Below are 54,232 nucleotides of genomic sequence, written 5' to 3'. Positions count from 1 at the left end.
TGTAGTACACAAATCGGAACTTGAAAATGAACAATTCATTGAAATACAGGCGATGGCTTTGGGATAGCTGCAAAGTGGGTTAAAAAGCATCCGGTTAGGTCAGTGCATAAAAAAAAGGGCAGATTTCTCTGCCCTTTCCCCTTAATCAGCTTTGTTAACCAAATCCAAATCTATGAAAAAAATCTACATTACAAAGATGGTTGTTTTCTTGGTGAAGAAGTTTTAATCGCTGTTAAAACATTATAAAAGAACGTTGATGGAACGTCTATCTGTTTTAGAGGTGGGGTGGAGTCTTGATTTTCAATAATGGCTGATGGGAACAAGTGCTGAGTTGAATGCAAGAAATTGTAAACGACGATTTGAAATCAATGCTGTGTCAGCTGTTTTTTTTGGGGGGCTTTATCTGTTGAACCTATCGTCTGGTGATGCGAAGCAATATGTTTCCATTGTGTCGTTCCAAATAATGAGGAGGATAACTTATGATGGGGTTTGCTTGTGTCATGTTTGATTGTTTATCAAAAACCAAATATGGTCATCTCTTAAAATGGGATGTGTTATTTTATATGGAGTTTAATGAGAATGCTCTGAGATCATGCAATAGATGTCATTAAAATTGAATCTATTGTTGTGGATAAAAAGAAAAAGGGCAGATTTCTCTGCCCTTTCCCTTAATCAGCTTTTGTTAACCAAATCCAAATCTATGAAAAAAATCTACATTGCAAATATCTTGAATTATTCAATGAATGGATATGAAATGAAGTTAAAACGTGTTAATTGAGAGGAGTGTAGCCTGTTGTCTTGTCGTTGAAAGTAAGTGGATAGGCACTTAATGCGGTTTAGACGGTCATTGATGTTGTTTGGTTTGCAAAAAAAAGATGCCCAATGAAAAATGGGCACCTTTTTAATCGTTGAGCGATGTGTATTAGTTCAATAATTCGCGTACAATGGTTTGATCACGATCGGGACCCACTGAAACAATGGTGATGGGAACCTCGAGTTGTTCTTCCAAAAAGTCGATGTAATTATTAAGTTCTTCGGGGAATTCATCTTCCGACTTTAAGCCCGTGAGGTCGCAATGCCATCCTGGTAAGTCCATATAAACGGGTTCCAGATTTTCGGGCAATTCGTATGGGAATTCGTTGGTGATTTCTCCATTAATTTTGTATGCGGTACAAATTTTGATGTTCTCAAATTGACTCAATACATCGGCTTTGGTCATAATGAGTTGTGTGACACCGTTGATGGTAACGGCATATTTGAGGGCAACCAGGTCGAGCCAGCCGCAGCGACGGGTCCGTCCGGTAACGGCGCCAAATTCATGTCCCACGGTTCGGATGGCTTCACCCACTTCGTTGTCGAGTTCTGTGGGAAAGGGGCCGCTACCCACGCGGGTGCAATAAGCCTTGAAAATGCCAAATACTTCGCCAATATTGGTGGGTGCGATTCCCATGCCGATGCAAGCGCCGGCACACACCGTGTTTGATGAGGTGACAAACGGGTAAGAGCCGAAGTCAATATCGAGCAACGTGCCTTGTGCTCCTTCGGCCAATATTTTTTTACCCGTTTTGCGTAGGTTGTTGAGTTTATTTTCGCTGTCTATGAGTTGGAAGCTCCGAATGGTTTCGATGCCTTCCATGAACCCTTTTTCAAACTCTTCGATGTTGAACTCAAAGTTGTACATCGACAACATTTTGAGGTGTTTTTCTTTGAGCGCCTTGTATTTTTCATCAAAGTTGTGAAGAATATCCCCCACGCGCACGCCATTACGGCCGGTTTTGTCCATGTAAGTGGGGCCAATGCCTTTGAGGGTTGAGCCGATTTTGGTGGCTCCTTTTGCTGCTTCCGACGCGGCATCGAGGATGCGGTGCGTGGGCAAAATCAAGTGTGCTTTTTTAGAGATGAGCAGGCGTTGACGTAGGTCGTAGCCTTTGTTTTGGAGGGCATCAATTTCCTCTTTGAAAGTGATGGGGTCGAGCACCACGCCGTTTCCAATGACGTTGATTTTATCTTCGTGAAAAATGCCGGATGGGATGCTGCGCAAGACGTGTTTCACATTGTTAAATTCAAGAGTGTGTCCGGCATTGGGACCACCTTGAAAGCGGGTGATAATATCGTAATGAGGGGTGAGTACGTCAACGACTTTACCTTTGCCTTCATCGCCCCACTGGAGCCCCAATAGTACATCAACTTTCATTGTGTTTGTTTTGTTGTTTCATCTGTTTAACAATCGTTTATTCGTTCCGTTCTCGCACAAGTTTTTCTGTTTTGGTCTCTTCTTTGACCTGTCATTCCATTATTTTTTTCAAAATGTTGGAATGCGTTTTCATTGATTTATTTGTGCAATATTCAGTAAATCTGTTGTTTGTTTGAATATGCTTTGCGATATGGTACTTCTAAACATTAAAAAATCGGAAGCCCCATTAGGGTTCCGAGTTTCGACTGGTAAAAATACGTTTTTTTAATCTTTATTTCATGCCCATTGACGGGCTAATTTTTAAAATATTGGATTTTTGAATGAGTTTAAATAGGCCGATTGCCTAAAGTAGAGATGTGCATTGCTTTTGTAGGGTATTAGGTCGGTTTTATCCCTTTTTTTCCTGGCATTTTTTACAAATGCCGTAAATGTAAAGTGAATGTTGCGTGACATTAAAATGCATGATTCCCGAAGCATTGTTGAGAACCACCTGTATGCTCGGGTCGCAGAACTCGGTCACGCTGCCGCATTGGGTGCAAATGAGGTGGTCGTGTTGTTTCGATTCAAACGCTTTTTCAAATTGGGCAATGTTTTTGCCAAATTGGTGTTTGATTACCAGTTTGCAGTCGAGTAGCAAGTCAATGGTGTTGTAAAGCGTGGCACGACTAACGCGGTAGTTTTTGTTTTTCATGAATATGTACAACGATTCAATGTCAAAGTGACCGTCACGAGAATATATCTCGTCGAGAATCGCGTACCGTTCGGGTGTTTTGCGATGGCCGTTTTTTTGGAGGTAGTCGGTAAATATTTGTTTGACAGTCTCCTTATTGATCTCTTTGCTCATGGCGAACTGGTTTTCAAATTGGTGATAAAGTTAATTAAAATCGAATAAAAATAGCAGGCTTGTTTAGATTCAATATATATTAACTTTTTGAGCGAATCAGGGGCGGTGGGCGTGAGATCTCAAGTTAACTGTTTTTCATGCGTTCCTGACGGGTGACGTTGTATATTCCTTTGATTTTTTGAATGTTGCGAATGATGTTGTTGAGGTCTTCGGTATTGTGGATGTATAGGTAGATGATTCCTTCGAAAATACCATCGTGGCTCTCAAAGTTGAGTGATCGCATGTTGACGTTTTGATCTTCGGAGATAATTTTGGTGATTTTACTCACCACGCCAATTTGGTCGATGCCCGTGATGTTAATGATGGCCAAATAGGAGAGTATCTTGTGCGACTCCCACTGTGCCGACACAATGCGTTGTCCTTCACTCGACATGAGCTTAAGGGCATTGGGACATTTTCGGCTGTGGAGAATCATTTTGTTTTGGTCGTCCATGTAGCCCACCACATCGTCGCCGGGGATTGGGTTGCAACAGGTGGCGATGGTGTATCGTTCCGGGTCGCTTTCGTCGGTGAGCACCATGTGGCTGAGTTTGGGTTTTTCTGTTTCCTGTGGGATATCGTCGGTTTTCTTGTTCGACTCGTTGAATCCAAACGAGAGGCGCCAGTATTTCACCCATTTATTGGACGATTTGCTGCTGAGTATTTTATTGAGGTTTTCGAGTGTGATGGTTTCTGTGCCGATACGATAGTATAGCTCGTCTTTGGTGCCAATGTGGTGGTGCTCGAGAATTTTTTTCAGAATGCGGGCGTTGGTGGTGAGCTTTGTTTTGTTTAGCTCGGTTTCAAGCATGTGCTCCCCTTTGGTAATGACGCCTTTGCGCTCTTTTTTAAATATCTCTTTGATTTTTGTCTTGGCCTTGGCTGTGGTGACAAAGTTGAGCCAATCGTATTTAGGGGTTTGTTTTTCGGAGGTGATGATTTCAACCTGGTCACCGCTCTTGAGTTCGTGGCTCAGAGGCACCAGTTTGTAGTTGACTTTTGCTCCGATGCATTTGTAACCGATGTTGGAGTGGATTTCGAAGGCAAAATCCAACGCCGTAGCCCCAACAGGCATGACCTTGGCATCGCCTTTGGGGGTAAATATCATCATCTCGGACGAGAAGAGGTTGAGCTTAAAGTCATCGAGAAATTCCAGTGAATCGTTTTCGGGATTCTCAAGTATCTCGCGAATGCGTTTAAGCCAGTTGTCCAGTTCTGACTCGCCGTCTTGCTGTCCTTTATATTTCCAGTGGGAAGCAAACCCGCGTTCGGCAATCTCATCCATGCGTTCGGAGCGGATTTGTACTTCCACCCACTTTCCCTGCGGCCCCATCACGGTAACGTGCAGCGCTTCGTAGCCGTTGACTTTTGGGGTGCTCACCCAGTCGCGCAGGCGGTCGGGTTTGGGTTTATAAATGTCGGTCACCAGTGAGTAGATGGCCCAGCATTGTGCCTTTTCGGGAATGCCCGGCTGTGGCTTAAAGACGATACGAATGGCCAGCATGTCGTAAACCTCCTCAAAGGGGATGTTCTTTTTTTGCATCTTGGTCCAGATGGAGAAGATGGATTTTGGGCGCCCTTTAATGTCGAAGTTGTAGCCCTGTTCGGTTAATTTTTGAGCAAGGGGCTGTGATATTTGGTCGATGAGATGCAGGTGAGCTGTCTCGTTTTTCTTGACCTTTTCGTACAGGTCGTTATAGATTTTGGGATGCTCGTATTTGAGACTTAAATCTTCCAGTTCTGTTTTAATGGCATAGAGCCCCAGTCGGTGCGCCAGCGGGGCGTAAAAGTAAAGCGTTTCAGCTGCAATTTTCAGGCGTTTGTTTTCGGCCATCGAATCGAGTGTGCGCATGTTGTGCAAGCGGTCGGCCAGTTTGATGAGGATCACACGGATGTCCTCAACCATCGAGAGCAGGAGTTTTCGGAAGTTTTCGACCTGTTGCGATTTGTTTTTGTCCAGAATGTCGGACAGCTTGGTGAGACCATCAACAATGGATGCGATCTTTTCTCCGAAGAGGTTTTTCATGTCCTCTACGGTGTATTCGGTGTCCTCTACCACATCGTGTAGCAAAGCAGCCGATATGCCTTTGGAGCCCAGCCCGATTTCTTCGGAGACAATGCGCGCCACTTCAATGGGATGCAAAATGTAGGGTTCACCCGATTTGCGGCGGATGCCTTTGTGTGCCTGATAAGCCACTTCAAAGGCCTTGTATATGAGGCGGGTGCTTTGTTCGTCGAGGTTGCGTGGGCATGAGCGCACCAATTCGTCCATGCGTTCGCGGACATACTTCTCTTCTTCTTGTTCTGAAAAGTTCTTCATTGAATGATGTTAAACCGCACGAAATTATCAAATTATTCAATCGCTCGAGTCGTTAAGCGAATCATTTTCTCCCCGGGCGAATGAAAAACACGCCTCAAAGCTCATGGATGCATCATTGGATGTCTTTCTTAAATGTTGAAAGCGGGGGCATGGATGATATTTTGGCGCAAGCGTCGATATTCCGATATAATGTCTGTCATAATTTGGCTGACGGGTTCAACAGTTTGGATGAGTGAGGCAATTTGGCCAATTTCCAGTTCTCCTTCTGTCAGGTCGCCTTCAAAGATGCCTTTTTTTGCACGCCCCCGACCCAGTATTTCTTTGAGTTCATCGGCCGATGCACCTTGGGCTTCGGCTTGAGCTACACGGTTGAAAAAATCGTTTTTGATAAGACGTACCGGCGCCAATTTTTTAAGTGACAGCATGGTGTCTCCTTCGTTCAGGGTGGTGACAAGTTGCTTGAAGTTGTCGTGTGCCGAAGATTCGGCAGCTGCCGCAAAGCGAGAACCAATTTGCACGCCATCAGCACCCAACGTCAATGCTGCCATCATGCCGGCTCCGGTGCCAATGCCTCCGGCTGCAATAAGAGGTAGCGAAGTGCTTTGTCGGATCGACGGGATGAGGGTGAGGGTGGTGGTTTCCTCTCGGCCGTTGTGTCCGCCGGCTTCAAAACCTTCGGCCACAATGGCATCCACGCCGGCATCTTCGCATTTGCGGGCAAACTTGGTGTTAGCCACCACATGTGCCACGGTAATGCCATGCGATTTGAGACGAGCCGTATATTTGGCCGGGTTGCCGGCTGAGGTAAATACGATTTTCACGCCTTGATCAATAATCAGGTCGATGATGCTGTCCAAATCGGGATAGAGCATGGGCACGTTGATGCCCCAGGGTTTGTCGGTGGCCTGTTTCATTTTTGCAATGTGCTCCTTCAGGACTTCGGGGTACATCGAGCCGGCACCCAAGAGCCCGAGGCCGCCATGGTTGCTCACGGCAGAGGCCAGTTTCCAGCCACTGCACCATACCATCCCGCCTTGAATGATGGGATATTGAATGTTGAATAGTTGTGTGATGCGGTTTGTCATTGTATTTTTTGTGTGGTTTGTTATTATTGGGATGATTTGTTTAGAATTCAACAATCAGCCCCACCGATGGAAGCAGAGTTCCCGAAGTGGTTTGCAGGGTTTTGAGCGCATATTTTTGTTGGCTTTTTTCTGCTTCGGGGTTCAGGATGATGGGATTTCCATTGGCATCTTTCTGCTGAACCAGTTTGAGTGGACTGTTGAGTTTGAAATTATAAGCGTTTTGTATGTCCATATAGAGACCCAATGACCATCCTTTAAAGGTGTATGTTTTGTCTATTCTCAGATCGAGTTGTTGGTAAGCTTGTGCTCTTCGACCATTAAACTGCGAATAGTCGAGGTATTCTTTTCCTTTGGCATCCCAGGCTTCTACCATTTGAGAACGTTCAAAGTCGTAGGGTGTATAGGGTAATCCGCCCACAAAACGCCATTTGGCACCCACGCTCCAGTTGCGTTTGAAGGTTTTGTTGAGCGTGAGGGTGAGCAGGTGTTTGCTGTCCCATGACGAGGGCACCAGTTCGCCTTTGTAGTTCGAGAACTCGCTGATGACGTAAGTGTACGAAAACAGGTATGAATATCCGCGAGGCGAACGCTGCCGAGCCATGATTTCGAAACCATGCGTTTGCCCGTGCGAAGTGGGGGTGACTTCTTCATCGCCAAAGGCTCCGAAGTCGTTTCCTTTGCTGGCCAGACTCACCGAGTCGGTCACCGAAAAGGGGTAATTGTCATATTTTTTGATGAACGCTTCGATGCTGAATTTGGTGTATTCGTTGGGGCGGAGTTCAAAGCCGGCCACCAGTTGGTCGTTTTGAATGTAAGTGATGCCATTGAGGTTGTTCACCAGCACCCCGTTGTTATTTCTGAATCCCAGGGTGGTGTAAGCCGGGAGTTGAAAATAGCGACCCACGGCGGTATTGAACCATAGCATGGGAGCCACTCTCAAAGATGCTGAAAGGCGTGGACTCAATTGGTTGATGGGGTTGCGCATGTGGGCGTTGTAGTTGTTGGCGTCCATGCGTACCCCCATTGACAGGGTGAGTCGCTGGTCGAAGTAAGGGTGCGACACGTTGCCAAAGGCGCTCCATTTAAGCACTTCCAAGTCGGATTGGTAGAGGCGTTGGGTGAGTCCTTGCTGGTTGTAAAGGAGTGCGAAGGTACGGTTGTCGTACAAGGCTTGCTCTGCACCCATTCCGACATTGATGGTATAGTTCATGGGGCGAGCCGAGAGTTCTGCTCTGAGTTTGTGTTCGGTTTCATTGGAAACGTAATCGTATAACAGGTTTTCGGCCGTTTCGATATTGTCACGATATTTAAATGAGGTGTTGTTGAGCTTGTTGCGACTGGCCACAATGGTAAGGTAACTGTGGCTGAAAAAGTGCTTGTAGCTTAGCCCTGTTGCATAGTTCCACTGTTCGTATGCAGGCAGGTAACTGAGCGTGTAGGCCTTTTCTTCGCTGGGGTTGGGTGATGGGTTGAGTTTAAATTGGTCGATGGCGCCAATGCCCAAAATGGTCAGCTCGTTTTTGTCGTCAAATCGTGTTTTGGTTTTGAACGAGAAGTCGTTGAATGTCGGCAAGAATGGCTGGTCAATGAGCTTGAAAAGCAGCTGAAGGTATGAGCGGCGTGCGCTGGCAATGAGGGTGGTTTTGTTGCCCACGGGGGTGTTGACCGAAAGCGATACTTCCGACGCACCTACGGCGGCTTTCATGGCTGTACGATCTTTATTGCCATCAATTTGCTTAAATTCAAATACCGAGCTGAGGGCGTTTCCCCTATTGGCGGGAAATGCCCCGGAGTAAAAATCGACTTCCCGCACAAAATCGACGTTGAGCAGTCCTACCGGGCCTCCGGAAGCACCTTGTGTCGAAAAGTGATTGAGAGCCGGGATCTCAATCCCGTCGAGGTAAAAACGGTTTTCACTCGGACCGCCCCCGCGCACAATCAGGTCGTTGCGAAACGAAGAGGTGGTACCCACGCCGGGCAGCGACTGTAACACTTTTGATATGTCGCGGTTGGCACCTGCGCTTTTTTCAATTAAGTCAACCCCGATGTTTTGGAGCGACACGGGGCTTTCGGGGCGTAGAACAAAGGTTTGTGCCGAAACTTTCACTTCCGTAAGTGTTTCGGCAAAGGGTTCCATTTCAAGGTTCACCTGCACGGGGCGAATGCGCGACAGGTAGATCACCTCGGTCATCAGGGGGGCATAACCCAGGCTCGAGAGTTGCAGTTGGGCAAATTCGGTGGTGATGTTGCCAATGGTGAAAGTGCCGTCCAGGTCGGTGGTGGTGCCCGTGGTGGTGCCCGACACAATGATGTTGACAAACGGGAGGGGCTGGTTGGTGAGTTTGTCGCGCACCACTCCACTTATCGTGTTGCCCTGTGCCCATGATGGAAGTGATAAGCTTAGCAGCAATAGGGTTGTGAGGAGGAGTTTCATGTAAATGAACTGTATGATTTATTTTAGTATATAAATTCTTTGTGGGTGGCTTTGATGCTATCTTCTCTCATAACAACAAGCCGGGCTGGTTGGTTGCCAAATATAGCAGAATGTTTTGGGTGAAAATTCAAATTGATGGCATGGGTGTAAAGAATCTAACATGGCGTGATGAATGGTCGATTTGAGTGAATATCTTTACCCGGCACAATTATTCATCATGCATTGCACCGTTATTGATATTCTTCAGCACATGGCCATTGCTCAGCAATCATCTGAGCAACCCGGGATGATTCCCGGATGGCGTTCGCATGGCTTGATGGGCTGGACGCGGAGTGAGCGGACGTTATTTTTCTCATCGGCTGTGGCATTTGTGCTGAAATCACATCTGCAAATCATGGATGGTGACGAACGTGCATGCGCTGAAGGCATTATTCGTGAGGCCAATGCGCACTATGGCCGGTTTTGGAATGTGAGTCGGCCTTCGGTTAATTTTTGGTCGCGTCGGCCACGGGAGTGGTTCCCCGGGGGGAGGTTGCTGCATCGGTTCCGTTTTTTCGACTTGCCCGATGATGTCGATTCGACTGCCATGGTGATGCTCACAGACGGCACCGACACTGCTACTGTTCAGCAGTTCCACGACTTGTTGCCTCGTCATGCCAACACGGTGCGTTTGTGTCTTCGGAATGGTTGTGAGGCTTATCGTCACATGCCATTTTACAGTACCTGGTTGGGCGAAAAAATGCCTATCGAGATGGACGTTTGCGTGTTGACCAATTTGATGTTTCTATTTTGGAAGTCGGGCGTGGCGCTCAATCAACACGATGCCGCGACTCGTGAGCTTTTGCACCTGGTGGTTGGTTCGGGTAAGATTGTTTGTGATGCTTTTCGTCTTTCGCCCGAATATCCGCGTGCAGCGCTTATCTATTATCATTTGAGTCGTTTAGCTGCCTTGGTGCCCTTTTTTTTTGAAGCTGATGCCATGCAACAACTCCGCGCTCAAGTGCTCCAGGCCTCTTGTTCGTCTGGCACGATGGACGACTTGTTGCTCGATAACGCCCGTTTGTTGTTAGGGTTGGATCCTGCAGGTATCATGACTGTTCCTGGGCGTCCCGGGCGGAGAGATTACTGGTTTACAGCCGGATTTTTGTCGGTGTATGCCCATCCTTTGCTGCAACGACTGGCGCCATTGGCATTGTTTCACTACCGTTACCATTGCCCTGCTTTTATAGATGCTTTGGTGGTTGAGAATTTACTGTTGAGACGACAAGCCGGCATGAGCTTCTGATGCGCCATTATTCGAATAGTCCTTCGTCGCGAATGAGCAACAAGATGGATGATTGAGGGAGGATGAAGTATTTTTCGTTTTTATATTGTATTTCAAAGGCTGCCGACTGCATAAATACTGCCAAATCACCCTCGTGTGCCTGTAGGGGGACGTATTTTACTTCTTCGCGTTTATCTTTCCAAGGTTCATCCGATTCTATAATCGCCGGAATGGGGTATCCCGGCCCTGTTTTGATGATATAGCCGCTGCACAGGTTTTCTTTTTCGGTTACCGTGGGAGGAAGGTAAAGCCCGGCCTTGGTTTTGTTTTGAAGGGTTTTTGGTTTGATTAAAACTCTGTCACCGACCACAATGAAGCGGTTTAAGTCCAGCTCGTCGATTCCTAAATTCATCTTTTGGAGGTTGTTTGTTGCAAATATATAAAATGATGAGTTTGTTCGAATGGTTGTACTTCTTTGTCGGAGTTGTTACGAATTGTATTTTTTGCGACCAGTTGTGGTCGTTAGCCTTTTTGGTGTTGTATGGTGGATGGCGAGTTAAGATGTAGATAAACAAAGTCATAGATGTTTTTGTATTGCTGTGCGTATTGTCGCGAAATGACTTTTTTCATTAACTAACTTTAACTTTTCATGGGAAATCGTAGTATGGCTCCTAAAAAATTATAACTTTACTTTTGCTGAACCATTCAGCAAACCGTTATTTCAATTAAACGAATGAATGTGTAACCCTAAACCCAACCTAAATGAATCCTACAAAGCGAAAACTCAAAAAAATCGAAGACGAAGAGTGGAAGGAACTCACCTTTACCGACAAAAAGTACGAAATCAGTAATTATGGGCGAGTGAGGAGTTTTTGTTATGACAAGCGTCGCGGTCGATTGGTTAAACTCGGTAAAATCAAGGGTTTTTACAACATCAGTGTGCGTGTCGATGGCAAAAAACGTTCTTTTTTGGTGCATAAATTAACGGCTGAGTACTTTATCCCGCGTACCAGTGAGGATGAAACCGTGGTTATTCACTTGGATTGGAACAAGCAAAACAACCATGTGTCGAACCTCCAGTGGGCAACCCGTGAGGACAGTTACCGACGGATGCATCTGGCTTTACAAGATGCTCGTCGAAAGGCCGGTAAAATGGTGACCAGTTCCAAATTACGTCCCGAGGATGTGAGTGTTCTCAAAGGACTGCTTGAAAAAGGCGTCAAACAAACTGTTATTGCACGTTTGTTTTGCATCAGTGAGATGCAGGTGACGCGTATCAAGCGAAACGAAAATTGGTCGGATGTTGAAGCGACCAGGGCTATTTAATTGGTTATGAAATGTCATTCGGGAAGGGAAGCAAATGCTTCCCTTTTTTAGTTTCTTGAATTGAGGTGAGTTGTGTTTTGTATTGCGTAGTCAGTCAGTGTGTTGGGTTGTGTGTTGATTTTTTTTGTCGCTATCGGTAGGGTAAGGTTGATTTCGAGCGGATAGATAGATAAATTGTGAGGATGGAATTTTATCAGATACATAATTGTGACAAAGCAAGAGTTTAAGAGTTTGTATGACAGGTATTTTGATGCCATCCGTCGCTATCTTTTTTATCGGGGAGCCGATGAAGAAGGGGCTACCGATTTGGCGCAGGATGTTTTTTTGCGTGTTTGGGAAAAGCAAATGGCTTTGGAACCGGGACGGGAGGCGAGTTTGTTGTATAAGATGGCCGGAGATCTGTTTGTGAGTCGTTATCGGCGGCAACAGGTTGAGCGCAGTTATGTGAATCAACTGGTGTATGAGCCTGATCATCTCACGCCTGAATCGGCTCATGAGCAGGCCGAAATGTCGGCACGATACGAAAAAGCATTGAAGGAGATGAATGATCATCAGCGGACTGTCTTTTTGCTCTCGCGCATGGATGGACTCAAATACCATGAAATAGCCCAGCGTCTTCAATTGAGTGTGAAGGCGGTTGAGAAACGAATGAATTTGGCATTGACCTATTCAAGAAAATGAGATTGATGATGCATCGCAGGTTGTGGAAACTCCTGTTATTATTCCCACACAAAAGCAATCTGATTTTGTACCACTGACGCCTCAACAAGAAAACAATCGTATGGTGCGTGAGGTCATAACTCCTGAGCCCGAAGGGACTAAGGAGATTTCACCCGCATCCAATGCGCCGATGGATGAACGGTTGATGAATCAGTTGATGGAGGATGCATCGAATAAACCCAACGACAACGCGCCTCAAGTGGAGGAGGCTCCGGTGAAATCTCCATCCGCAAAAAGTGAGGATGCCTTTAAAGCATCTCTTCGTCCCGAGCAGGTTAAGTTATTGGAGGATGCGACCCAAAGTCGTGAGCAACGGCGCAAGGCTTTTCTTGAGTCGTTGAGTCCCGCTCAGCGTGAACTTTTAGAGCAACAGAACCGGGAACGACAGCGTGAATCTTTATCGGAACCTAAACGTTCGGAAGTTGCCACTCCCGTGCGCGAATCGACCCGAGAGCAGGTGAAAGAACAGGTTCGACAAGGTGCCGCCGAAGATACCAAAAAGTCAGTTAGTGACGATAAGCAGGGCAGGTCTCAACAACGTCAGGGAGCCGACAATAATCAGAAGGGGCGATGACGGAATGTTAAAAAGTCAAATTCAGGTAGGGGCTATTTCATGTTGTGCGGTATTATTATCAAACAAGAACTATCGAGAATGACGGCTCAGAGGGGAGAATGTTAAATGATGATTGTTCTTACAAAAATGGTAGGGTATCTTTAAAGATCTTCGGAATATAGTTAAAACAACAAAAGAGATGATTGTTAAACAATAAAATTTTAAGCCATGAAAACAGTGAAATTTCAAATTGCAGCGGGAATGATGTTAATGAGTGCCGTTTTATTCGGTCAGGAGGTTCAAACCCAAACTCAAACCCAAACACAGGAACAAACTCGCATTGAAGCCGGTGAGGCTAAACAGGAAGCTGAAAAAGCCGGGGTGAAAACTCAAAAGCAGACAAGGGCTGAGAAGAAGCAAGCGATGAAAGCTCAAAAACAAGCCAAGGTGCAGGCTGGCGAACAAACTCAAACGCGTCAGCAGAATGGTGAAGGTTTGAAGTCTCAAACTCAGACACGTGCCGGCCAAAAGAGTGGTCAGGCGATTCAGAATCAGGGCGACGCGCAGAATCGTTCGATGATTCAAAATATGGTGAATGAACAAAATCGTGAGAAATTCAGAGCTTCTCTCTCTGAAGCGCAAATCGAGATTCTCGAAAATCAAACGATGAATCGTGAGGAACGAAAAGCAGCTTTTATGAATTCATTGTCTGACGAACAACGCAGCATGTTGAAAGAACAGGTGCAGGAACGTGTTTCGGAGGGTAATGGGACTAAAGTTCAACAGAAATCACAAGTACGTGAGCAGCTTCGCGATAACAGCGGTAGCGGTAACCAGGAACAGCAGCGTGAGCAAATCCGCAAGGGCGTTGAAAAAGGAAAAGCTTCCGGTGGTGCCGGTGACGGTAGTGGCAACCAAGGGGGCAGCGGTCAAGGTGGTTCCGGTCAAGGTAAATAAATTCTCGTAAAGGAGATGATTCATATGAAAACGTCCGGGTGCCAATGTCAGTGCCCGGACTGTTTTGTATTTTGAATGAAGATGAATCGTTCGTCCAGTCTGCCCCGATGGATTAATTAGAGCGAGTTCTGCCATCATCATCCCAATGGGGGTGTGCTAGATAATGTTTAAATAATCAATGGATCGGAATTCTCAAGTTGTTACTATATGACTTCTTTTATTGAGTTTCACTGCGGTTTCTTCTCCTCTTTGGTTCTCATCTTCTCTTACTGCAACTCAGTGTCAGTTCTTAGTTCGTTAAGTTGAGGAAGATGATTAAATGCTGAGTTATCTGCTTTCATATTTAAACGCAATCTACATATTCAAACCAACTCAGCGCCTTCGCGCCTCTGCGTTTATTATGACTCTGTGTGTATTGAAAACTCGGCGGGGGATGAGGTGGCTAAATTGTAAACGTCTGAAACACCCATGATTCCAATCGGAAACACATTGGGGCATGACTAATTAAATTCATTGTCTCGTGTCTTGATACTCATATCTTAATACTTTTTAAAACAGATGAAAAAGTTGTTGTGGATTGCATTGTGTTTCGTTAGTTTGACGTTACATGCGCAGGTGGATCGTTTGGATTCGCTCTTGAGTGATTTGATTTATGATGACATCGATTTGCTTGATGGGCAGGATGCTGAACGTTACGATTTTGTTTATCTTGGAACTGCATATAGCAACCGCACGTTTTATGCCGGCCGCGAAGTGGGAGATGGTATGATGAATCAATCGTGGTACGCCTATTATTATGGCGCTTGTGGTCTCTTTGCCGGTGCCTCCGGTGCTTGGTACGATGGCCTTACTCCTGCATACAGTTCAACGTCGTTGTCAGTTGGCTATGGTGGGTATTTTTCTGATTCCAAGCGGGTTGCTTATCGTTTCTCTTATAGCCGTTATCTTTATCACGATGAGGTGGTGGCTGATGAGTCTCTGTATCAGAATAACATCAATGTGGGCCTATCCTATCGCAAGGGATGGTTTGGCGCTCGTGGCGGTGTGAATTATCTGTTTGGTGATGAACAGAAACTGGGCTTTTATGGTGCCTTGTATTCTCGATTGAAACTTGCCGGTTTTGGTGCGCAAAATGCGCTGTTCATGGTTCCTGAAGTGTCTGCATTTGTTGGGAAAGAGTGGGTAAATGTGACTCGTGATGGTCAGTTGGTGTATGATGAGTTATATGGACTAATGAACACTCAGGTGATCATTCCGCTGGAAGTGTCATTGGGAAATTTTGATGTTGAGGTGAGTGGGGTGGCTAATTTCCCCTTTACCCGTGATGAACTGGTCAGTTATCCGGCATCTTTGTATTTGATGATGTCGGTGGGGTATGTGTTTGGATTTTAGGTTTTTATTGGCGGTGATTGAATCAGTACAGGGATAGAGTTCTATGCTAAAGGTCTGATTCCTCTTACGATTGAGATAAATAATGAGGCGCAAAGCAACTGTCATCCAGATGGGAAACGACAGCATCTTTGCGCCTCATTGCGTTAATGACGGACTCTTTCAGTCGTAAGTTTTGTATCAATCCAAAACGAAATGGTAGGTGATGGTTCCTTTTTGTACGGTGGCGGCATTAGGGTCGGCGTTGAACTTGGCTTTGCGAGCCGCTTCGGTCGCCACGCGCCACAGGGTAGAGTTTTGCGTGGTAGTGCCGCGTAGGATGGGAGTGGCATTGGTCACCAAGCCGTTGCGATCGACAGAAATCTCAATTACCACAATGCCCTCTTCCTGGATGGTGTATGATGGTTTGGGTAGTGTGCCTACGAGCGAACGTCCTGCAAGACTGAAACCCGAGCCTTTGCTGCCCGAACCGGTACCTGTGCGATTTTGTGAATTGGGGTCGCCGGTGAGAGAGCCCTGGTTGCCGCTTCCCGAGGTCACACCCTCGGAAGTGGAGCTGCCGGTGCCTTTGCCCGCAAAAGCGTTGTTGACACGGTTCTTTGCTTCGGCAGCCTGTCGAGCCAATTCGGCCTGTTTCTTGCGTTCTGCCTCCTTCGCTTCAGCAATTTTCTTGGCTTCGGCATCTTTAATGCGTTGGGCTTCGATGGCTTCCTGTTTCAGACGCTCTTTTTCCTGACGTTCCTTTTCTGCTTTCTTTTTCTTTTCTTCGCGCAAAGCCGCTGCTTCTTCAAAGTCCTGCGTGTTGACGCTTTCTTTCACGGTTGGTGATGTTGGCGGGGTGGCGCGTGCCGGAGGCGGCGGCGTGACTTCCTCTATCGGTTCCGGTGCTGTTTGGGGTTCCGACTGCTGAGGCTCTTCGAGCCCCTGACCGGCAGGGCTGTCGCCAAAGTTTACCAACAGACCTTCTTCTTCCTGAGGGATCGAAGTCATGCCCCAAACAATGAGTAACAGCAGGATGACCCCGTGAAACAGAATCGTACCAATGGCGCCATATTTTCTGTAATCAGGCTGCATCATATCAGGGACGTGTGGCAAGTATGAGTTTGTATTTATTTTCTTTGGCGATGTTCATCACCTTCACCACTTCTTTCATCGACACGGATTCATCCACGTGCAGTGAGATGTAGATGTCGGGACTTTCACCAAGTTTTTGTTGCAGGGAGGGCTCTATCTCTTCGAAGCTGACCTGTTTGGTTTCGATGAAATAGCGCAAGTCTTTGGTGATGGAAACGGTGGTCAGCGGTTTGGCTGCCGTCTGGTTTTGGCTTTGGGGCAGCAACAGCTTGAGGGCGTTGGGGTGCACCATGGTTGAAGTTAGCATGAAGAAGATGAGCAACAGGAACACCAAGTCGGTCATGGACGACATGCTGAATTCGGCACTGATTTTATTTCGTTTACGGAAGGCCATAAGTTATTTCACTGGTTCGTTTAGGATGTCCATGAATTCCATGGTGCGAGCTTCGAGGTTGAAAACCACTTTTTCGACTTTGGTCACTAACAGGTTATAGGCAAAATAAGCCACAATGCCCACCATGAGACCGGCCACGGTGGTGACCAGTGCGGTGTAAATGCCACCGGCCAGTGAGCTTACCTCGATGTTGTTTCCTGCATTGCTCATTTGAAAGAACGATTGAATCATCCCGATCACCGTTCCCAAAAAGCCAATCATGGGGGCACCACCGGCCACTGAGGCCAAAACAGGAAGTCCTTTTTCAAGTTGGGTAATTTCCAGGTTTCCGGCGTTTTCGATGGCCGTGTTTACATCGTTTAGCGGGCGTCCAAGGCGGCTGATGCCTTTCTCGATCATTCGAGCAAGGGGGGTGTTGGCCGATTGGCACAGGTTGACGGCCGACTCAATTTTACCGTCGTGAATATAATCCTTGATTCGATTCATGAAGTTGGCATCTTCGTTGGCTGCTTTTCGCAGTGCCATAAAGCGTTCTACGAAAATGTAAACCGCCGCCATCGACAGCAGCAAAAGGGGCACCATGATCCAGCCGCCTTTCATGGCCAGCTCAAGGTAGTTGAGTTCTTTCACGGGTTGGGGGGCGGCATCAGCTAAAGTGGCCGTTTCGCTCAGAGCGGCCTGGGCAAATAATAACAGGTTCATACGGGTGTTGCTTGTATTTGTTAAGATGGAACTTTGCGGCTAAATTACTAAAAATAATAACGGGATGGTTGGGGCGATGTTGTGTGTCGTGTTGAAAACATTGATTTATCGCATGCCACCAAAATACCCCGCCAGCTCCGCATTGAATGGGGCATTGGCTTGCCAGATTTTGTAATCGTACCAGCCGTAGTTCGAGATGTCGAATGGGGCAGAGGTTTCGCGCCCCGTTGTGGCATTGAGGGGATTGTTGTAGCCGATGATGGCCAGGTGGCGTTGTGGGTTGAGCGGGTTGGGGCACACCATGTAAAAGTTGAGCTGTTGCCCGGCGATGCGTTGGCCGTTGATGGTGATGGCGTCCTCGGTGATTTGCAAGGGTAATTGTGCGCTGCATCGTTTGATGAGGGCATTGCTTTGGTGATTTCCTAACGCGATGAGGTGAAATGTTTTCAGGTCGTCGGGGGTGATTTCGGAGTCGTTTTTGATGCGGCAATGGGTGAAATATCTGTTGTGCCAGTGTTGGTTGAGGGTGTCGGCCAGTGCATTGATGGTTTGGTGGTCTTTTGGAGAGCCCGTGGTCCCTTTCACGATGATAAAGGGCGAAGATAACACCTGTGCCAGTGGTATAGAGCCGGCAATGTAGGATGAATGTCGTTGCGAGAGCGGATTGGTTTGGATGTGTAGGGAGTCGCTCGATGGGATGCCCCGAAAGCGAACCCGGCCGTTATCGGTGAGGGTGATGGGTTGACCCTTGCGATGGGGCAGGTGTTTAAGGTCGAGGGTGTAGCCATTGACGTTTTCGTGGGTGATGTCGATGGTGTTCTGGTTGACTTGGGCATGAATGTGTGCCCATTTTGAGGGATGCCTGTCGGTGAGGGTGAGCCAGTATGCTTTCTTGTAAAGGGAATGCGGTGAGGAGAAGTCAATGTCGGCAGGGGAGGGGTTTGAGCGGTTCGATAAGCAGAAACGGAATAAATCGTCAAAATATTCATCCGCATAATACATCACGTATTCTGAATTGATTTCCCGATAGGTAAATAGATTGAGCTTCAGGCTTTGTGCCAATGTATTGAGGTTTCGGCTCACGGTCACGGGTACATGCCTGTCGTAACTGCAATGAATGTTGAGGATGGGGGTGTTGCACGTGTTGGCGAGCATCGAAGCGGTTTGGTGACGTGCCACCCAGGGATTGTCAGCATCGGATGCAAAGTTGATTTCAGGTGAAACGGTGCCGATGGCTGCAAATTGGCCGGGGTATTTGGCTGCCATGTTTAGGGCATCGTTGCCGCCAACGCAGGCGCCGCTCAGGTACAGTCGGGTGGTGTCGATGTGATAATCTTTTTGAATATCCCTGAGTATGTTGTTCCACTCGACTTCTTCAATGGTGTTGTGGTTGGGGTGCGAGGTGCGTCGTGAGCCGAATTCCACCACCATCATCTCATGTGCATTGGCCAAAGCTTCAAATCGTTTGGTGAGGTTGATGTTGGCCACCCTGAAACTCTCGAGATAAGGCATGTTGCCCACAGCTACCGGCATGATGGTCATCAGGGGCAGCGGTTTTTCTTTTTGATAACATTGGGGGACGTGTAAGATGTAGTATTGCAGGCTGTTGTCGATGGGCGAGCGGTACGCCCGGATGAATAATCCCGGGGTGTGATGAAAGGGATCCCGGCCTTGTTGAACATGCTTGAGGATGTGGCTGAATTGGGCGAAAAGGGTCACGTATTTATGGTCGCCAAACCATGAGTTTTTTTGCAGGTGATGATATCGAAACACCAATGCGTCCAGTTGGTTTCGGGTGTTGTCGCTCATGGGCATGGATTGCAGTTGGGCAATAATTTTGGCGATGGAGTCGATGGCATCGCCTTTGTAAAAATCATGTTCCATACTATGGTAATGCAGGGTCACGGCTGCTTTGTAATAGCCATCCGGGAGGTGCGATAAGTCGGCTGCCCATCGTTGTCCGCTGGTGATGGAGTCGGACAAAACGTGTTGGTTGTGTGCGTCGGTTATCACCAGGTGTGCATCTTCCGAAAGGAAGAATTTTTTGATGGAGAGCGTATCGGTCCATTTTAGCGTACGGGTGTCGAACAGCGAGAAGTTGCTGAAGAAGTTCACCTGCCGTTTGAAGGCTGTTGGAGATTCATTTTCAATGCGGGCATACATGTCCCAGTCGGTTTTTTTCTTTTTGTTGATTTTCATCAACAGCAGGTTCTCGCCTTTGTTCAGTTCAATGGGGATGTATTGCTCATAGGTGGTCATGTATTTGTAAAAATCAACATCGCAAATCAATTGTTGGTTGAGCCAAATTTTCTCACCCATGGTCGATGAAAAGTGCAGGCGCGCTTTCTTCTTTCGCTTACTGGTGATGATGGCTGCGCAATACACGTTGCCGGCATCATCGGCTTTGGAGGTGTTGAAGAGTTTGTTGAAATCAACCGGATAGTTCCCCGTGTCGACCCAACGGCTGGTGATGGCCGTGTCGGGGCTGGTTTTCAGGGTTTGATGAATGCGTATCAGGTCATCTGTTGTCAATGTTGTTTCATTCGCCCCCAATGTTTGCAAATTGTCGGTTTGAAGAAATGGATTACGGTCATCGGCCGCAAACGGGCCAATGATTTGAAGTTTGTTGATGACCACGCCGCTGTCGGGGATGTTATTGCATTCAATGGCTGGAAGGCCTGATTGAGGGGTGTTCGTGCAGCCAATGATGGTGGTCAGGCACAGGATGAGGAGAAGTTTGTTCATGTCGAAAAGGGGGAGTGATATCGTTATTGGATGTCTTCTGAATTGGGTGAATAAACCGTGGCGGTGGCTTTGCCAACCACCAGCTTCATGGGTACAAACCCAAAGTACCGCGAATCGTTGCTGTCGTGGCGATTGTCGCCCATGGCAAAACAGTAATCGTGGCTGAATTCATAGTGGGTGATGGGTTGGCCATCCAGATAATAGAGATTGTCTTTGGTGTAAAAATCATGACCCTCATATTTTCGGATGATGGATTGATAGAGCGCGAAGGTGATGGCATCGAGTTTCATCCGGAGTCCGTTGCATGGAATGACGACCGGCCCATAATTGTCGATGTCCCAATTCAGCTCCCTGATAAAAGGATACACCAACCAAATGGTGTCGGCGCTGCGGGTTTCGAAGCTCACGCGGCTGACCTGCGGATGCTGCCGGAGCTGATCGCGTTGGTTTTCGGTGAGCATGATGCCGGCATAGCAGTGTTGATGGGGTTGAAAATTCATCCACTCTTTTTTTAGCATTTTTGTTAATGATGGGTTAGGCGTGCGAACGGTCGTGTCCATCTCAATTCTCGAATAAAACTGTGCCCGGGGCGGATTTGCAACGGGCTTGTGATTGATAAACACACGGGCATCGATCAGTTGCAACGTGTCGCCGGGGGCGCCCATGCAACGTTTGATAAAGTTCTCGCCCAAATCGGGATGTTCAAACACAAAAATGTCGCCCACCTTCATTTTGCTGAATCCTTTGAGTCGCCGATAGGGCCATGTGATTTGCGTTTTGGCGGAGTCGTGACGGTTAGCCAGCCAAAACAGCACATTCACCCAGGGAATGTCGTAGGGCGATGTTGGCAATCGGGGACCGTACACCATTTTGTTCACCCACACGATGTCGCCGGGTTTGATGGTTTGCTCCATCGATGATGAGGGGATTTTGTAAAGGCACAAGAACATCGATTTAAACCCAATGGCTGCAATAAATACCAGTAACAACAAGGCCGGATACGACAACCAGGTGGTTTGTCGGAAGGCAACACACCAGCTGTTACGTGAGGTGGCCACGAAGAAGATCATCCATCCAAGCAGGCCGATGATCATCAGCCAGTGCAACGCCGTGATGGCTGTATAGAAGATGATGATGGCAAGAGTGATGTGTCCGATGAGTCGTTTGTGGGTCATGTGCTGAGGTTTGATAGGTGGTTTGATGGGTGGTTCGATTGGCGTTGGTGCATTGGAGGCGCAATGTGGTTTTCACACCGGATGCGCATGCTATTGATTCAAATAGTCATTCAGCTCAATGTCTTTGTTGTTTTCGAAGTCGTAGAGGGTGAGTTTTCGGATCATGTAGTATTGATTCCAGTACTCGGCCAGCGTGTTGAGGTATTGCAATCGGGCATTGTCCTTGGCTTGTTGTGCTGCGTTGAGCTTGAGCACATCTGTTTTCCCGTTGTTGAAGCGGGTCATGGTGAGCTCGTAGCTGCTTTGTGCCAGGGTGTCCGACACAGCGGCAAAAGCCACTTTGTCCTTTTGGAGGTTGAAGATGACCGATCGGGTGATGACATTTTGCTCAAATTGCTGACGGGTTTTGTGTGCCGATATTTCAGCAACCTGTTGACGTGAACGTGCCATTTCGATTTTCCCTTTTCCCTTGCCCCAATCCAAGATGGGAATGCTGATGGTGACGGCCACCTGTTGATATGAATCAAAATCGGGTTGGTACACCTTGTTAAGCTGGCCGTTGGTAGGCACATAAGTCCCCTGTTGGGGATCGAACGAGACGTTGCCGTTGGTTTTATTGATGCCGTACGACAGGTTCATGTTTGCCTGAAAGCGTTGTGCACTGCGCGTTTGAGCCACGTCGCGCCGGCTTTCGAGCAGGTTTTGTTCCAGGCCAACCGGCAGCGGGTTGTTGGCCAGTGCTTTGTTGAGAGCCAGAGCGGTATTGATGGAATCAGACCCCAGCACGTTGGGGATGTCGGTGGTCAGCAGCGCCTCAACGGGCAGCATGAGATAATTGAGCAGATCTTCCCGTGCCGATCTCAGGTTCATCAACGCTTCGCGCAGGGATATTTCGGCATTGTTGTTGGTCAGGCGCAAATCCAGCAACTCTTCGCGACTTACCGTCCCCAACTCAAATCGTTTGGTGGCCACATCCAACAGGCGGGTGGTATTGGTTCGGTTGGTCTGGGCAATGTCAACGGCAGCCTCTGCTCTCACCAGTTGAAAAAATAATTGGGTGGCTTGGATGTTGACCGTTTCGGTGGCTTCTACAAACTCTTTTTTCGACTTTTCAAATTGCATGGGTGCAATCAGTCGTTCCCATTTCATGGCGTTGTAGCCAAACAGCTCCTGTCGGTATCCAATGAGATAGGGGTTGGATGCGAACTGAATGTAGTTGGGCGACCCAAAGTTTTCAATCCGGTTCAGCGCCGATTCCACATAAACGGTTCCGCCGGTGAGAGCCACCTTTTGCGACACGTTCATCGAGAGATACGACGAGAGGTTTTCGGTTCGGATATATTCATCCTGACGCGTGGCCGAGTTGTATCGCAAATTGGCCGAGTTGGCATACGATATGGGCGTGGTGGTAAGGCTCACCGATGGCAGGTAGTCGGCACGGAAACTCTTAAACGACCAGTATTGCGCCATGTAATTGTGCTTGTTTAAAAAGCTTTGCAACGATTGTTTTTGTGCCAGCTCCAACGCCTCCTTCAAGCTCAGTTTGATTGCTGCCGGTTGTCCCCACGCCAAAGTGGCCAAAAGGCTTAGGGTGATGATGGATGATGTGATTTTTTTCATGTATTTATAGTATGCCCCCTAATCCCCAGAAGGGAGACTTTTGGGGTAATTCGTATTTGGTTGATTTATGGATATCCATAAAATGCCCAGTCTGCTCTGTGGCTCTCAGTGTCTTCTTGTTTTTGCTCTGTGAAACAATGTGTGACACAGAGAACCACAGATAAGACGCAGAGATTCACAGAGTTTTAGAATCTCTTTTGATGTTTAAAATATAATGGTGTTCATATGGATATTTATTTACTGTGTTGTTAATATCATTTTTCATTTTTGCACTCCTGCACTTTTACACTCCTCCCCTCCACTTTTCGATACAAATAATAGTAACACAACGGGATAAAGAATAAACTCACAATGGTTCCCAACACCATACTGCCAATGAGGGTGAGCGCCAGAGGTTGTTGCAGTTCGTTGCCCATGCCACCGCCCAGCAACACCGGCAAAAGGGCAAGAATAGTGGTTAAACTGGTCATGATGATGGGTTTGAGCCGGCGCTTGCCTCCGGTGTGAATGGCTTCCATCAGTGGCATGCCCTCTTTGCGGAGCCGGTTGATGGTGTCGATTTTCAGGATGGAGTCGTTGACCACAATCCCGCTCATCACCACAATGCCAATCATGGACATGATGTTGATGCTGTTTCCAAACAACCACAACATGATGAGCGCCCCGGCGATGTCTATGGGGATTTCGATGAGCAGTATCAGAGGCTGGGTGAGCGACTCGAATTGTGCTGCCAGAATGAAATAGAGCATGGCCAACGAAATGAGCAGGATAATGGTCAATTCTTTCATCAGTTGACGGTTCGAAAAATAACTGCCTGTAAATTGGGTATCCACATTGAATTTTTCTTTCAACTCCTTACCAATGGCCATGGTAATCTGCTCCACAGGTTGCGAAATGGCATCGATGGCCACCGGCACATAGGATCCCTGATTGCTGCCGTACAAGTACTTGTAATCCTCAATAAAACGGGTGGTGGTGATGGCCGATACCGGGATCGATTTGTTTTGTTTGTTGGGGATTTTGAGCTCGGCCAAAATGGTGTTCAACGATGAGGCCGGCAAGCCAATCATCATGGGCACATATTGTGCGCCTGTATGCAGCACGCCAATGCGTCGCGCGTTAAGGGCAGTTTTTAAATGTTCTACCAAGGTGGTCTGATTCACCTGATACAAAGCCATCATCTCGGGCAACGCCCTAATTTCGAGATATGACTCCATGGGCGGTGCGTTCAAACTTCCGTCTACATGTCGGTTAATGGATTGTATGATATTGCCCATCTGCTCACCCGATGGTACCCCTTTGCTTTTGTTATCGCTGATGCGTGCCACCAACAGGGGTTCATCTTCGCCAAACACTTTTTCGAACACGGTCACTGGGGCATGAAACGTGACCACCGCCCCGGGCCAGCGTGATTGGATTTGATTTGCCAGCTTTTCCTTTATCGGAGACAACTCAGTGCTGTTTCGAGATTTTAAATACAGTGACGCTTCCGACAAGGTCAGATCTAAATCCTTGTGAAACAAAAATTGCTGAGTGCCAATAAAACAGCTGCTTTCGGTAACGTTCCCTTCTGATGCCTGATGGAGCAGAGCCATTCGCTGTTGATTCTCCATGAGGTTGATTTTCTCGTTCCAATCAACATTCATGATCAGCTCGGTTTGCTCAAAATCGGGAAATCGTTGTTTGGGCAGCATCACCACCAGAATGGCTGCAGGTATGAGGAGCGCAGGAAACAATACCATCATTACCCGGCGATGCTTAAATGTAAAATCGAACCCCTTTTCGTAAAGATGTTCGGTTTTAAACAGATCGATCTTTTTCAGAAAAAGCGACATTTTACCCTCCCGATTGGGTTGATCTGTTTTCTGTCGCCCCCACCATAAGTGGAACAGCAACGGCGTGAGGGTGATCGACACTAGCAACGATGCCGTTAGTCCGATGGCCACCGACACGGCCTGATCGTAAAACAAAGCTCCCGATATACCGCTCAAAAACACCAACGGCACAAACACGGCGCAGGTGGATAACAACGACGAGATAAGTGGCGAAATCACATCGGTAGTGCCCCGGATGCAGGCCTGCGTCAACTTTTCGCCCCGCTCCATGTATTGGATGATGTTGTCAATTACGATAATCGAGTTGTCAATCATCATCCCCACCCCCAATATCAACCCCGACAACGAAATGATGTTAATAGAGATACCACAAAGGTAAAACAACAAAAAACTCACCACCAGCGCGGTTGGCACAGATATCCCGATCAACCAGGGCGAACGGGCATCTTTTAAAAAGAAAAACAGAATCAAAAAGGCCATCAAGCCCCCGTAAATCAAATCCTGTTTCAGGTTCGATATCGAATAATCGAGCAACTCAGTTTGGTCGCGGGCTATTTCAACCTGCACCGTGGGATATTCCCATTTGAAGTTGTTGATCAGGTTGTTGACATTTTCCCGGATGTCGTCCATGCGGGCATCCGACTGTTTGATGACGGCCAATGTCAGCGCCTGTTGACCATTGGCCACAAACATGCCGCTTCGGGGTTGGGGACGCATCTCAATTTTTGCCAACTCGCCCAATGTCAACAACCTGCCGTTCACATTCATGTGAATGGCACGGACATCGTCAACCGTTTGCAATGTATTGGCAATTCGTATGTTATAATGATACTGGCCATCCACCACTTCGAGCGAGCCCAACGACACATTGTTCTCTTCTAAAACGCGGGAGATGTCGTTGTGGGTAATGCCCAGCGATTGCAACAACGGTTCGTTGGGTTCGATGTGCAGCTCCGGTTCCACCTGCCCGGTGATGTCCACCATGGCCACTTCGGGCAACTGCTCCAACCGTTTGATGAGCACCGCGCGGGTGAGGTCACACAACTCAATAAATTTATCGTCGCCCTCCTTGCTGCTGATGTTGATGTAAAACACCGGCAGGTCCGAAGCCGACGCCTTGATGATGGCCGGACGTTGCATGTCGGCAGGTAGCGAACGCATGGCAGCATCCACTTTTTCGTTGACGTCGATAAACGCGTAATTGACATCCGTTTTGTACCCAAACCGCAGCCGGATGGTGGCTTTGCCATCCTTGCACTCGCTGGTGAGCTTTTCGAGGTGGGGCACCTGCAACAGTTGGTAGCGCATGGTCTCCACAATGCCTTGCTCAATTTGCCTCACCGACTCGCCCGGTCGCACCACCTGCACCGTTATTTCAGGAACATCGAGCGCCGGCAACATTGATACCGGCAACAACCCCGATGCCACAATGCCCAACAGCACAATGGCTACAAAGGCCATGATGACAGCGATGGGGCGCGAAAGAAGATATTTGACCATTTTTTGTTTTTTTGTTTCGGGTTTCAGGTTACTTGTCTATGGTTGAACGGTTTGTTATTTTTACTCAGGCACTTTGTTACTTTCTTGCTTTGGCACTTTTTTCCTTTGGCACTCAGGCACTTTTCCTCTCCCAATCATAATCAACGGCATCCACAAAGCCACGGCAGGAATGGAAAACAACAGTCCCCCTCCTGCACCAATAGCCAGTGTGTACCAGATACCGGCTGATGTGCCATCGTAAATAAAGGGGAGCATGCCCAGGATGGTGGAGGTGATAGTGAGCAGGATGGGCACAATTTTGTGATTGTAAGCTTTGACAAAGGCACGTAAGGGCAATTGGATGCGCCCTTTGTCGAGTATGATGTTGTAATGGTTGACAATGTAGAGAGCCGAATTGACCGTTAAGCCGCATAACAGCACCATGGCTGCATATCCCCCCTGATCGAATTGAATTTTCAACAACGAAAAAGACAGAAAAATGCCGATGAACGATAACGGGATGGCGGCAATGACAGCCAGAGGCTTGATGAGCGAATTCAACAAGATGGCGCAGATGAAGTACACCACTCCCAACACGATGAGCAACAGCCAGTACTGGCTCTCTTCTTTTTGGTTCCAGCCCCAGAAATTACTGCCGTCTCGCGCCGAGAAACCTAATGACAGATTGTCGTTGAGGGTTTTGAGATCGCGCTCGCGCACCCGGCGGTTCAGTTCGTAGGGGCCAATGAAATCATAAGCCACCGTCAGGATGTATTCCTGGTTCTCTTTTTTGATACTCAGGCCGGCTCGTTGTTTCTTGAGCGAACCCACTTGTGCCAGACGAAAAGCCGAGCGGTTCGATAGCAACAGGTGGTTGTTCAATTCCCACACCGAGGTATTTCCCGTTTGGGCTTCGCGCAGATACACCGCAGCCTGTTGGTCGTTGGCGTATCCGGAATAGGCTTCGGACGGTGATTGCCACATCAGGTTGGCGTGTAGGTTATAGGGCGAGCTGCCCGACTCGGCCAGGCGTTGACCATCAACGGCCAGCACATATTCGTAACGCGGTTTTTGCATCCACGAGCTTTCCGACAGAATCAGCACCTCTTTGATGCGTGGGTTGCGCAGCAACGAGTCTTTAAAGGTTTCGGCAATGCTCATGAGCCGGTCGTAGTTGTATCCCCTTAAAATAATCTTATTGTTTTGCATCCCCTCGTGATAGGCATTGCTGAATCCTTGCCCCACGCCATAAATGCTAAAGTCGGCGCTGCCGGTTTCGTTGGCTTTGTCAATCAACCGGTTTTTAAGCTCGAAGGGAAACGCCCCGTTCTCAAACTCCTTTTTAAAGGTGATTTCGATAGAGGCATTGGTGCCACTGTTGACGTTGCTTGAAAACAGCTCCACTTCGTTAAACTGTGCAATGTATTGTTCCATTTTTCGGATTACCAGATCCATTTGCTCCAGTGTTGAACCCTCGGGCATTTGTGCCCTGGCGTACAATACTGTGCGTGAGGGGTCGTTATTGAAGTCGCTTTGTCCAAAGTAACTCGAAAACAGATACCAGCTGCCGCCCAATATGCGGTTCATCCAGGGCTTCACATCCGACACAAATGTCTGGTTGCCGAGTGTTTTGTTATACCACTCGGCGGCCTTGCTCATGTCTCCTTCTTTGGGTGGTTCAATTTTGTCGGGCAGCAAAAACACAGGGATGCCAAAACCCCATACCATGGCCACCACAAAGGCCCATCGCCACCTGAAGGCAAATTGCAAAAAACGCACATTGCGCTGCGACCATCGGTAAACGCGTCTTTTACGCTTGAACTGTCGTGCTCCCGTTGCGGCTTTAATGGGCAACTGATGCATCAGAGCCGGCACAAACCACAACGAGACGGCCAGCGACACGCCCAGATTGACCAACATCACCAAAGCAAAGTCAACCAGATTCATGCGCTGCTCCTGCTTGAGGAAGAAGATGACCACCATGGCGCCCATGGTGGTTAACGTGGCGGCCAGCAAGGCCATGAATACCTTGCGGTCGCCCTTGTGCCGCAAATGATCGGCCATCACAATGGTGTTGTCAATCACCATGCCCAACGACACCGTGATTCCCGCCAGACTGTATAGTTGTATCTCGATGCCCAGAGCGTAATAAAAAATGACGGCGATGGTTAAATTTGCCATCAAACTCAGGCTGATCACCAGCAGATAACGCCAGTTACGGCTGATGAGCAGCACAAACAACAGCAATATCACCAGAGCCGACAAGGCGCGCGAGGTGGTTTTGGTCATTTCGTGGCTGATCTCTTTGGAAGCGTCGTAGTTGACCATGAGCGAAAATCCGGGAGGTAAACCGGAGCGAAGCTCATCAATGATGGCTTTGACCTCAGTGGCCAGGGTCAGCTGGTTGGCTCCTTTTTCGGCATTGACCACCAGATAGAGGGTGCTAAGACCGTTGACCCGGAAGTATGATATGGGTTCCGCCTCGATAAGCCGTGGGGTGGCCACATCGGTGAGGCGAACGATGCGACCATTCTTGTTGGCCACCACCACATTGTTCCAGTTGAGCGTGTCGGACGGGTGGCCCGAATAGGCCAGGTTGACCAACATCGATTGGTTGTGATGGCTCACCACCGCTGACCCTAATTCCTGTCGGGTCAAGTGATTAGATATGGCGCTGCGCAGGTCGTTAATGGTCAGCCCGGCATCGTTCAACTGGTTTTTGTGCCAGATGATTTGCCATTGCAGTGGCATGGCTCCCCACACATTCACGCTGCTGATGCCTGGCAGATGGGTGATTTGCGACACCAGATGCCGGTTGGCATGTTGTTGTAGGTCGTAGGCCGAGCCGTTGCCGTTGATGGTGTACACCAACAAACGGGTGTCGTTGCCCGATCCGCCCCATCCCAAATTCACCACGGGTAACACCACGCCCTGTGGCAGCTTGCCATGCAGGCTCCGCAGGATGGAGGCGGCTTCGAAACGGGCAGCATCCATGTCGGTGCCTTTCTTGAATTCGAGGGTGATCTCGGCCCAGTCTTTATACGATTGTGAACGGATGTTTTGCACCCCGCGCATGGCGCTCAGCGCTCCTTCCATGGGCGACGTGGCTTCCTGCTCGATGGTCTGTGACGACATGCCCCGCCACTGAAAGGTCACCCTTAGCGACTCCCCCTGTGCTTGTGGAAACAATTGCACCGGCAGCCGCGGTATCAGCAAAATGCCTACCAGGGTGAGGAGAAGGAAGATGATGTTGATGGAGAATGAGTTTTTCATTCTTTTAAAGAAAGTATCAAGATTTGAGTATTAAGACATAAGACGAAGAAGTTTATAATAATGCCCCTTTTATCAATAGACTATAAAACTTTAACCACTTATATCAGTATTCTTTTATTTTTACTGGTATTTATTAGGTTCTGTATAGTCTCGCTAAGTCTTAATCATTACTGCCTACTGCCGTGAAATTACTAAACCTGACTTTGAACAGACAAAATGTAGTGTGAGCCCCAGTTACCCATAGCTACCGCATGATTGTATCGTGAGGCTACTTTTTGGTAAACAACTTTCGATAAAATGCCTTTGCCAAGTTATAATCTCTGATACTACTGAATTTATGGTTAAGTATTTATCACGCGATTCAGTCGCGCGGTAGCATGGGCAAGCTTTGACTCTGTTTCTGTATTGTAGTTGCTTAGTTATTATGATCTTTGAGTTTTCACGCTATTTAATTTCGCTTGAGCAGAGGGCTTTGTTATCTTGTATGATTTCGTGCTTTCATGTTTTGTTTATCCTGTGTGTTTGATATTTATGTATTTAAATTTATTTATTAAATTTCATTTTATTTGTGTTTATGTATATGTGTTTACGTATTGCAGATTTGAAATGATCTATAGTTTTTTCTTTTTCGGTTGTGGTGCTAAAGGCTATAATTTTGTTGTTTTTATTGATTAAATAACCTATGTTTTTTCTTATTATTTGTGAATTTATTTTTTCAAATAGCTGTTCTTCGTCATTAAAGACTAATGCATTACATTTAAGATTGTTTTCGTATATGTATTCAAATCGTTCTATTTCTGAACTTTTTATATAGAATACTGGTTTCAAATTCATATATTCCATTTCTTTGGCAATATTAGACCATTCAACCATTTTATCTATGCATATTGAACAATCAACATTGAATGCACATACAATTTTGAATTCTGACCGCATTGTTTCGCTACTGTCCACTTGGCAGTTGTTTTGTTTGATTATGGGTAGTTTTTTTGTCGGTAATGATAGTTTTACACCTAATATTGAATTTTCTTGATTTGATTTATTGTTAATTAGGTTGCAGCAAGTTGTTATTTGTAAGATTATTAATAAGCTTATTAATTTTTTCATTCTACTTGTTTATTTTACCAACAATAAGATTTCCTGATTTTAATGAAATCGAATAAATTAGTTGATTTTCTTCATCAATGCAAAATGATTCAATAGGTTCATTTAGTTCATAATCAACTATGGGATTACCATCCCAATCATAAACATGAATGTGATCTCCATACCATCCATATTTATTATTTAGAAATAGTGGATTTCCTGAGTATGTTAAGTAGATGTATTTATTTGTATTATGCATACTAACGTAAGCAAGTTTACTAGATTGGTCTTTTGCAACTGCATAACCTTGAGGTAGTTTTGTGAAATTAAATTCAGGATATTGAAAGTAAGGGCCTTTTGTTGATTTGATTAAATCACCTTTTATTGAGTATATCTCTAATGCATCAAAGTAATTATAAGCAATTGCAATTCTATTGTTCATGTGATTTAGTCCAAATTCTGACGGGATTAATTCCATCTTTACCTGATTTGGAAGATCTGTACTTAAATCACTTAAATTACCTATTCCATTTGTGTATTTGTTTTGATTGATGTTATAAGCGTTTAGTTTGTGACTTGTATTGCATTGATTTGCAATAATAATTTCGTCATCAAACGCTTTAGCCTTGAAGCCATCAATTTTTGTTTTATAATTACGACTTATTAAGCTATCCTCTAGTGATATATTAATGTACCAATACTCTTTTTTAACAAAGTCATATAGGCATAGATTATTTTCAATAATGTTAGATGATGAAATATCTAATATTTCATTAGGGCCTTTACCGTATTTTATATGGGTTTTGATTAAATCTCCATTCTTTTTTAATACATTAATCCAGGTACCATCGCTTTGACCATTGCTGTTTATGAGTATAATTCTATCATTGTTGATGTACATTGATTGGGGTTGGCTGTATTCATAGGTCGATATTGATGAAAAGTGAATTTTTTTACTTTCTGGGAATCCTGTTATTTTCTGTGATTTGCAATTGATTTCAAGTTTTTGTGTTTTTATACATGATGTAAGTGTAAGGAGATATAGTGCAAATGATAAGTATTTCATAGTTGAATGCTTATGTTTATTTGTTGAATGTTTTTATTGTGTGAATTATTTAGAGAAATTTATATTACTTATGGTGATTAAATAAAATAAAAATTAGTTTATTTAATCGTTTTGTTAAGATTATTGTGGTGAATTAGTGGGTATATTAATAATTAATTAATATAGTGTTATATTATGATCTATGTATATTGTTGTGTTTATTGTATTTATAAGTGATGCTTTAATAACGCATTGCGTGCTTGTTGGATGATATGTTTTGTTAATATCTATTTCGATTGATCTACCTATCGAAAGATAGGTAGATCAATTAAATGTTTATTCCCAGCGAATTCTGATTATAACACCTCGGTAGTCACTCCAACTTACACATCTTTCTCTGGATCCAGGTCCGCAGTCTACGACCTGTGTTTCACCACTTTGTGCTTGTGCAATCTTTGTTATGTTATCCAATGTTATCACATTAGTTGTTTTGGTCTCCATTATACTAAAACTTATTACAGTTGTAATTGCAAATAAGATAGTTGCTATTTTGTTTAAATGTTTATTTTTCATTTCTTAAAATTTAAAATTAGATATTCGATAAATTACGTAAAACAATTTAATTGTTATTTGGTTAACTGTCAGTCTTTTCAGTCTTATACATGTTTTCCCAAGGCACCTTTTTTTGTGCCAAGCGATGCTTCATCGCTTTATCTTTATTCCTTATCTTTGCCAATCACCTCCTTTCATTTTTTAGGAGGGAGCCGGAAGGGGGAGCACTGCTTGCGAGGCGGGTGGCTTCCCCTTCTTTTCCCTTGTTTATTTGTAGATATTAGTTGGTAGCTAATTGATTGATTGTGTTTTTTTGCTTAAAGCATCAATTGAAAGTTTTCGCTAGTGAGTTGTTTGAATCAGATGTCCGGTGTAAATAATTGATTCATTGTTTTTTAATTTCATTGATTTCATTTTGCCTTTTGTTCCCAGAAAACTGATCTCCGTTAACTGTTAACAGATACCTGTGCCCTGTTAGTTGTTTATTTTCCTCTGTTCTCTGATCACTGATCCCTGCCAACTGTTCACTGTTCCCTGTCAACTGTCACCAGGCTTTCGTGCGCCAGATCGGCATTGTTGCTCACAATCACCTCTTGCCTGGCTTCGAGGCCGCTAGTGATGGTCACAGACGTTGTGTTTTCAAGGCCGGTTTCAACGTAGGTCCAGATGGCTTTACCGTTTTGGTGCACAAACACCACTTTTCGGTTTTGGCGGTAGATAACGGCTGTTTTGGGGATGACCAGGCAGTCGGGCAGGCTCTTTTTTACCACGATTTTGGCGTTCATGCCATCCATCAGGACTCCTGCATCGTTAGGCAGCGTGGCGGTGACCTTGACCATGCCCGAGGCATCGATGGTGGGGTTCACGGCCGTAACTGTGCCGGTGAACGAGCGCCCCGACAGGGCAAACGGTTGCACAGCCACCTGCTGACCGGGCGACAGGTGCGTCATTTCACTCTCCAGCAGCTGAAAGCTCACCTGCATGGTGCGGTTGCCAATGATGGTGCAGAAGCTTTTGAAGGCCGAGGCGGGGTTGTTGGCTTTTGCCTCCAGGTTGCTCACCACCCCGCCAATGGGGGCGGTGATGGTGGCCAGTGACAGGTTGCGCCGTGCCTCCGACAGGGCGGTGGCTGCGCTGTTGTACCCGCTGCGGATGCGTGCCATTTTCATCATGTTGGCGGGGATTCGGCTTGTGTCGGCCACGTCGTAGCCCATCGACACCAGTTGATCTTCGAGATCCATCACAGCCTTGTCGAAGGCGTTTTGGGCATTGTCGAGCCGACGCTGGAGGTTAAAGGGCTCCAGTTGCCCCAGCAACTGTCCTTTTTCGACGTGCTGTCCTTCCTGCACATTCACGTGGGTGATCATCTCGTTGACCGTGAGCGGCACCAGGGCACTCTCGCCGGCTTCGAGGCGGCCGTTGCTCACCAGCTCGCTCTCAAAGGCACCGTGCAGCACGCTGGCCACGGTGACCTGCGGGATGGTTTCGCGGGTGTCGGAGGTCTTGGACATGGCCGTGGCATCGTTGGCATCGGCCTTGGCGGGTGTACTGCAGGCGGTGATGGCTGCGGTGAGTGCGGCCAAGCCCATCAGAACTGTGAAGTTTCGGAGTGTGCGTGTCATGGGGTATTGCATTTGGGTTGGGGGTGTTGACCGTGTGATGCTTGCGGGTTATTGTTGGGCTGTCATGGGTTCCTCCACGCTTCCTGTGATGGTGAGGATGTCCATTCCGTTCTGCCCATTGTGATACACGGTGATGGTTTTGGTAAAATGGCCTGCCTCTTTGGCATCGTAGGTGACTTTGATTTCGCCCCGTTTGCCTGGTTCTAAAGGCTGTTGAGGGTACTCGCGCTGCGTGCAGCCACAACTGGCCTCGGTGCTGTAGATGACCAGTGGGGCTTTGCCTGTGTTCTTGAATGCAAAGGCAACGGTTCTGGGTTGGCCTTGGGGGATGTTGCCAAAATCGGTTGCGGTGGTTGGGAATTCGATGGTGGTTGATTGTGCATCGGGGGATGATGAACTCTTACAGGCTCCCAAAACCATGAATACCCAAAATGAAAGGGCGATGATGAAAGGATTGACGATTTTGTGGGGGTGCATGGTTATGATATTTTTGTGGGTTTTAATTTGAGTGAGGAATTACTGTATGTATAACCAGATGATGTTTAATTTTAAATACATTGATCGCGCATTTGCGATTGCAATGTGATACGAAAAATTTAGGTATGAGTGGCACACATTGCAAATGTGCGGCAGCTTTAACTCTGCCTCAGTATAGTTGTAGCTTGTTTATAATCTAGTTTTTGATTATCAATGTGATGCAATCGCGCGGGAACACGGGCTGGAGAAGAGATATACACTGCAAAGGCGTTAGCTGATGGTTTATCGATTGTTACTTTGATTCCACTTATTTATGAAAGCCAAATAATTCATTGAGATGTCTTTGTGTGTTGTTGATACAAAAGGAAAATATACTTCCTTTTTTAAAATTAGAAAAAATACATTTACATTAAGATTATTAAAAATTGATTTGTATTTTACAGTGGTGTTGTCATTGTTGATAAGAAATGTGTCAATACTGTTTGGATTCACAAAGAATATAATCTTTCCCGTGTATGTGTCATTTGACCAGTTGTTTAGTATTTTTTTGTCATTTATAATTGCAACTAATTGATATGCATCACAATATTCTATGTCTTCAATTAGCGATTCTATTTCATTGCATTTGTGCAGTGCAATTTTTGATTCGAGGGAATCACTTTTTAACATGTCTTTAATAAATACTTTATTTTGCTTGACTTTATATGATTCTAAATCATTTAAATAAAGTGAAGTTATATTGTCTTTGAAGATAAACAAAGAAGTGTTAAGTGTAACTAATAGGCAGATAATTAAATATTTCGAGACTTTATTCATGTGTGAAAATATTTAAATTGTTTCACCATTCGTGCTGTTCCTTTGTTATCATATAGCACAATTATGGGTGTTCTGTATATGCCAAAACTATATGAGCTATAATCCCAAATTATTGCTCTTTTTTTCTGATTAGCAAAGAAATCCATATCTGTTAAGTATTTATAGCAAATACTATCTAATACTAATTTATACTGAAATGTTTTATTTGTTTCTAATAATATATTAAGATCCATAATGCACTCTTCAATGCATGAACCACACATTTCATTGTTACAATATATTATGGTAGATCCTGAAAAATCTACCTTATTAGTATGTAGAATGTTTGTAAAATAATTGTACACTAATAATTTATCTTGTAATAAATAGTTTGTATCTAATGTACTATATTCTGAATTGACAATTTTATTTTTTTCATTAGTCAAACTATTAATAATATGTCTCAAATGAATGATAGAAAAAATAGTAACGCATATAATTAATACGGATAGTATGTGTGTGTATGTTAAGTAGGTTCTCATAGTTTTGGTTTGAAAATCATTAATATAGGATTTGAATTTTGCGTCAAATTTATTGTTGCCTTTTTTAAAGCCCAGTAATTTTCTTCTCTTTTTATTTTGTTTAAGAATAGCAGTTTTGTGTAGTAGTTATAGAAGTCAGTTATTTTATATGCATCTATTGCGCTAATGAAAAATTCATCTTTATGCCCTTTTATAAATTCTGGATCTACAATACTTTTTTCACAATAGCTAAGACCATATAATGACAATCCTTCTTTGTTTAAGAAGTCATAATAATAATGCAGTATTCTCCTGTTTTTGTTTGCTACCATAGAAAAGTAGATTGTGTTACCTGCAATTGTGAAATTAGATATTGAAGTAGGAAGACCTTTATCTAAAAGGATGTCATTAAGTACATCTTCACTTTTCCCGATGTATTTATCTAAAAGTGATTCAATGTTGGTAATTCCAAAATCAAAAGAAAAAGCAATTTCAAGAGTTCCATTTTCATTTAATTTATAAACATTTGGATTACATAAAAATACGCTGTAGATGTCTTTTCCATACATTGCTATTTGAGAACCAATCATTGGAGAGTAAAATTGATCCACTCCTCGAGAAGGCCTAAATATAGGTGTGTAAGTATTTTTGTTTAATACTATATCAAAGACTGTGCAGTCAATTGTTTGTGAGTGCATGTCTTCATGATGAAAAAAGTACTGGTTGCCATTAGTTGCAAAACGGCTAGCTATTTCAAAATCAAATTTTTTCTCCATCATATATTTACCATTGTAGTCATAGCATAGAATCCGTTTTCTAGGTCTGTCACATATTTCAATTTGTCTAGTTATTTTGTTCAAAAAAAAATCTTCTAATTCAAAATATTCATTCGATCCTTTCCCTTTTTTACTTATTTTTTGTAAATACATTCCATTTTTATTAAATATGAAAATGGCATCTAATTTCGTATCGAGAATAAAAAATAATCCCATGTCATATTCTACTCTTTCGATTTCATTAATTAAAAAATCAGACCCTGTTTCTAGTGGTATATAATAACAAGTGTCTATATAATCTGCAATTGACATGTTTTTTCCATCAATGTCGACATTTTTAATGTGATAGTTAGTTGATTTTTCAATTCGATTTTTTGTAATTGATTCTTTTTTGTTTGTGCAGCTAATAATGAAGATAAAACTAAATATAATTACAAGTTTATACATGGTGTGTTGGTTTGATTACAGATGTCTTTTCTGTAAGAGAAAAGACATCTGTTTTTTAGTTATATACCCCAATAAACATTTCTTTCCAATGATAAATCGCATGTCGACTTAAATTCAACTCGAGTACATCGATATGAATCTCCAATTTACGTTTTATAATAGTATTGGTTAGCTGATGATCCACTTCCCCCTAAGCTAGCCGAAATATCTTGTGAGATAGGATTATAACCTGCTGATATCTGACCTCCGCCTGAATTTGAGTTGCTTCCACTTGTGGTTGAATATATTGGAGTTGATCTAATTGCGTAACCTCCTAATTCCCACCAATATGTTTCAGCATATCCAGTATTTCCGTAAGCAATTATGGTGACTTCATTTACGCAGTATACTAATTGTCCATTAATATTCTGATATTTTCCTTGTGGTAAGGACATTATCTCTCCAGTTGTTAATGATTGAGCCATCGCATTTTCTAAAAATAAGAATGAATTTTGTTCTGTTTTCGTTGAAGAAATACATACATTGCAGACGATTGCTGTGGCTACGATACCACATATAATAATTTTCTTAAACATGTTTTTTATTTTAATTTCAATTAAATTATTCTTTAAGCTTTAAGATTTTTAAGCCTTTTAGGCTTTGGATTTATGAAACTTAACTCATTATGCCTCCTTTCATTTTTTTAGGAGGGAGCCGGAAGGGGGAGCACTGCTTGCGAGGCATGGTGGCTTCCCCTTCTTTTTCCCTATTGTTTGTAACTTGATATTATTTTCTTCATTTCGCTTATTATTTCATCCGTAGCCATCGATTGCACTTTGACGGGCATGGTCAGTACTTGATTAGCCGTTTCCACAGCCTTTACCGTTTGCCCCGTGTCGCGGTAGAGCACTGCCAACAGGTATTTGGGGAACATCATGCCCGGCACCATGGCCGCAGCGTTTTGGTATGCCCTTGCTGCTTCGGCGGTATTGCCCAATGCTTTGTGGTTATCGCCCATGGTGTTGTGGATGATGTAACTGTTGTGGTTTTTATTGGCTATTGCTAGTATGTCGTTACTATGTGTGTAGTTACCTGCCATGTTCAATGCTTTTCCGTACATCTGTAAGAAGAGTCCGTTGTTACTCAGTGGGTGCAAAGCGCTGGCATAGAGTTCCACGGCATCGTCGTACCTCCGCATGTCGTAGCATTGCGTGGCCTCCTGCCATTTTTTGAGTGCGGCGTAATGCGCCATGCGTTGCGGCATATAGGCCACGGCCATGGCAATCACTGTGGCGATGGTGCCCGTGATCACAACGTTTGTTGCCCTGTGGTGGGAGAGGGTCATCACGGGTCGTCTGTTTCCTGCCAGCATGGCCGTTGCCATCACCAGGAGGAGCATGTGTGGTGCCATGTCGAAAGGGTAGGAGAAGAGACCGAACACCAGCAGGGACAACAGAGCGCCTTTCAGTCCACGGTTCATCAGGCTTCTTCGAACGAGGAAGCGGGCTTGAGGAGTCTCCACCGGTTTGCTCGTCATGACCGCCCACATGATGCCCAAGGTCAGGGCGATGGCCACGGCACCGTATTGGAGCCAGAGCTTCAAAAGCTCGTTAAAGGGCGCTTCGGGCGAACCGGCCACGAGCACTTGCGCCGCTGTGCCATTGCCCGATTGGAACCAGTCGGCCTGCGCGTTCATGTAAAGCGCGTCGAAGGCTCCGGCGCCGTGTCCAACCACCGGGCTTTGTGCGATGAGGGTGCCGGTGACCTGCCACATGAGCCAACGACCGTCGGCTGATCCTGATTTCAGGGCATACATTCCCCAGCCAACGCTCATCAAAAGTACCAGACCTCCCATGATGACCAAGGTTCTCACGGCCATCGGCCATTGTTTGAAAATAGACCAGATCATCCATCGGGTTCGTTGAGTCCGCGGGTGCACCCAAGCCACGAACAAGGCACCGGTGATGGCAGCGAGCCAGGCAGCACGCGACCGTGCTGCCGGTATCACCAGCAACAAGGCAATGACCACGCCAATGGAGATGTATTTTAACAGGATGCGGCCAACCCCTTCGGCGGTGGTGGGTAAAAGAAAATGGTGTTTGAGTATGGTGATGCTTCGGCAAGCATGCTTTGGAGGCACCAGTGTCTTTGTGCCAATGATGACGGCCAATGCCAACGGTAGTGCAGCAACCACATATCCCGAAAAAGGCCCCGGGTTGTGGAACGGCCCCGTAATGCGAAAAAGAGCATGCTGTGATGGCGCAAGGCCATAGAGTTGCAACAACCCCCAAGCGGAGATGATCAAGGCAACTGCGAGCCACAGGCCGATGGCGGCAGTGGTGAAATGGCGTTGCCACGACGCCAGGCGCATAAACAGATAGATGAGCAGCCACAGCGACACGTTAAAGATGGTATCGCCCATGGGTTGGTAGTGGCCGGGATGGAGCAGTCCGTCGGAGGCCGTCACCCACAGGGCAAGCATCCCTACGGCCACATCGGTGAGTGTGAGCGAGATGCGGCGGTCAGTTGTGATGAATAACAGGCAGCAAGCGAGTGCACCCGGTGTAGCCACTTCCAATGCCCACTGTTTGCCGGTGATGATGCCCGCGAAGAGGTCGGGGCGCACCACCACGGCCGATGCCAGCAGGGCAGCTGTGATTAACCATGAGAGCCAACGAAGCAGCTCGTTTGCAAGTGCGTTTTTGGATGATTCCAAAATAATGGTCATAAAGGGTTCAACAAATGGCAGCATGGCCAAGCCCTTCCCACCTCACATGTCACGACCGGGCGGTCGTGCGCTTCCTTCTTCACAGACTTTCTTCTATTGATGTTGGCAACAACGGTTTTGTGTCGCGTTGTGCCGGCATCAAACTGCATGACAAAAATGTGTGAATTTGATAAATGACAGTTCTAATCACAGACATTTTTGTTCTAATTTCAGACATTAATTACGGGGGGGGGGGTAATTGTAATGCGCAGTAAATGAGCGGTGAAGGTATTTGTTGATTTTTTTGATGTTTGTTTTGTATGAAATTTATTTTGTAATTGATGTTGGAGGGGTATTTATTTAAGTGTGTGTGGCAGCTGCGGAAAAGGGTGGAGATATCGGGTCGGGGGTGATTTGCTGGATGGCTTTGCGGATGTTTTTCTTTGTTAGCACCACAGACACAACTCATCTGTGGCTTAAGAAAATAATATTCGATTACTTGATCCCACTCCGAGAAAGCATTGATCTGCGAAATCGCTTTGCGCTTTGCGCTTTGCGATAGCAAAGAATTACACGAATTTCACAAATTTAATACGCAGATAAATTGTTGATTGCTTTTTTAGAGTAAAACACTTTTGGCGTGTACGTCTATTTATCGAGATTAAGTTTTGAAATTACGACTACGGGGTTAATTGATTTGCTAAAATCTAGACCTTCGATGCGTGCAATGGTATCCAGCACATTGGGAGGATATTCATACTGATAGGCCACTGAAATCCAAAGTGAGTCATTAAAAAACTTTAAATTATTAGTCATATCATACGGTCCAAGGTCGTTATAAATGCTATGTCCCGATTGAACAATCCGATCTTCTTTTGTGTCATAAATGAACAGACAACCTTTACCTCTGACTTCGTCCAATTGTTTCGTTGCGTTAAATAGGAAATATCTATCTCCGCCCATAAACCTCACATGCCCAAGTTTGCCCATATTGATCTTTCTGAATTTCGTATAGTCTTCATATGTAATAATAGATCTGAAATTATCATCTACCCACATAGGATTTGGCTTCAACTCAACATGATATCTCAAATGCATATCCATACCCGATAACTCATAAATATTTTGCTCGCCAGGCGTTAGTAATAAAATCTTGCCATTGCTACGTAAAAAGGGTTCAAAAGGCAAGTATGAACTGTTGTCAAGCCAAAACTCACGTTGTAATTCCAACCTGAGAGAATCTGGTGATGTCATGATTAAATGAAAATTTGTCGGTTTCATGGCATCATCATAATACCCATCCATGCTTCTATAATAATAGCCATGGTCACCATGTAGCGCCAACCCCTGTATGTGACTTGGTGATCGATAATCTTTAACAAGCTCACCATGTAGCGTGTATAAAAGGATTTTCATTTGACTGTTGTCATAAATCGCCACCTCTTTGGTGTCATGGTTTACCCAGGTTGTAGTTATGTGCTGATACTCACCAGGGCCTCTACCTTTGAAATTAATCTTGGCTACAAGATGCCCATCAAAATCATAGGTCAATACAGAACAAGTATTCTTATCGGTAATTATTAGTAAGCTGTCCACAACATCGACCTTGGAAATAGTGCCAATCATTGTCTCGTCAGTGTCCTCCAATAATACGACACGTGTTGATTGTACAAAATCCGATGCCTTCATTTCTGCCTCCTCATCAAAAAGAAGCGTAATCACCTTAATATCTTCGTTTTTTGGCAACTTGTTATCGTTGCATGCTGCCAATATCAAAACGATAATCATCGATAATTTAATAACTATTATACGCATGTGTTTGTTTGTGATTTCATTAACGCCATCTTACATCGAATCTACTACTTTTGCCCCATTATTGGGCTATTGTCAGTCGAATTGCATGAGCTTCTTTAATTGGCTGAAATATTGACAAGAACCACAATTGGATTGGCTTCAGTTTTAAGTTTTTCCAGTTGTTCTTTATGATTTCCAATTATTTGAATGTTTTTGTCTGATTGTAATGTCTCAAAGAAATTTGCTCCCTCCGCATTAGATGGAATAATTTTAGAGACAAAGCAATCATTGTCTACGGCGACAAATTCACTCCCTAGTAGAGATGTGTATTTCACTTTTAAATAACAGGAATATTGATGATCGCTCTTTGAGTAAATTACCTGATGTGGTAAAATACCGAAAAAAGAAAAAGTTATATAATCATCGTTTTCAAATATGCCCCATAAGTGATCTATTTTGTCATAATCCTTTTTGTCAGGGTATTCGGCATACATTTTTAATTCATCCAGAGTTGGAAAGTCTTTGCTTTTTAAGGAGATCAACGGTCTTATGCCTTTGGATGTTATTTGATAGATCATGTTATCTGTCGCACTGTAGTAATTAACCTTGTTGTTACTTTTATATAAAAGCTCATGGAAATTCTCCATTTTATCATTTATTCCGGTCACTGCTTTTAGGGTGTCAATGAAACGTTGCTCATCTATTCGATACAAACCAACACTTTATTCTAGTTTTCCATTTATGTTAATTTCCTGAAATACAATTATTGAATCCGTCAGGTTTTCGCAATAATTTGCCTGAAAAGGTAATTTGATTTCGTTGATAAAATGGCCATTCATGTCATAGATAAAGAATTGACCTGTACAATCCAGGAGGTGAATTTTATCGTTGGACACAAAAAAGTCTTTCAAATACAAATATTCACCGGGACCCCTTCCTTTTTTGTTGATTTTAGAAACAAAATCGCCCTTGTCGTTAAAAATAAAAACGGTACTCAATGTTTTATCCAATATAAAAATTTTGTTCCCCTGTTTCTTCATCACATCAAGGCGGGCAATCATAGAATTTTCATTTGTTTCCAATGGAAGATACTGCACCTGTTGGATAAAGGAACGATCACTTTTGTTTGACATCAGTGAATCAAGATTTACATGTTCGATTAAATTGTTGTCTTTTTTTTGGACGCATGAAAAAAATATGACACATAAAAGTAAGGATTGGCTTAGTTTATTTTTCATACCAGAGTTTTTTTGTTTGTGATTTGTGTTTTATGTCGTAAAACATTAAATAGCAGGTTTAAAGTCGTTGAATTAACACAGTTGTTCTTGCTGAATTAATGGTTGGATGGTATGGTGATTGATTCAATAATTTGTCCTTTTATTTCTTCAGAAATTGAGAATATGCACACCATCGCAAGAATTCTATTTTGAGCAAGATTGAAATTTATTTTATCATTATTTGAGAAGTATATTATTAATCCGGCTTTGTAAATATCACCCATGTCAATTGTAAAATGATAGAAATCGTTGAAAATACTGTCGGATTTACCAATTTCTTTTATGTAATTTAAAAATTTGCCATTTCTGTTTAATATTAATTCTTCATTATTGATGTTTTTTGAATGATGAATGTGCCAGAATTCTTTAATTGTATTTTTATCAATACTTTTTAAAAAATTGAATTTCATTTTATTGCTGATCGGTATTATGTAATTGTTTGCAAGCATGCTGTCTTTGAGAATGTCAAAATACACATGGTATGCATGATTGATGTCTTTCTGATTTGTTTTGGATTTTACGATGTCGTCCGTGTAATCAATTAATGTTGAGATATCGTGAATTTCATTTGGCGTAAATATTTCATTTAGTGTTTCGTCGTTTTTGAATGTGTTATGATCGGTACAGCCAAGTGTGTTAATCATGGTTATCATAATAAGAGTTGAAAGGATGGCGTGAATCTGTGATTTAGTTAAATGTTTTAGTGGCTTCAACGTTTTAATTATTTAGATGGTGTTGGTGACTGTTTTTTGAAGGTTTAAAAGCGACGCTCCATGGTTTTCTCTACTTTTTCTAACTGAAGCAAGGGAGTCGATGGCGCTTGGAGTGCTGAGGAATACACTGTGGTGTATTTCTCTTTAATGACAGAGCTGTTATTGGGCAATCTGTCGAGCAAAACACGGAAGCGAACCTTTACTTCGTTTTGATCCATGCGATAAGTGATACTGTCTAGGAGTATCTTTTTCACATCTTTTAATTCAATCAGATTTGTAAACATGGCGGTGCGGATGGTGTCGCTAAATCGGGTGTTTCCTTGTTCCAGTTCAAATCCAATTTTAATTTCCGGTGATGGAGTTGATGTGAACTGGTAAGCGCTCCTCAAGCGTGTGATGGTATCTCCGTTTTGTTGGGTGGAGGTGCAGCTTCCGTTTGACCCCTCTGGGGTGTAAAAGCTCTTGGTGGTGGTGGTTCCCGGGATGGTGTCGTCGGGAGCGAAGTATTGAGTTGTGACTGTGCTGAAATGGCATCCTGCAAATAAGAAGCATGAGGCTGCGATGATGTAATTTTTCATGTTTTTGAAGTTTGTTGGTGTTGAAAAAATATTTGGTTGTTGAGTTGTGTTTTCAACTTAAGTTTTGGATTGCTTGATTACTATTTATCTATTCTTTTAGCGCTTCTAAAATTCTTTTATACGCCTCTTTTATTTTTGTTTTGTTTTAGATGATATAATTTTGTTTTCTTTTCTCGTTGTTTTAAAGCTTTGAATATTTGTTATTTTAAGAGACAATTCACAAGAATTGGATTGCTGTTTTCATGAATGGTCGAGATGATATTGGTAAGTTCCAGATTGATAACACGATTTTTATTTTCTATCAGCCAGGTCGCATCCATGAAGTAAGTGATTTGGTTCCCGTTTTGGAAAAATCGGAGCTCTTCGATGGGAAGCGTGACGCTTTCAAAATTATTCGTGTCGGTAAGTTTATTAGATAAGCTAATCAATGAGTCGGAATGGCCATGTGCCAACCATCGTGATCCCCCTTGGAAAAAGCTGAAAAGCCAGCTGTTTTTGACCTGCATAAAGTTGTGTATGCCATTCACATAATCCGTTTTGTTGAATTCGGTGAAAAACTCAAAAACGTTGCCGTAATCCATTTCGAATAGTGCTTGAGGAACAGTGTGTTGATCAAAATTGAAAATGCGACTGTGTTGAACTCCGTCATCTGTGATGACAAACAGCGTATCGTTGAAAGCTTCAAAAAAATATAATCCTTCCAGCGTTGACGTAAAATTAACATCGCTTCTGATATTGAGATATTTTGACTTTTGAAGATTGGTTTTTAGAAATCCGGCAGTGTTTCCATTGGCCAATAAGTGTGTCAATTTGAATGGATTAAAACCATTCTCTTCTTCACCGCTGTATATCCACACAAATCCACTGGGTAATACTTTGATTTTTAATGCCCACATGTTGATGTTTCTTTCGTTGATGAACTCAAACGCTAGACTCAATGTCATGATTTTCTTGCTTCCTCTGTCTAATAGGTACAGGGTATCCTTACAAATATCAAAATCGGTGATGCCTTGATATTCAGTTGGTCCACGGCCACTCCTGTCGAGTTGTCTGCGGATGTGTCCTTGGTGGTCAAAAACGAGAATTTTGTTTTGCCCGGATATGTATATTTCATCATTCTAAATCAGCAATTTATTTATCTCACCCAATAGGCATGAGTCGCATGTTTCTAATGGAATATATTGTCGGTTTGTAAACAATTCGGATGCATCCATCTGTCGGGATGCGTGAATGTTCACTAAGGTGGTTGGCGTATCAATCCTTTGATGTGATGGGTGACAAGCTGTGTAAACGATCAGTCCTATGACGATTGTTTTTTTTATCATTGTTTTTATTTTCATAATTTTTAGAGTTGATGGTTCATGGAGATAGAATCAATATCTAAAATGTAATTGAGTTAGGTGTATTATTGTTTATGTGTATACGTGGTATTATGTAAGTGATTTAATTGTTTCACCAATTTGTTTGGAATAATGAAATGACCCATATTTTGTGTGTTTTATTTTAATCGGTTTGAAGTTGTTGTGTTGGGAGATTGATTTTCCGGATAACCAGTATTGGATTGATTGATTGGGAGAAATCCACATGATATTTTTTTTCAATTTCGCTCTGCTTGTCTTCCCTGATTTCATACTGATGGAAAGAAGAAATCCAAAGTGTATCATTAAAATATACAGGTGGTTTCATATAAAAACCGTCTTTGTTATTGCAGCAAACACCCGATTCAATGACTTGATTGGTATGCATGTCGTAAATCGAAAAAGCCAAGTCTGATACATCTATCGTCCTCCCTTTTGAATAAGAAAAGAATAGAAACCGGTTGCCAGCCATATATTCAAGATTCTTGATTTTGCCAATGCTTTGATTGACCATGTCTTTGCAGTCCTTCAGTGTTTTAATTTTTAAATAATTTTCATCTCTCCATAACGGATTAGGGGCCAAAACGACACGGTATTTCAATTGAATGTTCAAACCTGATATTTCATAAATATGCTGTTCCTGTGGTGTTCGTAATAATATCTTGTCGTTGCAGCGCACAAACTTTTGATATGGCATACTCTCACTGTTTTCAAAGAAAAAATCCCGTTGTAAAGCTAGCTTTATAGAGTCGGGAGAAGTCATAATTAGGTGAATATTTGAAGGTTGCATGTTGTCATTCGGAAATCCGTCCATGCCTCTATAATAGTAGCCGTGATCGCCACATAGCGCAAATCCGTGTATGTAGCCGGGTGATTTATACTCTTTGATGAATTGACCGTTGAATGAATACAAAAGAATCTTCCTTTGTTCGTCGTCATAAATTCCAATTGTTTTATTGTCGCCGTTTATCCAGGTTGTATAAAGAGCCACGTATTCGCCGGGGCCTCTTCCGTGTGCTTTGATTTTGGCTTTAAGTTTTCCATTGAGGTGATAAATAAACACCGACATGGTGCTTAAGTCTGTTATTATGAGTGAGCTATCCGCCAAATCCACTTTCGAAACTGTTCCGATGCAGGCATCATTGTTATCATCAAGAAGGACAACGCTGATGGAATCGACAAATTTGGAGGCATTCATTATTGCTCTTTCGTCAAAGTTCAATTGGATTGTGATCGCGTCTCCTTCCGTCTTTGAATTTCGTCTGTTCGTACATGCGGGCATTGCCATTATGACGATTAATAATATGATTTCACATTTCATGACTTGCATCATTGTATCTGTTTTATGGGTTGAATACACGTAATGCTATGTTTGCGTGTATTATTGATCACCATTCCTTTCAGTGAACGGTGTCTTTGAGTAATTGCATGGTCACATCTTTCCCAACAACTCGCATCACGACCTGGCGGTCGTCAATATCCTTTCCCACAGATGATGACCTGTATGTGTGATGACAAGATGGTTGATCCTGTCATCGGGTCATGCTTTTCAATGTTAAAATTGGGTTAAATTGAAATAATTGAGTTTCAATTACAGACATTTTTGTTGTGATTGCAGACATTTTGTGTTTTGATGGTTTTGTGTAATGTGTTGATTAATAGCGTTAAGGTTTGCTTTTGTGTTTGTGAGTGGTTGTTGCAGAATTATTATTTGATGTTTTGTTTGTTTGATGTTGTTATTTTATTTGTTGTAATAGTGATCTCACAATATGTAGTTGCAAAAAATTGTTTGATATGAATTGAAATGGAGACATGAACTTTCGTGAGTCTTCTTTTTTTCCTTTACTGTCAATCTGCCAACAGCATTATTCTATTAAAATCCAAACAAAACCTTGAATTATGGCGAAAATTGGAGGAGAGTTGTTTTTGAGCAGTAGACTAATTTTTTCACACACTCGTTTTTGATGCAATTTGTCGGGTGGGTTGATGTTTTGTTTTGTAAATAGCTGATTAAGAGTTTTAAGGGTTTGTGAAAGGGATGTGTTTGCCACTCGTGCAATGCTTTTTTGTGACCACAAGGGTAAGGATTGGTGCATCTGTTGGTGTATTTCACCCTGTTAATAGCGCTGCTGTGTCCATAATTGGAAATGATATGTCTGAAATCGAAACGATCGAGGGGAGGGGTGTGTTAATTTTACTCTCCACAGGATAATAATGATTCTCGAATCGCTATTGATGCGCACGGTTGGATGAGTGTATCTATTTCTGTTTTTAATATGTTGGTGCATTGATTTTGTTGGTCATCATGTTTGATGATTTATCAGTGTGGTATGCTAAAAAGTGAAGTTTAAAAACCATAACAATGAGACGATTTTTTTCTTTTAACAGGCTGATGCTTGTGTGGGCGATGTTGCTCATGGGCATGTCGGCTTTATCGGCGGTGAAATTGCCACGACTGGTGAGCGATGGTATGGTGTTACAACGAGATGTCATGTTGCCGATATGGGGATGGGCTGATGCCGGCGAAAAGGTAACGGTAGAATTTTGCGGAAAACGTTATCATACTAAAGCCGACAAGCTAGGTAACTGGCAAACGACACTTCCAGCCATGGAAGCAGGAGGGCCATACGTGATGAAAATCAATGATGTGGTTTTACAAGACATCATGATTGGTGAGGTTTGGCTTTGTTCCGGCCAGTCGAATATGGAATTGCCTATCCGTCGGGTCATGGATTTATATGAGGCGGAAGTGCGACAGATTCATTATCCCAACATTCGGATGTTTCGGACTTCGAATCGGAATGATTCAGATACTCCTCAGAACGATTATAAAGATGGTAACTGGCAGTGTGCTGTTGCAGCTAATATTATGGATTTTCCGGCTGTGCCATATTTTTATGCAGAACGTTTGCATCATCAATTGGGAGTGCCCATCGGTTTAATTCAGACGGCCATTGGCGGGTCGCCGGCCGAGTCGTGGGTGAGTGGCACATTGGCCAAGCCCTATCGCGACGAATGGGAGCAGTCGCAGGCTCGCATCGATTCCATTCGTCAATCACGCAAGAATGAAGTCCCTTTCAACTGGTTTGCTGAGGTCAACAGCAACGATCCCGGTGCCGGTCGTTGGTCAAAGGATGGCGTTGATGTGACGGATTGGTCTCAAATTTCATTGCCGGGATACTGGACAGATAAAGGAGTCACGCAGAAGAATGGTTCGTTGTGGTTTTATAAGGAATTTGAGGTGCCCGATTCGTTGGTGCATCAGCCCGGTGTGTTACGATTGGGGCGTATCATCGACAGCGATTCGGCTTTTGTGAACGGAACGTTTGTTGGAACGGTATCATATCAATATCCCCCACGCATTTATTCCTTACCAGATGGTGTGTTGAAGGCCGGGATCAATCGTTTGATGGTGCGTGTGTTTTGTCCGGGAGGCAAAGGGGGTTTTGTAGAAGAAAAACCCTACGAGGTGCGTCTCGGAACGCAAGTGATTGACCTGACCGGCGATTGGAAATACCATTCGGGCGGTGAGGTGAAGCGAAGTGGTTTGCCCGGAAATCTCCAGTTTAAGCCCGGAGGTTTGTACAACGCTTTGATTCATCCAGTGATTCGTTATGGCATAAAGGGAGTGATTTGGTATCAGGGGGAGTCGAATACCGGACGTGCTTTGGCGTACGAATCGCTCTTTCAATCGTTGATTACCGATTGGCGCTCGAGGTTTGGACAACCCGAAATGCCTTTCTTATATGTGCAGTTGGCCAACCTGGGGCGTCCCAATAAGCAGATCACCGAGAGTGGCTGGGCACAGTTGCGCGATGCACAGCGCCGCACTTTATCGTTGCCTGCAACGGGTATGGCGGTCTCTTACGATCTTGGTGAATGGAACGATATTCACCCATTAAATAAGAAAGATGTGGCCGATCGTTTGGCTCTTGAGGCCATGCGAGTGGCTTATGGGGATACCTCAGTGGTGAGTTCGGGACCTTTGTATGAGTCCTTGCGTGTAGAGGGCAACAGCTTGGTGTTGTCTTTTTCTTCGGTGGGCAGTGGCTTGTTTGCCAATAGTTACCTCGATGGTTTCCAGATTGCCGGCGAAGATGGGCGATTTGTTTGGGCCGAAGCAGTGGTGCTGTCGCGAAATACGGTAAAGGTGTGGAGCCCACGCGTGAGCCACCCCGTTAAGGTGCGTTATGCCTGGGAAGACAATCCGGAGGGTGCAAACCTCATGAATAAAGAGGGATTGCCGGCTTCACCATTTGAGGCGAAATAAGCGGAGATTACAGTTTACACGTTGGTGAGATCTGAGATGTGTGAGTTTAGAGTGTTTAAGTGCGAAATTGAAATTTAATATAGAAAAAGAGATGATGATGAACAATGTAAAGCGAATGATGACCTTGGCTGTGTCGTCGATGTTTGTTTTCGCATCGTGCGCGCACGGTGAAAGAAAGGGTCATACGCTCAAGGAAGCTTTTGAAGGGAAGTTCTTGGTGGGCACAGCCTTGAATATTGATCAAATTGGTGGGTTCGATACAGCATCCCTCCGGGTGGTGAAGACGCATTTCAATGCCATTGTGGCCGAAAATTGCATGAAGAGTGAGCAGATACAGCCTCGCGAAGGTGTGTTTGAATTTGCCATGGCTGATCGGATGGTTGAGTTTGGCGAAGCTAACGGCATGCAAATTACCGGACACACGCTCATTTGGCATTCGCAAACGCCCCGATGGTTTTTTAAGGATAGCCAGGGCAACGATGTGACGCGTGAGGTTCTCATTGAGCGCATGCGCACACACATTCACACCGTGGTGGGGCGATACAAGGGGCGCATCAAGGGATGGGATGTGGTGAACGAGGTGATTGACGATCGTGACGGATCGTATCGTAAGAGCAAGTTTTATCAAATCATCGGCGAAGATTACATCAAGTTGGCTTTTCAGTTTGCTCACGAGGCCGATCCGGATGCTGAATTGTATTATAACGACTATTCACTCACCAATTCCCGCAAACGTAAAGGTGCTGTTGAGATGGTGAAAAAGCTGTTGGCCGATGGCGTTCGCATTGATGCTGTGGGCGAACAGTGCCATGTGGGACTCGAAGAGCCCACCTTGGCCGAATATGAACAAACCATCAAAGATTTTGCTGCATTGGGAGTTAAGGTGATGGTAACAGAAATGGAAATTAGCGTGTTGCCAATGGACTGGAGTCTGGGTGCCGATGTGTCGGCTCGCATGGAATATAAGGAGAAATCGGATTTGTATGTCAACGGATTGCCCGATGATGTGAATGCAGCCTTTGAACAGCGTTATCTCGATTTCTTCAACTTGTTTCTCAAATATCAGGATGTGATTACCCGTGTGACCCTTTGGGGAGTGAATGATGGTAATTCGTGGAAGAACAACTGGCCCATTCCCGGACGCACCGATTATCCGTTGCTGTTCGACCGTAAGAACCTGCCCAAGCCGGTGGTGGCCAAATTAATTGAAGCCGGGAAGAAGAATTAATGACGTTTAATGCAAATCCGTGTGAACACCTCTTTGTTTTTTTGCATCAAATGAGATTCTAAAATACGGTGAATCATAGAGTCTTCTCTGAGGTTCTGTGTGCAATAATTGTTTCGCAGAGTAAACACAAGAAGACACCGAGAGCTACAGAGCAGAATAGTCATTTTTACGGATATCATATAACTTTTAATTGATACTGTCAACCATGGTATCTTCTCTGGAAGATCACCTCTAACCACATGAAACAGGAATGTGTGTCTAACGATGTGAAATCGTGGCTTGATACACTTTCTGTCAGTGTGGTTTTTGCATTTAATGAGCCTATGTGTTGAAATAATGAACGGATGTTGTTAAAAGATGTTTAGAATGGATTAATTTTGGCGGTGCGTTAAATCGATATGAAGGGAAAAGGAATGAATCGGGAAATGAAGAGATTTTATCGTCTTGTAGGCATTGTGTTGTTTGTATTGCTTGGGCAATTCAATGGGCAATCGGCCAAGTTTTATAATATTAATTCGTTGTACGGCATTTCGTTGCGAGAGGTGAATTCTGTGTGTAGTGATGAGCAGGGTTTTATCTGGGCTTCTTCGAAAATTGGGATTTTGCGCATTACCGATGATGACCATCGGATCTATCAGTTGCCTTATGCCAATACCAATGTGATTACTGTGAAATTGGTCTATGAGCAATCCCATTTGTATGCTTTTTCGAATAATGGTCAAATTTTTCAGTTTAATCCCATTTATGATCGTTTTGATCTGATGCTCGATTTGAGCGTCATGCTTAATACTCGTTACTTGAATGTGTTAAGAATGTTTGTTGATGCTTCTGGAACGTTCTGGTTTGCCTCCACCATGGGCGTTTATCGTTATCAGTCCGGACAATTGACACTTGGTTTTGATATTCGCAATGAGAATTTTGCCATCACCCCCTTTGATGATCATCAATTTGTATTGGTGCAAAACAACGCAGTGTTGTTGTTGGATACACAATCCTCTAAAGTCACGACATTATATGCCATCACAGGTGATGTTCCCATGCAGCCCTCATCGGTTTATCACGATCGGGTTCATCAACGTTTGTGGATAGGCACCATTTCGAGTGGGTTATACCTGTTCGATTTTAAAACGCAGGATTTGCGTCGTGTCTTGGATGCTGTATTTCCTCGTCAACCCATATTGGATATCGAGAAGAATAGTGAATCAACCATGTTGATTGGTGTCGATGGGCAGGGGATTTGGGAAGTGGATTCGCAAGCCACGCGAGTGATGAATGTGTTGCGCGAACAAGTCAACGACCCGTCATCACTCAAAGGCAATGGTGTGTATGATCTCTATTGTGACAATCATCGGCGGGTTTGGGTGTGTACCTTCAGTGGTGGATTGTCTTTTTTTGATCAGGCCACTCCGTTGGTGACTCAGGTGTCTCATCAAATTAATAATCCGAACTCTTTAGCCAATAATGATGTCAATAATATCATTGAAGACAGAAACGGAAAATTGTGGTTTGCCACCAATAATGGTGTGAGTTGTTGGAATGTGTCGACCCATCAGTGGCAACATTTGATGAACGATACGCGGGGGCAGGCCAAGGTGTTTATGTCTTTATGTGAAGATGATCAAGGGCGCATCTGGGCCGGGAGTTATTCGTCTGGGGTGTATGTCTTTGATTCGAAAAGTGGGCGTGAGTTAGCGCATTATATGCGCAATGAAGCCGGATCGCCTGTGTTGAGCGACTTTGTGTTGGACATTTATAAAGATCATGAAGGAGATATCTGGATTGGCGGAGTGAATGGTGAGTTTATATGTTATCAACAACAAAGTGGGCAGTTTCGAACTTATACCCGCGAACCCATTAATGTGTTTGCAGAAATCGCCCCCGGAGAACTGTTGTTGGGATGTAGTTATGGACTGATTCAATTGAATAAACATACCGGAGCCATGAAACAGTTATTGTTGGGTTTCTCCGTTACCGATATTTTGGTACAGGGCGATGTTGTTTGGCTTTGTACCGGTGGAGAAGGAGTGATTCAATATCATCCTGCAAAAGCTCAGTCGAATAAGATCGATGTCCGCTCAGGACTGCCATCTAATTTTGTCAAAAGCATTGTCGATGTTGATGATTATTTATGGATCGGCACTGAAAGTGGTTTATGTCGGCTCAATCCCTCCGATTTGAGTGTGGTATCATACAGTTCCAATTACTTGTTGTCACGTAGTTCATTTAATAATCGCTCGCATTGCCAATTGAGAAATGGTCAGTTGGCATGGGGAACTAACCTTGGTGCATTGCTATTTCAACCATCGCAGGTGCAGGAGATGCCGTCCGGAGGGAAGATATTCCTGCAGGACTTATTGGTTTCAGGTCGTTCGGTTCGCGATACATTGGTATTCGATTTGACAAAGCCAATCGATCAATTGGAATCTGTTGAGTTAAAGTACTATCAAAACACCTTTAGTTTGGAGATGCTGTCAATTCAAACGTCTGCCGGTTCTAAGTTTTCCTGGCAGTTAGAGGGTTTCGACAAGGAGTGGAGTCAACCTTCAGATAATCGGATGGTGACATATACCAACATTCCATCGGGAAGTTATGTCTTAAAAGTCCGGATGTATGATAGTTCATTGTCGCACGTGGTTGATGAACGGACTTTGTCTATTGAAATTGTTCCTCCTTTTTGGAAAGCATGGTGGTTTTGGGTGCTTGTGTACGTGGTATTGCTCGGTTTAGCTGTTTTGGTGTTTATTTATTACCTCAAGAGCATTCGTCAGAAACACACCGAAGAGAAGGTTCGTTTTTTCACCAACACGGCGCACGACATCCGCACATCACTCACCCTGATTAATGCCCCTGTGGAGGCCTTAAACCGCGAGCCTCATCTCACCAAAGAGGGACGTCACTACCTTGGGTTGGCCATTGAGCAGGCGCGACGCTTGTCATCGGTGGTGACGCAATTGATGGATTTTCAGAAGGTAGATATTGGTAAGGAACAATTGACCTTTGTGATGGTCGATGTGGTGGGATTGGTGTCGCGACGAATCTCAATGTTCGATTCGCTGGCTCAAAGCAGGCACATTCAACTTGTATTTACCCCTTCGCAATCCCAGTTTTTGACCGGCATTGACGAGTCAAAAATGGAGCGAGTCGTTGATAATTTGTTGTCTAATGCCATCAAATACTCGCGTGAGCACAGCAAGGTTGAGATTTCGCTGACAACCACGGAACAAACCTGGGTGTTGGTCGTCACCGATCAAGGCATTGGCATGAGTAAGGCTATTCAACGACGTTTGTTTAAAGAGTTCTTTCGGGGTGAAAACGCCATCAACTCCAAGATTGTTGGGTCGGGCATCGGTTTGTTATTGGTTAAAAACTATGTGACCATGCATCAGGGAGCTGTCAGTTGTGTGAGTCGAGAGAATGAGGGTTCAGCTTTTCGTGTCGAAATACCTTATCGTCAGGTGGCACAAATGTCTTTGCCCGATGATCATGTTTCAAAATCACTACTGACCGACAAAAAATAAAATAAGGGTTACCGCCCGAAGGTTTCACCCTATAGTTGTAGATTTATGTTGCGAAACAAAATACAAC

Annotated in this window: 37 protein-coding genes and 1 pseudogene; 9 read left to right on the top strand and 29 right to left on the bottom strand. The window is 44.4% G+C overall.

All coding sequences use genetic code 11. The features are described from left to right. Positions 1–922 precede the first annotated feature (922 nt). From LX69_RS13255 to LX69_RS13235, 5 genes are all read right to left on the bottom strand, one after another. Entirely contained in the window at positions 923–2,194 is a 1,272-nt protein-coding gene (locus LX69_RS13255; protein ID WP_111446540.1) for an adenylosuccinate synthase, read from the bottom strand. Positions 2,195–2,582: 388 nt separating this feature from the next. Further along, positions 2,583–3,038, bottom strand: a complete 456-nt coding sequence (locus LX69_RS13250) for a Fur family transcriptional regulator (protein WP_111446539.1) — start codon at positions 3,036–3,038, stop codon at positions 2,583–2,585. Between the two features lie 124 nt (positions 3,039–3,162). After that, on the bottom strand, positions 3,163–5,397 hold the full coding sequence (locus LX69_RS13245; RefSeq protein WP_111446538.1) for a RelA/SpoT family protein: 2,235 nt from the start codon (positions 5,395–5,397) through the stop codon (positions 3,163–3,165). A 128-nt stretch (positions 5,398–5,525) separates the two neighbouring features. Next, the gene (locus LX69_RS13240) at positions 5,526–6,482 is read right to left on the bottom strand and encodes an NAD(P)H-dependent flavin oxidoreductase (RefSeq protein ID WP_111446537.1); all 957 of its coding nucleotides are present in this window, start codon (positions 6,480–6,482) and stop codon (positions 5,526–5,528) included. Positions 6,483–6,522: 40 nt separating this feature from the next. Then, positions 6,523–8,916 (bottom strand): TonB-dependent receptor, encoded by a 2,394-nt coding sequence (locus tag LX69_RS13235; RefSeq protein ID WP_111446536.1) that lies wholly within the window; start codon positions 8,914–8,916, stop codon positions 6,523–6,525. 172 nt (positions 8,917–9,088) lie between these two features. Here LX69_RS13235 and LX69_RS13230 point away from each other — a divergent pair, with 172 nt between their 5' ends. Continuing rightward, entirely contained in the window at positions 9,089–10,201 is a 1,113-nt protein-coding gene (locus tag LX69_RS13230; RefSeq protein ID WP_111446535.1) for a hypothetical protein, read from the top strand. A 7-nt stretch (positions 10,202–10,208) separates the two neighbouring features. Here LX69_RS13230 and LX69_RS13225 read toward each other — a convergent pair whose 3' ends face one another. Continuing rightward, complete coding sequence (locus LX69_RS13225; RefSeq protein WP_111446534.1) at positions 10,209–10,592, bottom strand: co-chaperone GroES; 384 nt, start codon at positions 10,590–10,592, stop codon at positions 10,209–10,211. A gap of 350 nt (positions 10,593–10,942) precedes the next feature. Between LX69_RS13225 and LX69_RS13220 the strand changes: the two genes are divergently transcribed. The 5 genes from LX69_RS13220 (at position 10,943) to LX69_RS13200 (ending at position 15,128) form a co-directional block, all read left to right on the top strand. After that, positions 10,943–11,506: an NUMOD4 domain-containing protein gene (locus LX69_RS13220; RefSeq protein ID WP_111446533.1), complete on the top strand. Its 564-nt coding sequence runs from the start codon at positions 10,943–10,945 to the stop codon at positions 11,504–11,506. A 207-nt stretch (positions 11,507–11,713) separates the two neighbouring features. Further along, positions 11,714–12,187 carry an RNA polymerase sigma factor gene (locus LX69_RS13215; protein WP_170124394.1) on the top strand — a complete coding sequence of 158 codons (474 nt, stop codon included), beginning with the start codon at positions 11,714–11,716 and terminating at the stop codon, positions 12,185–12,187. Between the two features lie 22 nt (positions 12,188–12,209). Further along, positions 12,210–12,800, top strand: coding sequence for a hypothetical protein (locus LX69_RS13210; RefSeq protein WP_146260740.1), 591 nt, complete (start codon positions 12,210–12,212; stop codon positions 12,798–12,800). Positions 12,801–13,007: 207 nt separating this feature from the next. Next, the gene (locus LX69_RS13205; RefSeq protein WP_111446530.1) at positions 13,008–13,736 is read left to right on the top strand and encodes a hypothetical protein; all 729 of its coding nucleotides are present in this window, start codon (positions 13,008–13,010) and stop codon (positions 13,734–13,736) included. 558 nt (positions 13,737–14,294) lie between these two features. Continuing rightward, on the top strand, positions 14,295–15,128 hold the full coding sequence (locus LX69_RS13200) for a hypothetical protein (protein ID WP_111446529.1): 834 nt from the start codon (positions 14,295–14,297) through the stop codon (positions 15,126–15,128). Between the two features lie 177 nt (positions 15,129–15,305). Here LX69_RS13200 and LX69_RS13195 read toward each other — a convergent pair whose 3' ends face one another. From LX69_RS13195 to LX69_RS13080, 23 genes and pseudogenes are all read right to left on the bottom strand, one after another. Further along, a complete protein-coding gene (locus LX69_RS13195) occupies positions 15,306–16,202 on the bottom strand; it encodes a cell envelope integrity protein TolA (RefSeq protein WP_111446528.1) in 897 nt (298 codons plus the stop codon). Between the two features lies 1 nt (position 16,203). Then, entirely contained in the window at positions 16,204–16,593 is a 390-nt protein-coding gene (locus LX69_RS13190) for an ExbD/TolR family protein (RefSeq protein WP_111446527.1), read from the bottom strand. Between the two features lie 3 nt (positions 16,594–16,596). Continuing rightward, complete coding sequence (locus tag LX69_RS13185) at positions 16,597–17,295, bottom strand: MotA/TolQ/ExbB proton channel family protein (protein WP_111446526.1); 699 nt, start codon at positions 17,293–17,295, stop codon at positions 16,597–16,599. A 105-nt stretch (positions 17,296–17,400) separates the two neighbouring features. Further along, complete coding sequence (locus tag LX69_RS13180) at positions 17,401–20,040, bottom strand: alpha/beta hydrolase-fold protein (RefSeq protein ID WP_111446525.1); 2,640 nt, start codon at positions 20,038–20,040, stop codon at positions 17,401–17,403. A 23-nt stretch (positions 20,041–20,063) separates the two neighbouring features. Then, positions 20,064–21,215 (bottom strand): signal peptidase I, encoded by a 1,152-nt coding sequence (lepB, locus tag LX69_RS13175; RefSeq protein WP_111446524.1) that lies wholly within the window; start codon positions 21,213–21,215, stop codon positions 20,064–20,066. A gap of 90 nt (positions 21,216–21,305) precedes the next feature. After that, positions 21,306–22,835 (bottom strand): TolC family protein, encoded by a 1,530-nt coding sequence (locus tag LX69_RS13170; RefSeq protein WP_111446523.1) that lies wholly within the window; start codon positions 22,833–22,835, stop codon positions 21,306–21,308. Positions 22,836–23,089: 254 nt separating this feature from the next. Next, positions 23,090–26,170, bottom strand: coding sequence for an efflux RND transporter permease subunit (locus LX69_RS13165; RefSeq protein ID WP_111446522.1), 3,081 nt, complete (start codon positions 26,168–26,170; stop codon positions 23,090–23,092). A gap of 60 nt (positions 26,171–26,230) precedes the next feature. Continuing rightward, positions 26,231–29,422, bottom strand: a complete 3,192-nt coding sequence (locus LX69_RS13160; protein ID WP_111446521.1) for an efflux RND transporter permease subunit — start codon at positions 29,420–29,422, stop codon at positions 26,231–26,233. 543 nt (positions 29,423–29,965) lie between these two features. After that, complete coding sequence (locus tag LX69_RS13155) at positions 29,966–30,529, bottom strand: hypothetical protein (RefSeq protein ID WP_111446520.1); 564 nt, start codon at positions 30,527–30,529, stop codon at positions 29,966–29,968. 1 nt (position 30,530) lies between these two features. Further along, positions 30,531–31,574, bottom strand: a complete 1,044-nt coding sequence (locus LX69_RS13150; RefSeq protein ID WP_111446519.1) for a BF3164 family lipoprotein — start codon at positions 31,572–31,574, stop codon at positions 30,531–30,533. A gap of 1,055 nt (positions 31,575–32,629) precedes the next feature. Next, entirely contained in the window at positions 32,630–33,727 is a 1,098-nt protein-coding gene (locus tag LX69_RS13145) for an efflux RND transporter periplasmic adaptor subunit (RefSeq protein WP_146260739.1), read from the bottom strand. A 48-nt stretch (positions 33,728–33,775) separates the two neighbouring features. After that, complete coding sequence (locus tag LX69_RS13140; protein ID WP_111446517.1) at positions 33,776–34,204, bottom strand: DUF1573 domain-containing protein; 429 nt, start codon at positions 34,202–34,204, stop codon at positions 33,776–33,778. Positions 34,205–34,486: 282 nt separating this feature from the next. Next, on the bottom strand, positions 34,487–35,020 hold the full coding sequence (locus LX69_RS13135; RefSeq protein WP_111446516.1) for a hypothetical protein: 534 nt from the start codon (positions 35,018–35,020) through the stop codon (positions 34,487–34,489). A gap of 517 nt (positions 35,021–35,537) precedes the next feature. Beyond that, entirely contained in the window at positions 35,538–36,743 is a 1,206-nt protein-coding gene (locus LX69_RS13125; protein ID WP_111446514.1) for a 6-bladed beta-propeller, read from the bottom strand. Positions 36,744–36,889: 146 nt separating this feature from the next. Further along, positions 36,890–37,318, bottom strand: a complete 429-nt coding sequence (locus tag LX69_RS17550) for a hypothetical protein (RefSeq protein ID WP_146260738.1) — start codon at positions 37,316–37,318, stop codon at positions 36,890–36,892. A 170-nt stretch (positions 37,319–37,488) separates the two neighbouring features. Next, entirely contained in the window at positions 37,489–39,450 is a 1,962-nt protein-coding gene (locus LX69_RS13120) for an O-antigen ligase family protein (protein ID WP_170124393.1), read from the bottom strand. Positions 39,451–40,077: 627 nt separating this feature from the next. Continuing rightward, a complete protein-coding gene (locus LX69_RS13115) occupies positions 40,078–41,244 on the bottom strand; it encodes a 6-bladed beta-propeller (protein WP_111446512.1) in 1,167 nt (388 codons plus the stop codon). Positions 41,245–41,339: 95 nt separating this feature from the next. Next, complete coding sequence (locus LX69_RS13110; RefSeq protein ID WP_111446511.1) at positions 41,340–41,936, bottom strand: hypothetical protein; 597 nt, start codon at positions 41,934–41,936, stop codon at positions 41,340–41,342. A 9-nt stretch (positions 41,937–41,945) separates the two neighbouring features. Beyond that, positions 41,946–42,461, bottom strand: coding sequence for a 6-bladed beta-propeller (locus LX69_RS13105; protein WP_111446510.1), 516 nt, complete (start codon positions 42,459–42,461; stop codon positions 41,946–41,948). Positions 42,462–42,556: 95 nt separating this feature from the next. Continuing rightward, positions 42,557–43,144 (bottom strand): hypothetical protein, encoded by a 588-nt coding sequence (locus LX69_RS13100; protein ID WP_170124392.1) that lies wholly within the window; start codon positions 43,142–43,144, stop codon positions 42,557–42,559. 113 nt (positions 43,145–43,257) lie between these two features. Then, on the bottom strand, positions 43,258–43,791 hold the full coding sequence (locus LX69_RS13095; RefSeq protein ID WP_111446508.1) for a hypothetical protein: 534 nt from the start codon (positions 43,789–43,791) through the stop codon (positions 43,258–43,260). 200 nt (positions 43,792–43,991) lie between these two features. Beyond that, positions 43,992–45,116, bottom strand: a pseudogene (locus LX69_RS13090) (6-bladed beta-propeller). A gap of 178 nt (positions 45,117–45,294) precedes the next feature. Further along, positions 45,295–46,482, bottom strand: a complete 1,188-nt coding sequence (locus LX69_RS13080; RefSeq protein WP_111446505.1) for a 6-bladed beta-propeller — start codon at positions 46,480–46,482, stop codon at positions 45,295–45,297. A 1,029-nt stretch (positions 46,483–47,511) separates the two neighbouring features. Between LX69_RS13080 and LX69_RS13075 the strand changes: the two genes are divergently transcribed. From LX69_RS13075 to LX69_RS13065, 3 genes are all read left to right on the top strand, one after another. Then, entirely contained in the window at positions 47,512–49,419 is a 1,908-nt protein-coding gene (locus LX69_RS13075) for a sialate O-acetylesterase (protein ID WP_111446504.1), read from the top strand. A 94-nt stretch (positions 49,420–49,513) separates the two neighbouring features. Further along, positions 49,514–50,647, top strand: coding sequence for an endo-1,4-beta-xylanase (locus LX69_RS13070; protein ID WP_245935019.1), 1,134 nt, complete (start codon positions 49,514–49,516; stop codon positions 50,645–50,647). Between the two features lie 398 nt (positions 50,648–51,045). Then, positions 51,046–54,165 carry a sensor histidine kinase gene (locus tag LX69_RS13065; RefSeq protein ID WP_111446502.1) on the top strand — a complete coding sequence of 1,040 codons (3,120 nt, stop codon included), beginning with the start codon at positions 51,046–51,048 and terminating at the stop codon, positions 54,163–54,165. Positions 54,166–54,232: the final 67 nt, after the last annotated feature.

Origin of the sequence: Breznakibacter xylanolyticus (assembly GCF_003254275.1) — a bacterium.
Lineage (GTDB): Bacteria > Bacteroidota > Bacteroidia > Bacteroidales > Marinilabiliaceae > Breznakibacter > Breznakibacter xylanolyticus.
This window is presented reverse-complemented; position numbering and strand designations above follow the sequence as displayed.

Coding starts and splice junctions, on each gene's coding strand:
- LX69_RS13245 (WP_111446538.1), bottom strand. CDS start 5,397: ATGAAGAACTTTTCAGAACAAGAAGAAGAGAAGTATGTCCGCGAACGC.
- LX69_RS13200 (WP_111446529.1), top strand. CDS start 14,295: ATGAAAAAGTTGTTGTGGATTGCATTGTGTTTCGTTAGTTTGACGTTA.
- LX69_RS13095 (WP_111446508.1), bottom strand. CDS start 43,791: ATGAAAAATTACATCATCGCAGCCTCATGCTTCTTATTTGCAGGATGC.
- LX69_RS13120 (WP_170124393.1), bottom strand. CDS start 39,450: ATGACCATTATTTTGGAATCATCCAAAAACGCACTTGCAAACGAGCTG.
- LX69_RS17550 (WP_146260738.1), bottom strand. CDS start 37,318: ATGTTTAAGAAAATTATTATATGTGGTATCGTAGCCACAGCAATCGTC.
- LX69_RS13180 (WP_111446525.1), bottom strand. CDS start 20,040: ATGAACAAACTTCTCCTCATCCTGTGCCTGACCACCATCATTGGCTGC.
- LX69_RS13125 (WP_111446514.1), bottom strand. CDS start 36,743: ATGTATAAACTTGTAATTATATTTAGTTTTATCTTCATTATTAGCTGC.
- LX69_RS13070 (WP_245935019.1), top strand. CDS start 49,514: ATGATGAACAATGTAAAGCGAATGATGACCTTGGCTGTGTCGTCGATG.
- LX69_RS13115 (WP_111446512.1), bottom strand. CDS start 41,244: ATGCGTATAATAGTTATTAAATTATCGATGATTATCGTTTTGATATTG.
- LX69_RS13150 (WP_111446519.1), bottom strand. CDS start 31,574: ATGAAATACTTATCATTTGCACTATATCTCCTTACACTTACATCATGT.
- LX69_RS13140 (WP_111446517.1), bottom strand. CDS start 34,204: ATGCACCCCCACAAAATCGTCAATCCTTTCATCATCGCCCTTTCATTT.
- LX69_RS13165 (WP_111446522.1), bottom strand. CDS start 26,170: ATGGTCAAATATCTTCTTTCGCGCCCCATCGCTGTCATCATGGCCTTT.
- LX69_RS13190 (WP_111446527.1), bottom strand. CDS start 16,593: ATGGCCTTCCGTAAACGAAATAAAATCAGTGCCGAATTCAGCATGTCG.
- LX69_RS13105 (WP_111446510.1), bottom strand. CDS start 42,461: ATGAAAAATAAACTAAGCCAATCCTTACTTTTATGTGTCATATTTTTT.
- LX69_RS13205 (WP_111446530.1), top strand. CDS start 13,008: ATGAAAACAGTGAAATTTCAAATTGCAGCGGGAATGATGTTAATGAGT.
- LX69_RS13155 (WP_111446520.1), bottom strand. CDS start 30,529: ATGAAAAAATTAATAAGCTTATTAATAATCTTACAAATAACAACTTGC.
- LX69_RS13065 (WP_111446502.1), top strand. CDS start 51,046: ATGAAGGGAAAAGGAATGAATCGGGAAATGAAGAGATTTTATCGTCTT.
- LX69_RS13100 (WP_170124392.1), bottom strand. CDS start 43,144: ATGATTAACACACTTGGCTGTACCGATCATAACACATTCAAAAACGAC.
- LX69_RS13185 (WP_111446526.1), bottom strand. CDS start 17,295: ATGAACCTGTTATTATTTGCCCAGGCCGCTCTGAGCGAAACGGCCACT.
- LX69_RS13220 (WP_111446533.1), top strand. CDS start 10,943: ATGAATCCTACAAAGCGAAAACTCAAAAAAATCGAAGACGAAGAGTGG.
- LX69_RS13250 (WP_111446539.1), bottom strand. CDS start 3,038: ATGAGCAAAGAGATCAATAAGGAGACTGTCAAACAAATATTTACCGAC.
- LX69_RS13255 (WP_111446540.1), bottom strand. CDS start 2,194: ATGAAAGTTGATGTACTATTGGGGCTCCAGTGGGGCGATGAAGGCAAA.
- lepB (WP_111446524.1), bottom strand. CDS start 21,215: ATGACCCACAAACGACTCATCGGACACATCACTCTTGCCATCATCATC.
- LX69_RS13240 (WP_111446537.1), bottom strand. CDS start 6,482: ATGACAAACCGCATCACACAACTATTCAACATTCAATATCCCATCATT.
- LX69_RS13235 (WP_111446536.1), bottom strand. CDS start 8,916: ATGAAACTCCTCCTCACAACCCTATTGCTGCTAAGCTTATCACTTCCA.
- LX69_RS13075 (WP_111446504.1), top strand. CDS start 47,512: ATGAGACGATTTTTTTCTTTTAACAGGCTGATGCTTGTGTGGGCGATG.
- LX69_RS13145 (WP_146260739.1), bottom strand. CDS start 33,727: ATGACACGCACACTCCGAAACTTCACAGTTCTGATGGGCTTGGCCGCA.
- LX69_RS13195 (WP_111446528.1), bottom strand. CDS start 16,202: ATGATGCAGCCTGATTACAGAAAATATGGCGCCATTGGTACGATTCTG.
- LX69_RS13225 (WP_111446534.1), bottom strand. CDS start 10,592: ATGAATTTAGGAATCGACGAGCTGGACTTAAACCGCTTCATTGTGGTC.
- LX69_RS13080 (WP_111446505.1), bottom strand. CDS start 46,482: ATGATGCAAGTCATGAAATGTGAAATCATATTATTAATCGTCATAATG.
- LX69_RS13170 (WP_111446523.1), bottom strand. CDS start 22,835: ATGAAAAAAATCACATCATCCATCATCACCCTAAGCCTTTTGGCCACT.
- LX69_RS13135 (WP_111446516.1), bottom strand. CDS start 35,020: ATGAATAAAGTCTCGAAATATTTAATTATCTGCCTATTAGTTACACTT.
- LX69_RS13230 (WP_111446535.1), top strand. CDS start 9,089: ATGGTCGATTTGAGTGAATATCTTTACCCGGCACAATTATTCATCATG.
- LX69_RS13160 (WP_111446521.1), bottom strand. CDS start 29,422: ATGAAAAACTCATTCTCCATCAACATCATCTTCCTTCTCCTCACCCTG.